Origin of the sequence: Pseudomonas sp. WS 5503, from assembly GCF_012985385.1 — a bacterium.
GTDB lineage: Bacteria > Pseudomonadota > Gammaproteobacteria > Pseudomonadales > Pseudomonadaceae > Aquipseudomonas > Aquipseudomonas paracarnis.
Genome location: NZ_JAAQWI010000002.1, coordinates 229984 through 286318 on the forward strand (window position 1 = coordinate 229984; position 56335 = coordinate 286318).

The 56335-nt window shown below is 61.6% G+C and carries 55 protein-coding genes (2 of these 55 running past the window's edge); 26 read left to right on the plus strand and 29 right to left on the minus strand.

Annotated features, from left to right (window positions below):
* Positions 1-981 carry the 5' portion of a type IV pilus twitching motility protein PilT gene (locus tag HBO10_RS06800; RefSeq protein WP_034128942.1) on the minus strand. The gene continues 54 nt to the left of window position 1, outside the view, so the window shows 981 of its 1035 coding nt (coding positions 1-981); it begins with the start codon at positions 979-981; the stop codon falls past the left edge of the window.
* 57 nt (positions 982-1038) lie between these two features.
* Here HBO10_RS06800 and HBO10_RS06805 point away from each other — a divergent pair, with 57 nt between their 5' ends.
* From HBO10_RS06805 to HBO10_RS06845, 9 genes are all read left to right on the plus strand, one after another.
* A complete protein-coding gene (locus HBO10_RS06805; RefSeq protein WP_034128943.1) occupies positions 1039-1725 on the plus strand; it encodes a YggS family pyridoxal phosphate-dependent enzyme in 687 nt (228 codons plus the stop codon).
* A 34-nt stretch (positions 1726-1759) separates the two neighbouring features.
* Positions 1760-2578, plus strand: coding sequence for a pyrroline-5-carboxylate reductase (gene proC, locus HBO10_RS06810; protein ID WP_034128944.1), 819 nt, complete (start codon positions 1760-1762; stop codon positions 2576-2578).
* 25 nt (positions 2579-2603) lie between these two features.
* Entirely contained in the window at positions 2604-3191 is a 588-nt protein-coding gene (locus tag HBO10_RS06815; protein ID WP_003195087.1) for a YggT family protein, read from the plus strand.
* 216 nt (positions 3192-3407) lie between these two features.
* Positions 3408-4559 (plus strand): homoserine O-acetyltransferase, encoded by a 1152-nt coding sequence (locus HBO10_RS06820; protein ID WP_034128945.1) that lies wholly within the window; start codon positions 3408-3410, stop codon positions 4557-4559.
* Positions 4556-5176, plus strand: coding sequence for a methionine biosynthesis protein MetW (gene metW, locus HBO10_RS06825; RefSeq protein WP_003195091.1), 621 nt, complete (start codon positions 4556-4558; stop codon positions 5174-5176). The genes HBO10_RS06820 and metW overlap by 4 nt, the downstream gene beginning before the upstream one ends.
* Before the next feature lie 21 nt (positions 5177-5197).
* Positions 5198-5632, plus strand: a complete 435-nt coding sequence (locus tag HBO10_RS06830; protein WP_032894709.1) for a DUF4426 domain-containing protein — start codon at positions 5198-5200, stop codon at positions 5630-5632.
* Positions 5629-6225, plus strand: a complete 597-nt coding sequence (gene rdgB / locus HBO10_RS06835) for an RdgB/HAM1 family non-canonical purine NTP pyrophosphatase (RefSeq protein ID WP_034128946.1) — start codon at positions 5629-5631, stop codon at positions 6223-6225. Before HBO10_RS06830 ends, rdgB begins: the two co-directional genes overlap by 4 nt.
* Entirely contained in the window at positions 6222-7424 is a 1203-nt protein-coding gene (hemW, locus tag HBO10_RS06840) for a radical SAM family heme chaperone HemW (RefSeq protein ID WP_034128947.1), read from the plus strand. Before rdgB ends, hemW begins: the two co-directional genes overlap by 4 nt.
* 19 nt (positions 7425-7443) lie before the next feature.
* Positions 7444-7767, plus strand: a complete 324-nt coding sequence (locus HBO10_RS06845; RefSeq protein WP_003195099.1) for a DUF3392 domain-containing protein — start codon at positions 7444-7446, stop codon at positions 7765-7767.
* A gap of 138 nt (positions 7768-7905) precedes the next feature.
* Here the strand turns inward: HBO10_RS06845 and trmB are convergent, their stop codons facing one another.
* The 4 genes from trmB to HBO10_RS06865 form a co-directional block, all read right to left on the minus strand.
* Positions 7906-8631 carry a tRNA (guanosine(46)-N7)-methyltransferase TrmB gene (gene trmB, locus HBO10_RS06850; protein ID WP_003195101.1) on the minus strand — a complete coding sequence of 242 codons (726 nt, stop codon included), beginning with the start codon at positions 8629-8631 and terminating at the stop codon, positions 7906-7908.
* Positions 8632-8640: 9 nt separating this feature from the next.
* Positions 8641-9435 carry a thiazole synthase gene (locus tag HBO10_RS06855; RefSeq protein ID WP_014720334.1) on the minus strand — a complete coding sequence of 265 codons (795 nt, stop codon included), beginning with the start codon at positions 9433-9435 and terminating at the stop codon, positions 8641-8643.
* A gap of 54 nt (positions 9436-9489) precedes the next feature.
* Positions 9490-9690 (minus strand): sulfur carrier protein ThiS, encoded by a 201-nt coding sequence (thiS, locus tag HBO10_RS06860; protein WP_052200005.1) that lies wholly within the window; start codon positions 9688-9690, stop codon positions 9490-9492.
* 79 nt (positions 9691-9769) lie between these two features.
* Positions 9770-10144, minus strand: a complete 375-nt coding sequence (locus tag HBO10_RS06865; RefSeq protein ID WP_014720336.1) for a DUF423 domain-containing protein — start codon at positions 10142-10144, stop codon at positions 9770-9772.
* Between the two features lie 74 nt (positions 10145-10218).
* Between HBO10_RS06865 and mtgA the strand changes: the two genes are divergently transcribed.
* Positions 10219-10941 (plus strand): monofunctional biosynthetic peptidoglycan transglycosylase, encoded by a 723-nt coding sequence (gene mtgA, locus HBO10_RS06870; protein WP_169921958.1) that lies wholly within the window; start codon positions 10219-10221, stop codon positions 10939-10941.
* A gap of 188 nt (positions 10942-11129) precedes the next feature.
* On the opposite strand, the gene rpoH is transcribed toward mtgA, so the two are convergent.
* The 4 genes from rpoH to ftsY all read right to left on the minus strand — a co-directional run bounded on the left by rpoH (position 11130) and on the right by ftsY (position 15202).
* Positions 11130-11984 carry an RNA polymerase sigma factor RpoH gene (gene rpoH / locus HBO10_RS06875; RefSeq protein ID WP_003176698.1) on the minus strand — a complete coding sequence of 285 codons (855 nt, stop codon included), beginning with the start codon at positions 11982-11984 and terminating at the stop codon, positions 11130-11132.
* Between the two features lie 130 nt (positions 11985-12114).
* On the minus strand, positions 12115-13137 hold the full coding sequence (gene ftsX, locus HBO10_RS06880; RefSeq protein WP_003195111.1) for a permease-like cell division protein FtsX: 1023 nt from the start codon (positions 13135-13137) through the stop codon (positions 12115-12117).
* A complete protein-coding gene (gene ftsE / locus HBO10_RS06885) occupies positions 13134-13805 on the minus strand; it encodes a cell division ATP-binding protein FtsE (RefSeq protein WP_003195112.1) in 672 nt (223 codons plus the stop codon). The genes ftsX and ftsE overlap by 4 nt, the downstream gene beginning before the upstream one ends.
* Positions 13802-15202: a signal recognition particle-docking protein FtsY gene (ftsY, locus tag HBO10_RS06890; protein ID WP_034128950.1), complete on the minus strand. Its 1401-nt coding sequence runs from the start codon at positions 15200-15202 to the stop codon at positions 13802-13804. The genes ftsE and ftsY overlap by 4 nt, the downstream gene beginning before the upstream one ends.
* Positions 15203-15434: 232 nt before the next feature.
* Between ftsY and HBO10_RS06895 the strand changes: the two genes are divergently transcribed.
* The 4 genes from HBO10_RS06895 (at position 15435) to HBO10_RS06910 (ending at position 20049) form a co-directional block, all read left to right on the plus strand.
* Positions 15435-16790, plus strand: a complete 1356-nt coding sequence (locus tag HBO10_RS06895; protein ID WP_034128951.1) for a pitrilysin family protein — start codon at positions 15435-15437, stop codon at positions 16788-16790.
* Positions 16783-18273, plus strand: a complete 1491-nt coding sequence (locus HBO10_RS06900; protein WP_034128952.1) for a pitrilysin family protein — start codon at positions 16783-16785, stop codon at positions 18271-18273. Before HBO10_RS06895 ends, HBO10_RS06900 begins: the two co-directional genes overlap by 8 nt.
* Entirely contained in the window at positions 18273-18890 is a 618-nt protein-coding gene (gene rsmD / locus HBO10_RS06905; RefSeq protein ID WP_034128953.1) for a 16S rRNA (guanine(966)-N(2))-methyltransferase RsmD, read from the plus strand. The genes HBO10_RS06900 and rsmD overlap by 1 nt, the downstream gene beginning before the upstream one ends.
* A 160-nt stretch (positions 18891-19050) precedes the next feature.
* Positions 19051-20049 carry a hydrolase gene (locus HBO10_RS06910; protein WP_034128954.1) on the plus strand — a complete coding sequence of 333 codons (999 nt, stop codon included), beginning with the start codon at positions 19051-19053 and terminating at the stop codon, positions 20047-20049.
* Between the two features lie 116 nt (positions 20050-20165).
* On the opposite strand, the gene HBO10_RS06915 is transcribed toward HBO10_RS06910, so the two are convergent.
* Both HBO10_RS06915 and HBO10_RS06920 read right to left on the minus strand, forming a co-directional pair.
* On the minus strand, positions 20166-21020 hold the full coding sequence (locus HBO10_RS06915) for a sulfurtransferase (protein WP_034128955.1): 855 nt from the start codon (positions 21018-21020) through the stop codon (positions 20166-20168).
* A 33-nt stretch (positions 21021-21053) separates the two neighbouring features.
* On the minus strand, positions 21054-21725 hold the full coding sequence (locus tag HBO10_RS06920) for a TetR/AcrR family transcriptional regulator (protein ID WP_005792294.1): 672 nt from the start codon (positions 21723-21725) through the stop codon (positions 21054-21056).
* 145 nt (positions 21726-21870) lie between these two features.
* Between HBO10_RS06920 and HBO10_RS06925 the strand changes: the two genes are divergently transcribed.
* The 5 genes from HBO10_RS06925 to HBO10_RS06945 all read left to right on the plus strand — a co-directional run bounded on the left by HBO10_RS06925 (position 21871) and on the right by HBO10_RS06945 (position 26519).
* Positions 21871-23298 (plus strand): coniferyl aldehyde dehydrogenase, encoded by a 1428-nt coding sequence (locus HBO10_RS06925; protein WP_034128956.1) that lies wholly within the window; start codon positions 21871-21873, stop codon positions 23296-23298.
* A gap of 29 nt (positions 23299-23327) precedes the next feature.
* Positions 23328-23873: a hypothetical protein gene (locus HBO10_RS06930; RefSeq protein WP_034128957.1), complete on the plus strand. Its 546-nt coding sequence runs from the start codon at positions 23328-23330 to the stop codon at positions 23871-23873.
* A gap of 53 nt (positions 23874-23926) precedes the next feature.
* Positions 23927-25522, plus strand: coding sequence for a GMC family oxidoreductase (locus HBO10_RS06935; RefSeq protein ID WP_034128958.1), 1596 nt, complete (start codon positions 23927-23929; stop codon positions 25520-25522).
* A 103-nt stretch (positions 25523-25625) separates the two neighbouring features.
* Complete coding sequence (coaD, locus tag HBO10_RS06940) at positions 25626-26105, plus strand: pantetheine-phosphate adenylyltransferase (protein ID WP_003195136.1); 480 nt, start codon at positions 25626-25628, stop codon at positions 26103-26105.
* A 162-nt stretch (positions 26106-26267) separates the two neighbouring features.
* Positions 26268-26519: a YfhL family 4Fe-4S dicluster ferredoxin gene (locus HBO10_RS06945; protein WP_003195146.1), complete on the plus strand. Its 252-nt coding sequence runs from the start codon at positions 26268-26270 to the stop codon at positions 26517-26519.
* Positions 26520-26642: 123 nt separating this feature from the next.
* Here HBO10_RS06945 and mutM read toward each other — a convergent pair whose 3' ends face one another.
* Together mutM and HBO10_RS06955 are read right to left on the minus strand one after the other, a co-directional pair.
* Entirely contained in the window at positions 26643-27455 is an 813-nt protein-coding gene (gene mutM, locus HBO10_RS06950; RefSeq protein WP_003195148.1) for a bifunctional DNA-formamidopyrimidine glycosylase/DNA-(apurinic or apyrimidinic site) lyase, read from the minus strand.
* Between the two features lie 21 nt (positions 27456-27476).
* Complete coding sequence (locus HBO10_RS06955) at positions 27477-28289, minus strand: HDOD domain-containing protein (RefSeq protein ID WP_169921966.1); 813 nt, start codon at positions 28287-28289, stop codon at positions 27477-27479.
* 277 nt (positions 28290-28566) lie between these two features.
* On the opposite strand from HBO10_RS06955, the gene HBO10_RS06960 reads away from it, so the two are divergent.
* A complete protein-coding gene (locus HBO10_RS06960; protein ID WP_034101304.1) occupies positions 28567-29763 on the plus strand; it encodes a class I SAM-dependent rRNA methyltransferase in 1197 nt (398 codons plus the stop codon).
* 129 nt (positions 29764-29892) lie between these two features.
* On the opposite strand, the gene HBO10_RS06965 is transcribed toward HBO10_RS06960, so the two are convergent.
* A complete protein-coding gene (locus HBO10_RS06965; RefSeq protein ID WP_034128960.1) occupies positions 29893-30351 on the minus strand; it encodes a transposase in 459 nt (152 codons plus the stop codon).
* 383 nt (positions 30352-30734) lie between these two features.
* Between HBO10_RS06965 and ilvD the strand changes: the two genes are divergently transcribed.
* On the plus strand, positions 30735-32576 hold the full coding sequence (ilvD, locus tag HBO10_RS06970; protein ID WP_003195159.1) for a dihydroxy-acid dehydratase: 1842 nt from the start codon (positions 30735-30737) through the stop codon (positions 32574-32576).
* 186 nt (positions 32577-32762) lie between these two features.
* On the opposite strand, the gene HBO10_RS06975 is transcribed toward ilvD, so the two are convergent.
* The 4 genes from HBO10_RS06975 to HBO10_RS06990 all read right to left on the minus strand — a co-directional run bounded on the left by HBO10_RS06975 (position 32763) and on the right by HBO10_RS06990 (position 38085).
* The gene (locus tag HBO10_RS06975; protein ID WP_034128961.1) at positions 32763-35204 is read right to left on the minus strand and encodes a TonB-dependent siderophore receptor; all 2442 of its coding nucleotides are present in this window, start codon (positions 35202-35204) and stop codon (positions 32763-32765) included.
* Positions 35205-35333: 129 nt separating this feature from the next.
* Positions 35334-36281: a FecR family protein gene (locus HBO10_RS06980; protein ID WP_034128962.1), complete on the minus strand. Its 948-nt coding sequence runs from the start codon at positions 36279-36281 to the stop codon at positions 35334-35336.
* Positions 36278-36811, minus strand: a complete 534-nt coding sequence (locus HBO10_RS06985) for an RNA polymerase sigma factor (RefSeq protein WP_034128963.1) — start codon at positions 36809-36811, stop codon at positions 36278-36280. The genes HBO10_RS06980 and HBO10_RS06985 overlap by 4 nt, the downstream gene beginning before the upstream one ends.
* A 212-nt stretch (positions 36812-37023) precedes the next feature.
* On the minus strand, positions 37024-38085 hold the full coding sequence (locus HBO10_RS06990) for a hypothetical protein (RefSeq protein WP_034128964.1): 1062 nt from the start codon (positions 38083-38085) through the stop codon (positions 37024-37026).
* A gap of 242 nt (positions 38086-38327) precedes the next feature.
* Here HBO10_RS06990 and HBO10_RS06995 point away from each other — a divergent pair, with 242 nt between their 5' ends.
* On the plus strand, positions 38328-39719 hold the full coding sequence (locus HBO10_RS06995) for an L-cystine transporter (RefSeq protein ID WP_034128965.1): 1392 nt from the start codon (positions 38328-38330) through the stop codon (positions 39717-39719).
* Between the two features lie 112 nt (positions 39720-39831).
* Here HBO10_RS06995 and HBO10_RS07000 read toward each other — a convergent pair whose 3' ends face one another.
* Entirely contained in the window at positions 39832-40344 is a 513-nt protein-coding gene (locus HBO10_RS07000; RefSeq protein WP_034128966.1) for a dihydrofolate reductase, read from the minus strand.
* 69 nt (positions 40345-40413) lie between these two features.
* Between HBO10_RS07000 and HBO10_RS07005 the strand changes: the two genes are divergently transcribed.
* Both HBO10_RS07005 and HBO10_RS07010 read left to right on the plus strand, forming a co-directional pair.
* Positions 40414-41793, plus strand: coding sequence for a DUF2868 domain-containing protein (locus HBO10_RS07005; RefSeq protein ID WP_034128967.1), 1380 nt, complete (start codon positions 40414-40416; stop codon positions 41791-41793).
* Positions 41786-43153: a DUF3482 domain-containing protein gene (locus tag HBO10_RS07010; RefSeq protein ID WP_034128968.1), complete on the plus strand. Its 1368-nt coding sequence runs from the start codon at positions 41786-41788 to the stop codon at positions 43151-43153. The genes HBO10_RS07005 and HBO10_RS07010 overlap by 8 nt, the downstream gene beginning before the upstream one ends.
* 29 nt (positions 43154-43182) lie before the next feature.
* On the opposite strand, the gene HBO10_RS07015 is transcribed toward HBO10_RS07010, so the two are convergent.
* The 6 genes from HBO10_RS07015 to HBO10_RS07040 all read right to left on the minus strand — a co-directional run bounded on the left by HBO10_RS07015 (position 43183) and on the right by HBO10_RS07040 (position 51671).
* The gene (locus HBO10_RS07015) at positions 43183-44310 is read right to left on the minus strand and encodes a TIGR03364 family FAD-dependent oxidoreductase (protein WP_034128969.1); all 1128 of its coding nucleotides are present in this window, start codon (positions 44308-44310) and stop codon (positions 43183-43185) included.
* 123 nt (positions 44311-44433) lie between these two features.
* Positions 44434-45447, minus strand: a complete 1014-nt coding sequence (locus HBO10_RS07020; RefSeq protein WP_034128970.1) for a putative 2-aminoethylphosphonate ABC transporter substrate-binding protein — start codon at positions 45445-45447, stop codon at positions 44434-44436.
* Positions 45448-45469: 22 nt separating this feature from the next.
* On the minus strand, positions 45470-47182 hold the full coding sequence (locus HBO10_RS07025) for a putative 2-aminoethylphosphonate ABC transporter permease subunit (protein WP_034128971.1): 1713 nt from the start codon (positions 47180-47182) through the stop codon (positions 45470-45472).
* A gap of 1 nt (position 47183) precedes the next feature.
* Entirely contained in the window at positions 47184-48248 is a 1065-nt protein-coding gene (locus HBO10_RS07030) for a putative 2-aminoethylphosphonate ABC transporter ATP-binding protein (protein ID WP_034128972.1), read from the minus strand.
* Positions 48249-48472: 224 nt separating this feature from the next.
* The gene (locus HBO10_RS07035; protein ID WP_034128973.1) at positions 48473-49336 is read right to left on the minus strand and encodes a LysR family transcriptional regulator; all 864 of its coding nucleotides are present in this window, start codon (positions 49334-49336) and stop codon (positions 48473-48475) included.
* Positions 49337-49352: 16 nt separating this feature from the next.
* Positions 49353-51671: a heavy metal translocating P-type ATPase gene (locus tag HBO10_RS07040; RefSeq protein ID WP_034128974.1), complete on the minus strand. Its 2319-nt coding sequence runs from the start codon at positions 51669-51671 to the stop codon at positions 49353-49355.
* Positions 51672-51756: 85 nt separating this feature from the next.
* On the opposite strand from HBO10_RS07040, the gene cadR reads away from it, so the two are divergent.
* A complete protein-coding gene (gene cadR / locus HBO10_RS07045) occupies positions 51757-52197 on the plus strand; it encodes a Cd(II)/Pb(II)-responsive transcriptional regulator (RefSeq protein ID WP_003195185.1) in 441 nt (146 codons plus the stop codon).
* A 69-nt stretch (positions 52198-52266) separates the two neighbouring features.
* Here cadR and HBO10_RS07050 read toward each other — a convergent pair whose 3' ends face one another.
* Together HBO10_RS07050 and lgt are read right to left on the minus strand one after the other, a co-directional pair.
* The gene (locus HBO10_RS07050; RefSeq protein WP_014720362.1) at positions 52267-53100 is read right to left on the minus strand and encodes a thymidylate synthase; all 834 of its coding nucleotides are present in this window, start codon (positions 53098-53100) and stop codon (positions 52267-52269) included.
* Positions 53101-53151: 51 nt separating this feature from the next.
* A complete protein-coding gene (gene lgt / locus HBO10_RS07055) occupies positions 53152-53964 on the minus strand; it encodes a prolipoprotein diacylglyceryl transferase (protein ID WP_003195189.1) in 813 nt (270 codons plus the stop codon).
* Positions 53965-54180: 216 nt separating this feature from the next.
* On the opposite strand from lgt, the gene HBO10_RS07060 reads away from it, so the two are divergent.
* On the plus strand, positions 54181-54927 hold the full coding sequence (locus HBO10_RS07060; protein ID WP_034128975.1) for an NRDE family protein: 747 nt from the start codon (positions 54181-54183) through the stop codon (positions 54925-54927).
* Between the two features lie 320 nt (positions 54928-55247).
* On the opposite strand, the gene HBO10_RS07065 is transcribed toward HBO10_RS07060, so the two are convergent.
* Entirely contained in the window at positions 55248-55412 is a 165-nt protein-coding gene (locus tag HBO10_RS07065) for a hypothetical protein (RefSeq protein WP_155290866.1), read from the minus strand.
* Positions 55413-55543: 131 nt separating this feature from the next.
* Positions 55544-56335, minus strand: the final stretch of a protein-coding gene (ptsP, locus tag HBO10_RS07070) for a phosphoenolpyruvate--protein phosphotransferase (RefSeq protein ID WP_014720364.1). Its footprint extends 1488 nt past the window's final position; the window shows 792 of its 2280 coding nt (coding positions 1489-2280); its start codon lies beyond the right edge, outside the window — the gene reads right to left on this strand; the stop codon is at positions 55544-55546.

Sequence of the window (56335 nt, forward strand, 5' to 3'; positions counted from 1 at the left end):
CCCCGCGCCGACCAACGCCTTCAAACTCATATCCAGGGTCTTCATCCCCAACGCCCCTCCCGTCTGGATAGCCGAAACCATCTGCGCCACCTTGTCTTCGCGAATCAAGTTACGAATTGCCGGGGTGCCCAGCATGATTTCATGAGCGGCCACGCGCCCACCGCCCACCTTCTTCACCAGCACCTGAGACACCACCGCCTGCAACGACTCCGACAGCATCGAGCGGACCATGGCCTTCTCCCCGGCCGGGAAGACGTCTACCAGCCGGCCCACTGTCTTTGCCGCCGACGAGGTGTGCAGGGTGCCGAACACCAGGTGCCCGGTCTCTGCCGCCGTCAGCGCAAGGCGGATGGTTTCCAGATCGCGCAATTCACCCACCAGGATCACATCCGGGTCTTCTCGCAGGGCTGAACGCAGGGCCACCGAGAAACTGTGAGTGTCGCGATGCACCTGGCGCTGGTTGACCAGCGCCAGTTTCGGCCGGTGGATAAACTCGATGGGGTCTTCCAGCGTAAGGATATGCTGGCGTCGATGCCGGTTGAGGTCGTCGATCATCGCCGCCAGGGTCGTAGACTTGCCCGAGCCGGTGGGCCCGGTCACCAGCACCAGTCCGCGAGGAAGGCGGGCGATACGCTGGAACACCTCGCCCAGTCCCAGGTCCTCCAGGCTCTGGACCTCAGTCGCAATAGCCCGGAACACCGCACCCACACCGCGATCCTGGCGGAACACGTTCGCCCGGAACCGGGCGACGCCTGGCAATTCGAAGGCAAAATCCGTTTCAAGAGATGTTTCGAAATCCTTTTGTTGATGTTTATTCAGCAAAGGGCTCAATAAATCGACCACTTGGGTAGCGTTCAGCGCTGGCCCATCCAGCGGCCAAACCTCACCATCAATGCGCAGCATCGGTGCCAGGCCGGCTGACAGATGCAGGTCTGAGGCGCCTCGGCTTACGCTGGCCGTCAGCAATTGCGTGATATCCATAGGGCTTTCCATTTCCAGTAGAATGCCGCGGACTCCATATCCACAGGCGCATCTTGAATGTCGACGATAGCAGACAACATCGGCCTGGTTAGCCAGCGCATCCTCGCCGCAGCCGACGCCGTGCAACGTGACGCAAGCAGCATCCACCTGCTGGCCGTGAGCAAGACCAAACCCGCGCAGGCGGTACGCGAAGCCTATGCTGCCGGGCTGCACGACTTTGGGGAAAACTACCTGCAGGAAGCCTTGGGCAAACAGGCGGATTTGACCGACCTGCCCTTGAGTTGGCACTTCATCGGCCCCATTCAATCGAACAAGACTCGCGCCATCGCCGAGAACTTCGCTTGGGTGCATTCCGTGGACCGCCTGAAAATCGCGCAACGCCTGTCCGAGCAACGCCCGGCCGACCTGCCGTCGCTCAATATCTGCATTCAGGTCAATGTCAGTGGCGAAGCCAGCAAGTCCGGCTGCACACCCGCCGACCTGCCGGCCCTGGCCACGGCGATCAGCGCCCTGCCGCGCTTGAAGCTGCGGGGTTTGATGGCAATTCCCGAGCCGACTGAAGACCGGGCGGAGCAGGATGCGGCGTTTGCCACGGTGCGCGACCTGCAAGCCAGCCTGAACCTGCCGCTGGACACACTTTCCATGGGCATGAGCCATGACCTTGAGTCGGCCATTGCCCAAGGCGCCACCTGGGTGCGGATCGGTACCGCCCTGTTTGGCGCCCGCGACTACGGCCAGCCGTGAAATGGCTGACATCCCTCGAAAATAAGGACCTGTCATGAGCAACACGCGTATTGCCTTTATCGGCGCCGGTAACATGGCGGCCAGCCTGATCGGTGGCCTGCGGGCCAAGGGCCTGGACGCCGAGCAGATCCGCGCCAGCGACCCGGGCGCCGAGACCCGCGAGCGCGTCAGCGCCGAACACGGTATCCAGACCTTCGCCGATAACGCCGAGGCCATCCACGGCGTCGATGTGATCGTGCTGGCGGTCAAGCCCCAGGCCATGAAGGCCGTGTGCGAGAGCCTGCGCCCGAGCCTGCAACCTCACCAAATGGTGGTGTCGATTGCCGCTGGCATCACCTGCGCCAGCATGACCAACTGGCTCGGCGCCCAGCCCATCGTGCGCTGCATGCCCAACACCCCGGCGCTGCTGCGCCAGGGCGTCAGCGGTTTGTATGCCACTGGCGAAGTCACCGCGCAGCAACGTGACCAGGCCCAGGAACTGCTGTCTGCGGTGGGCATCGCCGTGTGGCTCGAGCAGGAACAGCAACTGGACGCGGTCACCGCCGTCTCCGGCAGCGGCCCGGCCTATTTCTTTCTGTTGATCGAGGCCATGACGGCCGCCGGCGTCAAGCTGGGCCTGCCCCACGACGTGGCCGAGCAACTGGCGGAACAAACCGCCCTGGGCGCCGCGAAAATGGCGGTCGGCAGCGAAGTGGATGCCGCCGAACTGCGCCGTCGCGTCACCTCGCCAGGTGGTACCACACAAGCGGCTATCGAGTCGTTCCAGGCCGGGGGCTTTGAAGCCCTGGTGGAAACAGCACTGGGTGCCGCCGCACATCGTTCAGCCGAGATGGCTGAGCAACTGGGCAAATAGTCGTCCCTTACCAAGGTAATCAAACATGCTCGGAATCAATGACGCTGCCATTTTCATCATCCAGACCCTGGGCAGCCTGTACCTGCTGATCGTGCTGATGCGCTTTATCCTGCAACTGGTGCGTGCGAACTTCTACAACCCGCTGTGCCAATTCGTGGTGAAGGCCACCCAACCGCTGCTCAAGCCGCTGCGCCGGGTGATCCCGAGCCTGTTCGGCCTGGACATGTCGTCGCTGGTGCTGGCGCTGTTGCTGCAGATTTTGCTGTTCGTGGTGATCCTGATGCTCAATGGCTACCAGGCCTTCACCGTGCTGCTGTTGCCATGGGGCCTGATCGGTATTTTCTCGCTGTTCCTGAAGATCATTTTCTGGTCGATGATCATCAGCGTGATTCTTTCGTGGGTCGCGCCAGGCAGCCGTAGCCCGGGCGCCGAATTGGTGGCTCAGATCACCGAACCGGTGCTGGCACCCTTCCGTCGCCTGATCCCGAACCTGGGTGGCCTGGATATCTCGCCGATCTTCGCGTTTATCGTGATTCAGCTGCTGCAGAGCTGGGTGATTCCGCGCCTGGCGTACTTTGCCTACATGCCAAAAGAGTTGTTTGGCCTGATCTGACCGATAGATCGTTCCCACGCTCTGCGTGGGAATGCAGCCCGTGATGCTCCGCGTCACAAGGACGGGACGCAGAGCGTCCCAAGAGGCATTCCCACGCGGAGCATGGGAACGATCAAACGCGGAGCGTGGGAACGATCACGCTAACCCCCGACCATTGCTTGCCGCTAGGGTCCCCGCTCTTTAGACTTACGCCTCATTTAAACGAGAGCAGGGTCGATGCCAGCTGCCTTCCCCCCCGATTCTGTTGGACTGGTCGTGCCACAAGTGGCGCACTTCAGCGAACCGCTGGCCCTGGCCTGCGGCCGTTCGTTGCCGGCCTACGACCTGATCTACGAAACCTATGGCCAGTTGAACGCCACGGCGAGCAACGCCGTGCTGATCTGCCATGCCTTATCCGGCCATCATCACGCCGCCGGCTTCCATAGCGTTGACGACCGCAAGCCCGGCTGGTGGGACAGTTGCATCGGCCCCGGCAAGCCCATCGACACCAACAAGTTCTTTGTGGTCAGCCTGAACAACCTCGGCGGCTGCAACGGCTCCACCGGCCCCAGCAGCCTCAACCCGGAAACCGGCAAGCCGTTCGGCGCCGACTTCCCGGTGCTGACGGTAGAGGACTGGGTGCACAGCCAGGCACGCCTCGCCGACCTGTTGGGCATCAGCCAGTGGGCCGCCGTGATTGGCGGCAGCCTGGGCGGCATGCAGGCCCTGCAATGGACCATCACTTACCCGGACCGTGTGCGCCATTGCCTGGCTATCGCCTCGGCGCCCAAGTTGTCAGCGCAGAACATCGCCTTCAACGAAGTGGCGCGCCAGGCAATCCTCACCGATCCCGAGTTCCACGGCGGTTCGTTCCAGGAAGCAGGCGTGATCCCCAAGCGCGGCTTGATGCTGGCGCGGATGGTCGGCCACATTACCTACCTGTCCGACGACTCCATGGGCGAGAAATTCGGCCGTGGCCTCAAGAGCGAGAAGCTCAACTACGACTTCCACAGCGTCGAGTTCCAGGTGGAAAGCTACCTGCGTTATCAGGGCGAGGAATTCTCAGGGCGCTTTGACGCCAACACCTACCTACTGATGACCAAGGCCCTGGACTACTTCGACCCGGCCGCCAACCACGATGACGACCTGGCAAAAACCTTCGAGCACGCCACGGCCAAGTTCTGCGTGATGTCGTTCACCACCGACTGGCGCTTTTCGCCAGCGCGCTCCCGTGAGCTGGTGGATGCCCTGATGGCAGCCAAGAAAGACGTCTGCTACCTGGAGATCGATGCACCGCAAGGCCACGACGCCTTCCTGATTCCGATCCCACGCTACCTGCAGGCGTTCAGTAACTACATGAACCGTATTTCGCTTGTGAGAACGCCATGAGAGCCGACCTGGAAATCATCCAAGACTGGATCCCCGCCGGCAGCCGCGTGCTCGACCTGGGCTGCGGCGACGGCGAACTGCTGAGCTGGCTGCGCGACCACAAGCAAGTCACCGGCTACGGCCTGGAAAACGACCCCGACAACATCGCCCAATGCGTGGCCAAGGGCATCAACGTGATCGAGCAGGACCTGGACAAGGGCCTGGGCAACTTTGCCAGCAACAGCTTCGATATCGTGGTGATGACCCAGGCCCTGCAAGCGGTGCACTACCCGGACCGCATCCTTGACGAAATGCTGCGCGTGGGCCGCCAATGCATCATCACCTTCCCCAACTTTGGCCACTGGCGCTGCCGCTGGTACCTGGCCACCAAGGGGCGCATGCCGGTTTCCGACTTCCTGCCGTACACCTGGTACAACACGCCGAACATCCACTTTTGCACCTTCGAAGACTTTGAAGCCCTGTGTGGCGAGCGTGAAGCCAAGGTGATCAACCGCCTTGCCGTCGATCAACAGCACCGCCACGGCTGGGCGAGTAAGCTATGGCCCAACCTGTTGGGCGAAATTGGTATCTACCGGGTCAGCAGTCCTGGCCTGACCGACCACAAAGTTGCCGTCTAATCATCTTCAAGAGGGACGTTCATGAGTCGTTTGGCTATTTTTCTATTGACCGCATGCCTGGGCGCCAGCGCCATGGCCGCCGACACTATCGACGCTAATCGCAAAAAAGACTTTGGCGATATCACCGTTCATTACAACACCTTCACTTCAAGCTTCCTGCCACCCGAGACCGCCCAGAAAGTCGGCGTGGTGCGCAGCAAGGAGAAGGGATTGATCAACGTGACCGTGATCAAGGGCGTAAGCCCAGTGGCCGCGCAAGTCACCGGCACTATCAAGGACCTGGGCGGCAAAAGCGAGATCCTGACGTTCAAGCAGATCGAAGAAAAAGGCGGCATCAGCTACCTCGCGCCCTACACCGTGACGCAACGGGAATACAAGACCTTCACCATCAACGTTGAAACCGGCGGCAAGGCCCACGGCTTCCAATTCAACCAAGAACTGTTCCCCGCCCAATGATGAACCTTACCCAACTCGTACTCGCCAGCCATAACGCCGGCAAACTCAAAGAACTGCAGGCCATGCTCGGTGAGTCTGTGCAACTGCGTTCGATCGGCGAGTTCAGCCAGGTCGAACCGGAAGAGACCGGCCTGTCGTTCGTCGAGAATGCCATCCTCAAGGCCCGCAATGCTGCGCGCATCTCTGGCCTGCCGGCCCTGGCGGATGATTCGGGCCTGGCCGTGGATTTCCTCGGCGGCGCCCCTGGTATCTACTCGGCCCGTTACGCCGACGGCCAGGGCGATGCAGCCAACAACGCCAAGCTGCTCGACGCCCTCAAAGACGTGCCGGAGGCCGAGCGTGGTGCGCAGTTCGTCTGCGTGTTGGCCCTGGTACGGCATGCCGACGACCCGCTGCCGATTCTGTGCGAAGGCTTGTGGCACGGGCGCATCCTGCACGCGGCCAGCGGTGAACATGGCTTTGGCTATGACCCGCTGTTCTGGGTGCCGGAGCGCAATGTCTCCAGCGCTGAACTGAGCCCGGCCGACAAAAATCAGATCAGCCACCGCGCCCGCGCCATGGCATTGCTGCGCCAGCGCCTGGGTTTGAAATGACCCAGAACACCTCTGCGCAGCCGCTGATCCACGGTGGCGCGCAAACACCACGGGCGGCCCTGCCCCATCTGCCGCCCCTGGCGCTGTATATCCACATCCCGTGGTGCGTGCGTAAATGCCCGTATTGCGACTTCAACTCCCACACCGCGAGCAAAGTGCTGCCGGAAGAAGAGTATGTGGATGCCCTGCTGGCCGACCTGGACCAAGACCTGCACGCCGTATATGGCCGTAAGCTGAGTTCGATCTTCTTTGGCGGCGGCACGCCCAGCCTGTTCAGCGCGGCTGCACTGGGCCGCCTGCTCAAGGGCGTTCAAGCGCGTATCCCGTTTGCTGACGATATCGAGATCACCCTGGAAGCCAACCCCGGGACGTTCGAACAAGAGAAGTTCGTGGCGTACCGCAAACTGGGGATCAATCGCCTGTCCATCGGCATCCAGAGCTTCCAGCAAGAGAAGCTTGAAGCCCTGGGCCGTATCCACAATGGCGATGAAGCCGTGCGCGCAGCCGGCATGGCGCGCCAGGCCGGGTTCGACAACTTCAACCTGGACTTGATGCACGGCCTGCCCAACCAGTCCCTGGAGGACGCCTTGGGCGACCTGCGCCAGGCCATTGCACTCAAGCCGACGCACCTGTCTTGGTACCAACTGACCCTGGAACCCAACACCGTGTTCTGGAACCAGCCGCCCGCGCTGCCGGAAGACGACACGCTGTGGGATATCCAGGAAGCCGGCCAGGCACTGCTCGCCGAACACGGTTACGCACAATATGAAGTCTCAGCCTACGCCCAACCGGGGCGGCCGGCGCGGCATAACCTCAATTACTGGAGCTTTGGCGACTTTATCGGCATCGGCGCCGGGGCCCACGGCAAGCTCAGCCACCCGGACGGGCGCATTATCCGCACCTGGAAAACCCGTGCACCAAAGGACTACCTCAACCCGGCCAAAAGCTTCCAGGCCGGCGCGAAAGAACTGACCGCCGATGAACTGCCGTTCGAGTTTCTGATGAACGCGCTGCGCCTCACCGAAGGGGTTGATGCCAAGCTCTACGCCGAGCGCACCGGCCTCGATCTGGCGAGCCTCGATGAAGGCCGCCGCGACGCAGAACAAAGTGGATTAATGCAGGTCGAACCGTCACGCCTGGCGGCCACCGACCGCGGGCAACTCTTTCTCAATGACCTGTTGCAGAAGTTTTTGAGCTGATAGCTTTTAAGGAAATCGAATGGATCTGGTACTCGACCTGCTCGCCACCGTATCCCGCTGGAGCCGTAGCAACCTGTCGGAAATCTCGTTGGCCCTTGTGGGCTGTTTGCTGGTGCTGTTCGGCGCCGACATCAAGGGCTGGGTCGAAGCGCGCCTGGGCAGCATCGCCGGCGCCTTGCGCGTACCCTTGATGGCCCTGCTGTGCCTGATCGGCAGCGGTGCGGCGTTGATCTATGCCACGCCGTGGATTGTGCGGGGGTTGAGCCAGTTCAATAACTACAGCCTGGCGCCGGTGTTGATCGTGGTGCTGGTGTTGATTGGCGTGGTAGCAGACCGCCGCTGACCCAGCAGGCACTACAAAACACATGTGGGAGCTGGCTTGCCTGCGATACAGACACCTCGGTGTATCAGTGATACCGAGGTGATGTTATCGCAGGCAAGCCAGCTCCCACATTTGATTGCGTTTCAAGCTGATGACTGTTTAAGCCAGCTTCTCGAATTTCAAATCCCACACCCCATGCCCCAATCGCTCGCCACGGCGTTCGAACTTGGTGATCGGCCGCTCGGCCGGGCGTGGCACGCATTTGCCGTCTTCGGCCAGGTTGCGGTAGCCGGGGGCGACGTTCATCACTTCCAGCATGTATTCCGCGTACGGTTCCCAGTCGGTGGCCATGTGCAGGATGCCGCCCACTTTCAGCTTGCTGCGCACCAGTTCCGCGAAGGACGCCTGGACGATGCGGCGCTTGTGGTGACGGGCCTTGTGCCATGGGTCGGGGAAGAACAGCATCAGGCGGTCGAGGCTGTTGTCGGCGATGCAGCGGTTGAGCACTTCAATCGCATCGCAGTCGTAGACCCGCAGGTTTTTCAGGCCTTGGGTCAACACACCGTTGAGCAATGCGCCGACGCCTGGGCGGTGCACTTCCACACCGATGAAATCCTGCTCCGGCGCGGCTGCGGCCATTTCCAGCAGAGAATGGCCCATGCCGAAACCGATTTCCAGGGAGCGTGGGGCTGAACGGCCGAACACTTGGTCGTAATCCACCGGCGCATCGGCCAGGGGCAACACGAACAGCGGCGTGCCCTGCTCCAGGCCCTTTTGCTGGCCTTCGGTCATGCGGCCGGCGCGCATCACAAAACTCTTGATGCGGCGGTGCTTGGACTCGTCGCCCTCTTCCACGGTGTTCGGCGTTTCGTTTGATTCAGTCATCAATAGCTCTTACTTGATCAGACCATCCAGCGGCGAAGAGGCGCTGGCATAGAGTTTTTTCGGCATGCGCCCGGCGAGGTAGGCCAGGCGGCCCGCGACGATGGCGTGGTTCATGGCTTGGGCCATCATGATTGGTTGCTGGGCATGGGCAATGGCCGAGTTCATCAGCACCGCGTCGCAGCCCAGTTCCATGGCGATGGTCGCGTCGGAGGCAGTGCCCACGCCCGCATCCACCAATACCGGGATCTTGGCTTCTTCGAGGATGATCTGCAGGTTATACGGATTGCAGATCCCCAGGCCGGAACCGATCAGACCGGCCAGCGGCATCACCGCGATGCAGCCGATTTCTGCCAACTGACGGGCGATGATCGGGTCATCGCTGGTGTAGACCATCACGTCGAAGCCTTCCTTGACCAAGGTCTCGGCGGCCTTGAGGGTTTCGATCACATTGGGGAACAGGGTTTTCTGGTCGGCCAGCACTTCCAGCTTCACCAGGTTGTGGCCGTCGAGCAGCTCACGAGCCAGGCGGCAGGTGCGCACGGCTTCGATGGCGTCGTAGCAGCCAGCAGTGTTTGGCAAAAAGGTGTAGCGCTCCGGCGACAGCACTTCGAGCAGGTTCGGCTCGCCCTCGATCTGGCCGAGGTTGGTGCGGCGTACGGCGAAGGTGACGATCTCGGCACCCGAGGCTTCGATGGCCAGGCGGGTTTCTTCCATGTCGCGGTACTTGCCGGTGCCGACCAGCAGACGGGACTGGTAGGTACGACCGGCCAGGACGAAAGGCTTGTCGCTACGAACGATGCTCATGGGAAATCCTCTGATTGGATGAGGTTCTGCAGAATGCGTTGCGGCCGTGGCGGGCTAGCCGCCGCCGATGGCGTGGACCACTTCGACCTGGTCGTTGTCTTTCAACAAGGTCTCGGCGTGCTGGCTACGCGGGACGATATCCAGGTTGAGCTCCACTGCGACGCGACGCCCGGTCAGGTCCAGGCGGGTCAGCAGGGCCGCAACGGTTTCGCCGTCGGGCAGTTCAAAGGGTTCGCCGTTCAACTGAATGCGCATGCCACGGGCCGCCATCGTTTTTAGGGGCCCGCATTCTAGCGCGATTGGAACCTGAAGGTCAGCTCCAAGCGTCAAGCGGTCAAAGCTGCAAACGCCACGCCGCCAGGCCCAGGAAGAACCAGCCGAGCAGGAACGCCAGCCCGCCAAACGGCGTGATGATCCCCAGTTTACTGATGCCGGTCATCGTCAGCACATACAGGCTGCCCGAGAACAGCAGGATACCGACGGTAAACGAAATACCCGCCCAGGTGACCAACCGGCCCGGAATATGCGCCGCCAGCAAGGCCACGCCGAACAGTGCCAGGGCATGCACCAACTGGTAGGTCACGCCGGTATGGAAGATCGCCAGGTAGTCGGCGCTCAGGCGATTTTTCAGGCCGTGGGCGGCGAAAGCGCCCAGCGCAACGCCGGTAAAGCCGAAAAAGGCAGCCAGCATCAGAAAGCTACGCAGCATGGGGAACTCCAGTCAGACTCATCGGGCAGGGTCTGTATAATGGCCCGCTCAACGGGTTCGGCCAAGCCATCTCTATGCTGCGTGTCCTCTTCAAACGCTTTCTCAACGTCGTGAAATGGTTTGCCATCGGCAGTGTGTTGCTGGTGCTGCTGTTTCGTGTGGTACCGCCACCGTTCACTGCGCTGATGGTGGAGCGCAAGGTCGAGTCCTGGGTCGACGGCGAACCCATTGACCTGCAACGCAGCTGGGTTCCGTGGGACGAAATCTCCGATGATCTCAAAGTCGCGGTGATGGCCGGTGAAGACCAGCGTTTCCCGCAACATTGGGGTTTTGATTTCGGCGCGATCCAGGCGGCGATCCTGCACAACGAGCGTGGCGGCTCGATTCGCGGCGCCAGCACCCTGAGCCAGCAGGTGTCGAAAAACCTGTTCCTGTGGGCCGGCCGCAGCTATTTGCGCAAAGGCCTGGAGGCGTGGTTTACCGGTTTGATCGAAGTGTTATGGCCCAAGCAGCGGATTCTTGAGGTGTACCTCAACAGCGTGGAATGGGATGAAGGTGTGTTTGGCGCAGAAGCGGCGGCGCGGCACCATTTTGGCGTGAGTGCCAAAGGGCTTTCGCGGCAGCAGGCCAGTTACCTGGCGGCGGTGTTGCCCAATCCACGGGTGTGGAGTGCCAGCCATCCGACGGCCTATGTGGCACGGCGGGCGGCGTGGATTCGCCAGCAGATGAGCCAATTGGGCGGGGATGGTTACCTGGTGGAGCTGAACAACTCTCGAAAGGCACCCTGGTCCGACTGACACAATATGGGACCTGTGGGAGCTGGCTTGCCTGCGATAGCGGTGGGTCAGTAACCCATGCTTCATCTGACACGGCCTCATCGCAGGCAAGCCAGCTCCCACATTAAACCGAGTTGTACTTGAGACTTTTCGAGCACATACAAAAATGCCCCGATCTTTCGACCGGGGCATTTTTTGTTCGCTGCGTTTTAGGCGGCGATCGACAACTTCAGCTTGTTCATCGCGCTTTTCTCAAGCTGACGAATCCGCTCTGCCGACACGTTGTACTTCTGCGCCAGGTCGTGCAGCGTGGCTTTTTCTTCTGCCAGCCAACGCTGGTAGAGGATGTCACGGCTGCGGTCGTCCAGCACTTCCAGCGCTTCGTGCAGGTTGTGGTTGGAGTTGTCGCTCCAGTCGGCGTCTTCCAGTTGACGCGCCGGATCGTACCGGTGGTCTTCCAGATAGTTGGCCGGCGATTGGAAGGCGCTGTCATCATCCGCTTCGGCGGCTGGGTCGAAGGCCATGTCATGACCGGTCAGGCGGCTTTCCATCTCGCGCACTTCACGCGGCTCCACACCGAGGCTTTCGGCCACGCGGTGGACTTCTTCGTTGTTCAGCCACGCCAAGCGTTTTTTCTGGCTGCGCAGGTTGAAGAACAGCTTGCGCTGGGCCTTGGTGGTGGCCACTTTCACGATGCGCCAGTTGCGCAGGATGAACTCGTGGATTTCCGCCTTGATCCAGTGCACGGCAAACGACACCAGGCGCACGCCCATTTCAGGGTTGAAGCGCTTTACAGCCTTCATCAGGCCTACGTTGCCTTCCTGAATCAGGTCGGCTTGGGCCAGACCGTAGCCGCTATAGCTACGGGCGATATGTACGACAAAACGCAGGTGGGCGAGCACCATCTGCCGAGCCGCCCCCAAATCCTGCTCATAGTAGAGACTCTCGGCCAGTTCACGCTCCTGCTCGGGCGTCAGCAATGGAATGCTGTTGACCGTGTGCACATAGGCTTCCAGGTTCGCACCCGGGACCAAGGCATAAGCAGGTTGCAAAGAAGTGGTCATACGAAAAAACCTCCGACTCACATAACTCGTGCAGTTCAGCACTGCGAAAATTGACCTGGGAACCGTAGGACAAGTTCCCTAAACCGCTGATACGGTCAATACAAACGAAACCACATTAATCTGGCATTAACTACTTCGGCGCCAGCTCACGTAAATGCCGTGCCACCGCAATCCACGCACCGATATACCCCAACAACACCGCGCCAAGCAAGAGACTCAGACCATCGGCTACCGGCACACCGGCCAACGCGAAATCACTGCCGTAGAGCCCCGCCAGGCCGACAACCGCGTCGTTCAACCAATCCAGGCCAAACGCCAGTACGCCCCAGGACAAGATCCCCGCACCCAGGCCATACAGCGCGCCCATGTACAGGAAAGGCCGACGCACATAGCTGTCTGTGCCGCCCACCAGTTTAATCACTTCTATCTCGGTGCGACGGTTTTCAATATGAAGACGAATGGTATTACCTATCACCAAAAGTAATGCAGACACTAATAACACCGTCAGGCCGAACACAAAGCGGTCGCCCAGCTTGAGGATCGCGGCCAGGCGCTCTACCCAGACTAGATCAAGTTGCGCCTGTTGCACCTTCGGCATCTCTGCGAGTTTTTGTCGCAGGGCTTCCAGCGCCGGTTTGTCGACCTCGTTCGGGGTTACCAGCACCACGCCCGGCAGCGGGTTCTGCGGCAGCTCCTTGAGCGCCTCGCCCAGGCCCGATTGCTGCTGGAACTCTTCGAGAGCCTGGTCGCGGCTGATGTACTCGGCCTCGGCTACCCCCGGGATGTTCTTGATATCGTCACGCAGCGCTTCGCCTTCCTTGCTGCTGGTGTCCAGGTTCAGGTACAGCGAAATCTGCGCCGCCCGCTGCCAGGAACCGCCCAGGCGCTCCACGTTATTAAGCAACAGCGACAAGCCCATCGGCAGGCTCAAGGCCACGGCCATGACCAGGCAGGTGAAAAAGCTGCCGATCGGCTGCTTGCCCAGGCGCCGCAGGCTGTCCAGCAGGCTGGCGCGGTGGCTTTCGATCCAGGCGTGCACCAGGGTGCCGAAGTCCGGGCCGTCGTCTTCGTCGTGTTTTTTCTTTTTCGGTTGCGGGTCGGCCGGCTTCGGAGCTACCCGTTCGGATACTTTAGGGCTGCGTGTAGCACTCATACGCCCGCCTCCCCATCGCCGATCAGGCGGCCGCGTTGCAGGGTCAGCATGCGATGGCGCATACGGGCAATCAGGGCCAGGTCGTGGCTGGCGATCAAGACGCTGGTGCCCAGGCGGTTTATGTCTTCGAACACCCCCATGATCTCGGCCGCCAGGCGCGGGTCGAGGTTACCGGTGGGTTCGTCCGCCAGCAGCAAAGCCGGGCGATGGACGATGGCGCGGGCGATACCGACACGCTGTTGCTGACCAGTGGACAGGTCGCCGGGGAAGAGGTCGGTCTTGTCCGACAACGCCACGCGCTCCAGGGCCGAGTCCACGCGCTTGACGATCTCGGCCTTGGACAACCCGAGGATCTGCAACGGCAGGGCCACGTTGTTGAACACCGTACGGTCGAACAGCAACTGGTGGTTCTGGAACACCACGCCGATCTGGCGGCGCAGGAATGGAATTTGCGCATTGCTGATAGTGGCCAGGTCCTGGCCCGCCAGCAGCAACTTGCCGGTAGTCGGGCGTTCCATGGCCAGCAGCAGGCGCAACAGCGTACTTTTGCCCGCGCCCGAATGGCCGGTGACAAACAAGAATTCGCCGCGACGCACTCGAAAGCTCAGCTCATGCAAGCCCACATGCCCGTTGGCATAGCGTTTACCGACCTGTTCGAATCGAATCATGAACGCTCCCGCTCGGCAAACAGTGCCTGTACAAAGGGTTCGGCTTCAAAGGTGCGCAGGTCGTCGATGCCTTCACCGACGCCGATATAGCGAATCGGCAACCCGAACTGTTTGGCCAGGGCGAAAATCACACCGCCCTTGGCCGTGCCGTCGAGCTTAGTCAATGCCAGGCCGGTCAGCTGCACCGTCTGGTTGAATTGCTTGGCCTGGCTGATGGCGTTCTGGCCGGTACCGGCGTCGAGCACCAGCAGGACTTCATGGGGTGCATCGGCGTCGAGCTTGCCGATCACGCGGCGCACTTTCTTCAGCTCTTCCATCAAGTTGTCTTTGGTGTGCAGACGGCCGGCTGTATCGGCGATCAGCACATCAATGTTGCGCGCCTTGGCGGCTTGCACGGCATCGAAGATCACCGACGCAGAGTCGGCACCGGTGTGCTGGGCGATCACCGGGATCTTGTTGCGCTCGCCCCACACCTGCAACTGCTCGACGGCCGCGGCACGGAAGGTGTCACCGGCGGCGAGCATGACTTTCTTGCCCTCACCCTGCAGCTTCTTGGCCAGTTTGCCGATGGTGGTGGTCTTGCCAGCGCCGTTTACGCCTACCACGAGGATGACGAACGGCTTTTTCGGCGTGATCACCAGCGGCGCTTCAACCGGTTTGAGCATGGCGGCCAGCTCAGCCTGCAGGGATTTGTACAGGGCGTCGGCGTCGGTCAACTGCTTGCGCGCGACCTTCTGCGTCAGGCTCTGGATGATCACGGCGGTGGCTTCGACGCCCACGTCGGCGGTGAGCAGGCGGGTCTCGATGTCTTCCAGCAGCTCGTCATCAATGACTTTCTTGCCCAGGAACAGGCTGGCCATGCCTTCGCCAATACTGGCGCTGGTCTTGCTCAGGCCCTGCTTGAGGCGGGCAAAAAACCCGGTTTTGCTGGTTTCAATGGTGGCGACGACAGGCTCTGGCTCGACGACGGCAGGTGCGGCAACAACCGGTGCCGGCACTTCAACGACGGGCGGTACTTCAGCCACAACCTCTACCGGCGCCGGCTCAACCACTGCAGGAATCGGCGGCACGACGTGCTCGGCCTGAACATCCTCCACTAACGCCACAGGCTCTTCGGCCACCGGCAGTTCCAACCAAGGCTTGTGCTCAGGCGCAGGCTCAAGTTCCGGCTCGGCCTCGACGACCGGCTGCAACACCGGCTCAGCCATCGGCAACACCACCGGAACTGGCGTCTCGACAACCGGTTCGGCTTCTATTACGGGTTCAGGGGTGGGTTCAGCGTGAACCTGTGGCTGTTCGACGACGGTTTCCTGCGGCTTTTTGCGCAGCCATCCGAACAGGCCTTTCTTCTCGCCAGCCGCAGCTGGGGTCTTCTTGTCGTCGTTGGAACCAAACATGGAGACGGCTATCTCAAGGTAGCGACGCGCCAAGGGGCGCTTCGGTAAATAAAATTCGATGCGTAACAGACTGTTTTTTAGCCAGCTCGTTCATGCGCAACATTTTGTAAGGCCTAAATAGGGCCTCAACAAGACAGCCACAGTGGCCGTCCCTAGGTCGGATCAGTATCCTAGCACCTCCTCGCCCGCCGACGCTAAGACCAAGCGGGCAGCCCAACAGGTTTAAAAACGAATGAATGCTCTAGCCCGCCGCGCCGCAGGCCTGCTGTTCAGCACAGTTTGTCTGCCTCTCTCAGCTTTGGCTGCCGATCCACAACCCACCCATGAATTCACCCTCGATAACGGCCTCAAGGTGGTCGTGCGCGAAGATCATCGCGCGCCGGTGGTGGTTTCCCAGGTCTGGTACAAGGTTGGCTCAAGCTACGAAACCCCGGGCCAGACCGGTTTGTCCCACGCCCTGGAACACATGATGTTCAAGGGCAGCGCCAAGGTTGGCCCCGGCGAAGCCTCGCTGATCCTGCGCGACCTGGGCGCCGAAGAAAACGCCTTCACCAGCGACGACTACACCGCGTATTACCAGGTATTGGCCCGTGATCGCCTGGGTGTGGCCTTTGAGCTGGAAGCCGACCGCATGGCCAGCCTGCGCCTGCCGGCCGACGAGTTCAGCCGGGAAATCGAGGTAATCAAGGAAGAGCGCCGCCTGCGCACCGACGACAACCCGATGTCCAAGGCCTACGAGCGCTTCAAGGCCATGGCCTTCCCCGCCAGCGGCTACCACACGCCGACCATCGGCTGGATGGCCGACCTGGACCGCATGAAGGTCGAGGAACTGCGCCACTGGTACCAATCCTGGTACGTGCCGAACAACGCCACCCTGGTGGTGGTCGGCGACGTGACCCCGGACGAGGTGAAAAACCTCGCCCAACGTTACTTCGGCCCGATCCCCAAGCGTGACGTGCCGCCGGCAAAAATCCCGATGGAACTGGCCGAGCCCGGCGAGCGCCTGCTGACCCTGCACGTGCAGACCCAATTGCCAAGCGTGTTCCTGGGCTTCAACGTGCCTGGCCTGGCCACCGCCGAAGACAAACGCTCGGTGCAGGCCCTGCGCCTGATCTCGGCTCTGCTGGACGGCGGCTACAGTGCACGGATCTCCGAGCAACTGGAGCGCGGTGAGGAACTTGTGTCCGCGGCTTCCACCAACTACGACGCCTACACCCGTGGCGACAGCCTGTTTACCCTCTCGGCCACGCCGAACCAGCAGAAGAAGAAAACCGTCGCCCAAGCCGAAGCCGGCCTGTGGCGCCTGCTCGATGAGTTGAAGGCCAAGCCGCCGACTGCCGAAGAACTGGAGCGCATCCGCGCCCAGGTCATTGCCGGCCTGGTGTACCAGCGTGATTCCATCACCAGCCAGGCCACGGCCATCGGCTCCCTGGAAACGGTCGGCCTGTCCTGGAAGCTCATGGACACCGAACTGGCCGACCTGCAAAGCGTGACGCCGGAAGATATCCAGAAAGCCGCGCGCACCTACTTCACCCGCGAACGTCTGAGCGTCGCCCATGTTTTTCCTGAGGAGACCGCTCATGAGTGATCGCAAAAACAGCCGCCTGATCCTGCCCGGCCTGATCGCCGTCACCCTGATGGCGGCCAGCGCCGTTTACTTTTTGCGCCCGAGCGAGTCGGTCGCCAGCCAGGCCCTGGACAAGGCTCAAACGGCCAGCACCCTGCAGTCCCTGGCGGAACTGGATGGCAAGGCACCGACCAACCGCAAGCTCGACGTACAAACCTGGACCACCGCCGAAGGCGCCAAGGTGCTGTTCGTCGAAGCCCACGAATTGCCGATGTTCGACATGCGCCTGCTGTTTGCCGCCGGCAGCAGTCAGGATGGCGACGTGCCAGGCCTGGCGCTGATGACCAACGCCATGCTCAACGAAGGCGTGCCGGGTAAGGATGTCAGCCAGATCGCCAGTGGGTTCGAAGGCCTGGGGGCCGATTTCGGCAACGGCGCCTATCGCGACATGGCGCTGGTGACCCTGCGCAGCCTGAGCGACAACGATAAGCGCACCGCCGCTCTGGCCCTGTTCGACCAGGTGATTGGCCAGCCGACGTTCCCGGCGGATTCCCTGGCGCGGATCAAGAACCAGATCCTGGCCGGTTTCGAGTACCAGAAACAGAACCCCGGCAAACTGGCGAGCATCGAGCTGTTCAAGCGTCTGTACGGCGACCATCCTTACGCGCATCCGAGCGAAGGCACCCCAGAAAGCGTGCCGAAAATTACCCTGGCACAGTTGCAGGCGTTCCATGCCAAAGCCTATGCGGCGGGCAATGCCGTGATTGCGGTCGTCGGCGACCTGACCCGTGCAGAAGCCGAGGCCATGACGGCCAAAGTGTCGGCATCGCTGCCCAAAGGCCCGGCCATGGCCAAGATCGCTCAACCGACCGAGCCAAAAGCCGGCCTGAGCCGTATCGAGTTTCCGTCCAAGCAAACCCACCTGCTGTTTGCGCAATTGGGCATCGACCGCGCCGACCCGGACTACGCAGCCTTGTCCCTGGGCAACCAGATCCTTGGCGGCGGCGGCTTCGGTACCCGTTTGATGAGCGAGGTGCGTGAAAAACGCGGCCTGACCTACGGCGTGTACTCCGGTTTCTCACCGATGCAGGTGCGCGGCCCGTTCATGATCAACCTGCAGACCCGCGCCGAAATGAGCGGCGGCACCCTGCGCCTGGTTGAGGATGTACTGGCTGATTACCTCAAGAACGGCCCAACACAAAAAGAACTGGACGACGCCAAGCGCGAACTGGCCGGCAGCTTCCCGCTGTCCACCGCCAGCAACGCCGATATCGTCGGGCAGTTGGGCGCCATGGGTTTCTACAACCTGCCGCTGAGCTATCTGGAAGATTTCATGAAACAATCCCAGGCCCTGACCGTGGATCAGGTCAAGGCTGCAATGAACAAACACTTGAGCGCCGACAAGATGGTCATCGTGACCGCCGGCCCGACGATTGCGCAAAAGCCACTACCGCCCCCCACTGATAAACCTGCCGAGCAGCCGCTCGGGGTTCCGGAGCATTAATGGCCAGTTCATCTCGCCCGAAAAAACCTGTCCACAACGTGCATAACGGTGTGGGCCAACTGCGCATCATTGGCGGTGAATGGGGCAGCCGCAAGCTGAGCTTCCCCGACGTCGTGGGCCTGCGCCCGACGCCCGATCGCGTGCGTGAAACCCTGTTCAACTGGCTCGCGCCGTACATAGGCGGGGCCAAAGTGCTGGACCCGTTCGCCGGCAGCGGCGCACTGTTCCTGGAGGCGCTGTCCCGTGGCGCGGCCCAGGGCCAGGCGCTGGACGCCAGCAATGTGGCGGTGTCCAGCCTCAAGGAGCACCTGGGCACGCTGCGTTGCACCACCGGCCAGGTGCAGACGGCCGACGCGCTGCGCTACCTGGAAACCCAGGCGGCCACTGAATACGACGTAGTGTTCCTCGATCCACCGTTCAACCAGAACCTGCTGCCGACCGTCTGCACACTGCTGGAAGAACGCCAGTGGCTGGCACCGGATGCCTGGATCTACACTGAGAGCGAGACCGCGCCCTCCACGCTCGGCCTGCCAAGTGGCTGGCGCCTGCACCGGGAGCAGAAGTCCGGGCGGGTGTATTACGCGTTGTGGCATCGTTTGGTCGAAAACGCCGCCTGATCGTGTGGCTAGAGATTGCTCCCGCTGGGCTGCGAAGCGGCCCTGAAACCTGCCAAGGTGTTCCGACTGAATAAACGCAGTGTTCTTGATGGGGCCGCTACGCGGCCCAGCGCGAGCAAGCTCGCTCGCCACAGTGAGTTCACTTGCCACCGAGAGCGTCATGACCCCTTCTTGCGACCTGTTCAAACCCGCCTTCGGCCTCGGCAACCCTCACTTGCAGACACTGTGGGGACCGCTGTGGCGGCCGACCACCCACATCGAGCGTCAGCGTGAGCGCCTGTGGCTGGAGGATGGCGACTTCCTCGATCTCGACTGGCACGGGCCTCATGACGTGCAAGCGCCTTTGGTACTGGTGCTGCATGGGCTGACCGGTTCGTCCAATTCACCCTATGTGGCCGGCCTGCAAAAAGTCCTCGCCGCCCAAGGCTGGGCCAGTGCTGCGTTGAACTGGCGCGGCTGCTCGGGCGAGCCCAACTTGCTGGCTCGCAGCTATCACTCCGGCGCCAGCGAAGACCTGGCAGCCGCGATTGCTCATCTGCGCGCCAAGCGGCCTTTGGCGCCCTTGTACGCGGTGGGTTACTCCCTGGGCGGCAACGTGTTGCTCAAGCATTTGGGGGAAACCGGCGAGGCCTCAGGGCTGCAGGGCGCGGCGGCGGTGTCGGTGCCGTTTCGCCTGGATCAATGCGCGGATCGCATTGGGCTGGGGTTCTCGCGGGTGTATCAAAAGCACTTCATGCGCGAGATGCTGGCGTATATCCGCGTCAAGCAACGCCAATTCCTGCAGGACGGTCGTGAGGATGGGCTCAAAACCCTGGAGGCCCTTGGCTCCCTGGAAAAGATGCGCACGTTCTGGGACTTCGACGGGCGGGTAACCGCGCCGCTGCACGGTTTCTTGAGTGCCGAGGATTACTATCGCCGCGCTTCCAGCCGCTATTACCTGGGCGGTATCCGCACGCCGACGCTGATTATCCAGGCGGCTGATGATCCGTTTGTGTTTGCGCACAGCTTGCCTGACGCCAGTGAGCTGTCGGCCTGCACCGAGTTCGAGTTGCTGGCCAAGGGCGGGCATGTGGGGTTTGTGGAGGGTTCGCTGAAGCGCCCTGGTTACTACCTGGAGCGCCGGATCCCGCAATGGCTCCAGACCCAATACGGTCAATAGTGTGGGAGCTGGCTTGCCTGCGATAGCGGTGGGCCAGCCAACGTTGAGGTGGCTGACACTCTGCTATCGCAGGCAAGCCAGCTCCCACATTTTAAGCAAGTGTTCACACCGATCGTTTAGTCGCCCTTCGCAATTTCCCGCGCCGGATTGGTAATCCACTCACTCCACGACCCCGCATACAACTTACCCAACGGGTACCCCGCCAGGCTCAACGCAAACAGGTTATGGCACGCCGTCACCCCAGACCCGCAATACGCCACCAACTCCTGCGGCGGGCGCCCTTGCAGCTGCGCGGCAAAGCGTTGCTTGAGCTGATCAGCCGGTAAGAAACGACCATCACTGCCCAGGTTTTCACTGAACGCCGCGCATTGCGCGCCAGGGATATGCCCGGCAATCGGGTCGATGGGTTCTACTTCGCCACGAAAGCGCGGCTGGGCGCGGGCGTCGATCAAGGTCAGGCCGGGTTGGCCCAGGCGTTTTTGCAGGTGTTCGGCATCCAGCAACAGACGATGATCCGGCGTACCGGCGAAGGTACCTGGCTCAACCACGGGCGCGTCCAGGCTCAGGGGGAAACCGGCGGCATGCCAGGCCTTGAGGCCACCATCCAGAATAAACACACCATCACGCTTGCCCAGCCAGGCCAGCAGCCACCAGGCACGGGCGGCGTAGGCACCGGGGCCGTCGTCATACAGCACCACATCGGTGTCGGCACTGATACCCCAGGCCCGCAGTTGCCTGGCGAACGTGTCCGCCGCCGGCAAAGGATGACGACCGGTCACGCCCTTGGTCACCGGGCCGCTCAGGTGGCGCTCCAGGTCGGCGTATTGCGCGCCCTCGATATGCCCTTCGGCGTAACTGCACAAGCCGTAGTCCGGGTCTTCCAGGGCAAAGCGGCAATCCAGGATCACCCACCCGCTCGACTGTTGGCGCTCGGCCAATTGCTGGGGGCTGATCAGTTGGGCAAGCGGCATGACTGACTCCTGTGAATACAAAGGGGAAAGGTCTTACTTCACTTCTTCCAGTGCCTGATTCAACGGCACGTAAAACTCTTTGAACAAGGCGTCCACCGCCTCTTTGGCCTGTGGCGTGACAAACCCCGCCTCCAGCACCAGCACCTGATAAACCCCACGCTTGATCGCCTCGGCGCTCAGGTGGGTGGATTTTTCATTGGTGGTACACAAAAAGCGCACCCACGAGGTGAGGATGATCCACGCATTCAGGGTCAGGGCTTCTGTTTGCACCGGGTCCATATTGAGAATGCCGGCATCGACAAAGCCCTGGTAGATCGCGCCGCCCTGGATCAGGCAACGCTGGGAAAAACGCCGGTAGCCGGTCGCCAGTTCCGGGTCGCTCTCCAGCAGGTGTTCGAGGTCGCGATGCAGGAAGCGATAACGCCACATGCCGGCCAATACGGCTTGCAGGTAAAAGCGTTTATCCTCCACCACCATCGTGCGTCCCTGGGGCGGGCGCAGGAAACTGTCTACCAACGCTTCATATTCGCGGAACAGCACGGCGATGATCGCCTGCTTGTTAGGGAAGTGGTAGTACAGGTTGCCCGGGGAAATTTCCATGTGGGCGGCAATGTGGTTGGTACTGACACTGCGCTCGCCCTGCTGGTTAAAAAGCTCCAGGCTGGTTTGCACAATGCGCTCGCTGGTCTTTACTCGTGGTGCCATAGGGGATCAGCTTCTATACACGGGATGGGGCATCTTACGGCCTAACCCGGCCAGGATAAATCTGGATGTTACTGCAATGTTATTTGACAATTTAGAGCAATGACTCTAAAAATCCAGGCAGACCAATAACAATCGGTGCCGCGCCATGTCTGCCAACGTTGCCTACCTGCAAGATTCCCAGGCGCTGGATCAACTCCAGGACCTGTTCGACGCCCAACGCCGCGCCTATGCCGCCAACCCGATGCCGCCGGCCGGGCAGCGCCAGCAATGGCTCAAGGCCCTGCGGGATCTGCTGAGCGACGAACGCCAGGCGCTGATCAATGCGATCAGCCAGGATTTCAGCCATCGCAGCGCCGACGAAACCCTGTTTGCCGAATTGATGCCTAGCCTGCATGGCATTCACTACGCGAGCAAACACCTCAAGGGCTGGATGAAACCTTCCCGCCGCGCTGTAGGCATTGCCTTCCAGCCCGCCTCAGCCAAAGTCATTTACCAGCCACTGGGCGTCGTCGGCGTCATCGTGCCGTGGAACTACCCGCTGTACCTGGCCATCGGCCCGCTAGTTGGGGCATTGGCTGCCGGTAACCGGGTGATGCTCAAGCTCAGCGAATCCACGCCGGCCACCGGCGAGCTGCTCAAGGCGTTGCTGGCCAAGATCTTCCCCGAGGACCTGGTGTCCGTCGTGCTGGGCGAAGCTGACGTGGGCATGGCGTTTTCCAAGTTGCGCTTCGATCACCTGCTGTTCACCGGCGCTACCAGTATAGGCAAGCACGTGATGCGTGCGGCGGCTGAAAACCTCACGCCGGTGACCCTGGAGCTGGGCGGCAAATCGCCAGCCATTGTCTCGGCCGACGTGCCGCTCAAGGATGCTGCCGAACGCATCGCTTTCGGCAAAGCCTTGAACGCCGGACAAACCTGCGTGGCGCCGGATTATGTGCTGGTACCGGAAGATCGCGTGGAGGGCTTTGTCGAGGCGTATTCCAAAGCGGTGCGCGGGTTTTATCCGACGCTGGCCGACAACCCGGACTACACCGCCATCATCAACGAGCGCCAACTGGCCCGGCTCAATGCCTACGCCAAGGACGCCACCGACAAAGGCGCCACCTTGATCCCGCTGTACGAGCAAGGCCAGGCGCGGCGAATGGCCCACAGCCTGCTGTTGAATGTCAGCGACGACATGACCGTGATGCAGGACGAAATCTTCGGCCCGCTCCTGCCCATCGTGCCGTATCGCGGCCTTGACCAAGCCTTTGCCTACATCAACCAGCGCCCTCGCCCACTGGCCTTGTATTACTTCGGCTACAACAAAGGCGAACAAGCGCGGGTGCTCCACGAAACCCATTCCGGCGGTGTGTGCCTGAACGACACCTTGCTGCACGTCGCCCAGGACGATATGCCGTTCGGTGGCATCGGCCCGTCAGGCATGGGCCATTACCACGGTCACGAAGGTTTCCTGACGTTCAGCAAGGCCAAGGGTGTGCTGGTCAAACAGCGCCTGAACGCGGCGAATTTGATCTACCCGCCCTATGGCAAGTCGATCCAGAAGCTGATCCAGAAACTGTTTATCCGCTGATAACCGCCACCTTCGGGACAATAAAAACAATGAACCCCAGCCTGACTGATTCACCTGCGCTGTCACGGCGCGGCGTCTTGAAAATCGGCCTGTGTGCCAGCGCCTTCCTCGCCACCGCCGGGTTGGGCGCCAGCCTCAGCGGTTGCTCCAGCAGTACGCCGGCCAGCGGCTTTGCAATGTTGCGCACCAGCGACTTGCCGTTCTTGCGGGCAGTGATCCCGGTGCTGCTGGAAGGCGCGGCCAGCGCAGAGCAAGTGCTTGCCGGTATTGAAGACACCCTGAAAAAGCTCGATTACAGCCTGCAGCACTTGTCGCCCGAAATGTTCAAGCTCACCCAGCAATTATTCGACGTACTGGGCATGGGCATTACCCGCGGCCCGCTGACCGGTATCTGGGGCAGTTGGGAAAACGCCAGCAGCGAACAGATCCGCAATTTCCTGCACCGCTGGGAAAACAGTTACCTGAACCTTTTGCGCATGGGCCAGGGCTCGCTGCTCAAACTGGTGATCATGGCCTGGTACTTCCGGCCCGAGTCCTGGGCCCATTGCGGCTACCCCGGCCCGCCCAAGATCTAGCCTGGGCAATCCCCCAAGATTGCATCTTCCAACAAGAATAAGAGAGCACACCTATGCCCGTACCCGATCTGTTCCGCGACGGCCTGGCCCGTGGCTGGAAAACCCACAATGGCGCCGCCCTGGATCACGACCTGACCCTGGAAGCGGATGTCGCCATCATCGGCAGCGACGCCGGGGGCGGTACCACCGCCGAAATCCTCAGCGCCGCCGGCTACAAAGTGTTGCTGATCGAAGAAGGCCCGCTCAAGACCAGTAGTGATTTCAAGCTGCTGGAAGACGAAGCCTACGCCAGCCTTTACCAGGAAGGCATCGGCCGCATGAGCAAGGACGGCGCTATCACCATCCTGCAGGGCCGGGCGGTGGGCGGTACCACCTTGATTAACTGGACCTCCAGCTTTCGCACCCCTGACGCTACCCTCGCGCATTGGGCCAGCGAATATGCGGTCAAAGGCCACAGCAGCGCCGAAATGGCGCCCTGGTTCGAAAAAATGGAACAGCGCCTGGGCATCGCGCCCTGGGCGCTGCCGCCGAATGCCAACAACGATGTGATCCGCAAAGGCTGTGAAAAGCTCGGCTACAGCTGGCATGTGATCCCGCGCAATGTGCGCGGCTGCTTCAACCTGGGGTATTGCGGCATGGGCTGCCCGGTCAACGCCAAGCAGTCAATGCTGGTGACGACCATCCCGTCCACCCTGGAAAAGGGCGGCGAACTGCTTTACCTGGCCCGCGCCGAACGGCTCACATACAGCGGCGACACCATCAGCAGCCTCGAATGCGTGGCCATGGACGAACGCTGCGTAGCGCCCACAGGGCGCAAGATCAGGGTGAAAGCCAAGCACTATGTGCTGGCGGGCGGCGGCATCAACAGCCCGGCCCTGCTGATGCGCTCCGACGCGCCCGACCCACACTCGCGGCTGGGCAAGCGCACCTTCCTGCACCTGGTCAATTTCTCCGCCGGGCTGTTCGACGAAGTGATCAACCCCTTCTACGGTGCGCCGCAATCCATCTACTCCGACCATTTCCAATGGCAGGACGGCACTACCGGCAAAATGTCCTACAAACTGGAAGCACCGCCCCTGCATCCAGGCCTGGCGAGCACCCTGTTTGGTGGCTACGGCAACCAGAACGCCCTGGACATGAACCAATTACCCCACACCCACGCCATGCTCGCGCTGCTGCGCGACGGCTTTCACCCCGACAGCCCGGGCGGTACGGTGGAGTTACGCGGTGACGGCACCCCAGTGCTCGACTATCAGGTCTCGCCCTACGCCTGGGACGGCCTGCGCCGGGCCTTCCACAGCATGGCCGAGATTCAGTTCGCGGCGGGGGCCAAATCGGTCAAGCCCCTGCATCACGACGCGCGCTTTGTGAACAACTTGGCCGAAGCGCGCAGCGTGATCGACGGTCTGAACCTGGAACTGCATCGCACCACCCTGGGCAGCGCCCACGTGATGGGCGGTTGTGCCATGGGTGAAGATCCGAAAAATGCCGTCGCCGACAGCCTGGGTCGCCATCATCAGTTGCGTAACCTGTCGATCCACGATGGCTCGCTGTTCCCCACCAGCATTGGCGCCAACCCGCAATTGTCGGTGTACGGATTGACCGCGCAACTGGCGAGCGCATTGGCCGAACGTCTGAAAACGGCATGAAAAGACAGGGTATTCACGGTATCTATCTACATAAGTCGACTTGGCCCACCGGTAATGCTGCGATACCATCCGGTTCCCCAACGGACTCCGCCAGGACGACGCGATGAACCGAGTGTTGTACCCAGGTACCTTCGACCCGATTACCAAAGGCCATGGCGATCTGGTCGAACGCGCCTCTCGCCTGTTCGACCATGTGATCATCGCGGTCGCGGCCAGCCCCAAGAAAAACCCGCTGTTTCCCCTGGAACAACGTGTGGAGTTGGCGCAAGAGGTCACCAAGCACCTGCCGAATGTGGAAGTAGTGGGCTTTTCGACACTGCTGGCGCATTTCGCCAAGGAGCAGAACGCCAATGTGTTCCTGCGTGGCCTGCGCGCGGTGTCGGACTTCGAATACGAATTCCAGCTGGCCAACATGAACCGCCAATTGGCGCCGGACGTGGAAAGCCTGTTCCTCACGCCGTCGGAGCGTTATTCGTTCATTTCCTCGACGTTGGTTCGTGAAATCGCTGCTTTGGGCGGAGATATCACCAAGTTCGTGCATCCAGCTGTAGCAGACGCACTGACATTGCGCTTCAAGAAGTAAGGCTCATTGTGACGAGGGAGCTTGCTCCCGCTGGACTGCGCAGCAGTCCCAATCCTTTCATCCCTCACCACAGAGACAGGCTCGCACTGCGGGCGTCAATGCGGCACAATTGCGCGCATTAGTTTTCAGATGCCTTGGCAGAGTGCCCTGGCAGGAGTTTCCATGTCCCTGATCATCACCGACGATTGCATCAATTGCGACGTCTGCGAACCCGAGTGCCCGAACGCCGCCATTTCCCAAGGCGAAGAGATCTACGTGATCGACCCCAACCTGTGCACCCAGTGCGTCGGCCACTACGACGAACCGCAGTGCCAGCAGGTATGCCCGGTCGATTGCATTCCTCTGGACGAGGCACACCCTGAGACTGAAGAGCAGTTGATGGAGAAGTACCGCAAGATTACCGGTAAGGCCTAAGCCTCTTCATTGCCCGTAAAGGCCTCATCGCAGGCAAGTCAGCTCCCACACTTGGATATGTGAATACATTCAAATGTGGGAGCTGGCTTGCCTGCGATAGCAATCTCAGCCCTCACCCAACCATCAGCTCTGACACCTAGGGCAAAACACACTCGCCCGCTGCCCCAGCACCACATTGCGCAGCTCAGTGCCGCAGACCTTGCACGCCTCGCCGCCCCGGCCATACACGAACAGTTCCTGCTGGAAATACCCCGGCTGCCCATCGCCGCCGATAAAGTCCCGCAACGTGGTACCGCCCCGCTCGATGGCAGCGGCCAGCACCCGCTTGATCTCAATCGCCAGCTTCAAATAACGCCCGCGTGAAATTCCCCCGGCGGCGCGGCGCGGGTCAATACCCGCTGCAAACAGCGCCTCGGTCGCATAGATATTGCCCACGCCTACCACCACCGCGTTGTCCATGATGAACGGCTTCACCGCCATCGACTTGCCGCGAGACAGCTGGAACAAACGCTCGCCATCAAACAGGTCGGTCAACGGCTCCGGCCCCAGCCGCATCAGCAACTCATGGTTGTGCGGGTCGAGGCTCCAGAGCATCGCACCGAAGCGCCGCGGGTCGGTGTAGCGCAGGGCCATACCCGATTCCAGCTCGATATCCACATGTTCATGCTTGGCCGCCGGCATACCTACCTCAACCAGGCGCAAGTTGCCCGACATGCCCAGGTGGCTGATCAAGGTGCCCACCTCGGCATTGATCAACAGGTATTTGGCCCGGCGCTCCACCAGCACGATGCGCTGCCCTGACAGGCGCACATCCAGGTCTTCCGGAATTGGCCAGCGCAGGCGCCGCTCACGCACTACCACGCGGCTGACGCGCTGGCCTTCCAGGTGCGGGGCAATGCCGCGTCGGGTGGTTTCGACTTCTGGTAACTCGGGCATGTGTACCTCTTGAATGACGGGTCAGTGCGCGCCCAGTTCGCGGATCGACAACTTCAGGCTCTCGAAGTCGTAGTCCGACAGGCCCACGTAATCCAGCACCAGGTGGCCGATGGCATTCCACTCATGGTCCACCGGCTGGTTACCCAGTACGCGGTAAGACGAACAGATATGCTCGGCCATCTTCAAAATGGCCAGCAGGTTCTTGAGCTGCGGGTTGCGCGTCGTCTCATCGCTGAAAATCACCAGGGCGTTATGGTGATTGGCGATGGCGTCGGTGACATGCTCCGGCAGGCGCCAGGACTTGGCGGTGTAGTAGCCGACTACCGCATGGTTGGTGTGGAACGCATTGTTCTCGGTATCGACCACGCGGCAATCCGGGCCGGCGTTGGCGTATGCCTGTTCCAGCACGGACATGTAGTTGGGGAAGCGCTTGAGCATCAACGGCACGCCGCAATCGTGGAACAGGCCCAGGGCATAGGCTTCGTCGACGGTTTGCGAGCCGGTGCGCTTGGCCAGTGTGAGGCAGGTCATGGCCACATCCTGGGCAGTGTCCCAGAAGCGGTTGAGGGTGACGATAGTGTCGTCGCACATCTCGCCCTTGATTGACTGCGCGTTGATCAAATTGATGATCGAACGGCTGCCCAGCAGGTTCACCGCACGCTGGATCGAAGCGATCTTATTGCTCAGGCCGTAATACGGCGAATTGACGATCTTCAGCAGTGCACCGGACAAGCCAGGGTCTTGGGAGATCAACCTTGCAATCACTTCCAGGTCCGGGTCGGGCATGTACTGCTCCATCTGCAAATCCACCATGATTTGCGGTTGGGGCGGCACGCTGATGCCTTGCAGGGCCTGTTGGATCTGCTCGGGGGAAAGCTCTTGGGACATAAGTACACACTCTGGGCTAGGCGCGAATTCTACCCCTTATGCAGACGTGGCCGACACCCAAAAACCCAACTGAAACCCGATCGAATGTGGAAGCTGGCTTGCCTGCGATAGCCTCACCACCGTACGTCTGATACACGGCGCCGCCCATATCGCAGGCAAGCCAGCTCCCACATGAAAGAGTGCGCAAAGGGTATACTCCCGCTCTTTTTTCCGGAGCGACGTCATGTCCCTGCCAAGCCTGCGTCTCAAAGCCAACGCCGATCGTCGTTTGCGCAACGGCCACCTATGGGTCTACAGCAACGAAATCGACGTGGCCGCCACCCCACTCCACGGCTTCCAGGCAGGCGACCAGGCTATCCTGGAAGCGGCCGGCGGCAAGACCCTGGGCATCGTGGCCATGAGCCCGAACAACCTGATCTGTGCCCGCCTGCTGTCGCGCGACATCAAGTTGCCGCTGGACAAGTCGCTGCTGGTGCACCGCCTCAACGTCGCGCTGTCCCTGCGTGACCGCCTGTTCGACAAGCCGTTCTACCGCCTGGTCTACGGTGATTCCGACCTGCTGCCGGGCCTGGTGGTCGACCGTTTCGGCGACATCCTGGTGGTACAGATCGCCTCGGCGACCATGGAAGCCCACAAAGACGACGTGATTGCTGCTCTCACCCAGGTACTCAAGCCCAGCGGCATCCTGTTCAAGAACGACTCCGCCGCGCGTGACGCCGAAGGCCTCAACCGCTACGTCGAAACCGTGTTCGGCCTGGTGCCGGAGTGGGTGGCGCTGGAGGAGAACGGCGTCAAGTTCGAAGCCCCGGTGATCCAGGGCCAAAAGACCGGCTGGTTCTACGACCACCGCATGAACCGCGCCCGCCTGGCCCCGTATGCCAAGGGCAAGCGAGTACTGGACCTGTACAGCTACATCGGCGGCTGGGGCGTGCAAGCCGCCGCCTTTGGTGCCAGTGAAGTGTTCTGCGTCGACGCTTCGGCCTTCGCCCTCGACGGCGTAGAGCGCAACGCCGCGCTGAACGGCTTTGCCGAGAAGATGACCTGCATCGAAGGCGACGTCTTTGAAGCGCTTAAAGAACTGAAAGCCAGCGAAGAACGCTTCGACGTGATCGTCGCCGACCCACCGGCCTTCATCAAGCGCAAAAAAGACATGAAAAACGGCGAAGGCGCCTACCGCCGCCTCAACGAGCAAGCCATGCGCCTGCTCAGCAAAGACGGCATCCTCGTCAGCGCCTCGTGCTCCATGCACCTGCCGGAAGACGACCTGCAAAACATCCTGCTCACCAGCGCCCGCCATCTGGACCGCAACATCCAGATGCTCGAACGCGGCGGCCAAGGCCCGGACCACCCGGTGCACCCGGCGATTGCCGAAACGCGCTATATCAAGAGCATTACGTGCCGGTTGTTGCCCAATAGCTGATTAAAACCGACCCCTTTGTAGGAGCGAGCTTGCTCGCGAAGAACGAATAGATGCCACGGGCTACCTGATAGCGCTGCGTTATCGTTGACGATCTTCGCGAGCAAGCTCGCTCCTACAGGGAAGGGTGCCTTATAGCCAGATGGCGTCCCATAGTGGGTATTGGCCAATGTGCTCGGCCAAGCCTGCGCGCAAGGGGTTTGCGACGATGTAGCGAGCCATTGCCTTCAAGTCTTCCTCACGGTGCAGCGCTCGGTCGAAATAGCCTTTTTGCCAAAGCACTCCGAAGGACTGTCTTGCCTTATTGACTGCACGCGCACTTCGCGATCTGGTTCGCTGCATGAGCCTGGGCAAATCGCCGTTGTGCAATTCCACCAGCCAGTGGAAATGGTCGGGCATGACCACCCAGGCGAGTGACGTTGCATCTGCGTCTTCCTGAGCCTTTCTGAATTCGCGGACCAGTAAGCGACCGACAAGCCAGTCTTGAAAAATGTGTTGCCGTTGATGGGTGACAGCCGTTAGCAAGTAGATACGGCCCGATTCTAAATAGCGCCCTTTACGCAGCCGATGCGCATTTTGCTGGTTGGACATTCCTTCGTCCTCTTCTGTGATTGGAAAAGAAACGGTAGGAGCAGCAGCGCCAACCAGCCTTTAAACAGTAGTTCTGAATATGTCCCCCTGTAGGAGCGAGCTCGCTCGCGAAAAACCCACAAACGACACGGACTACCTGATAGCACAGCGTCATCGTTGACGATTTTCGCGAGCAAGCTCGCTCCTACAAGAAGTCGGTGTAGAATCGGCCCTATTCATCGCCAGTCATCCCCCGGCGGGTTTATGAGCTCGAGGCCCAAGCAAGCGGCGATCCCGCGATGCGAGTGGCAACTTCCGGACACACGGCCATTTTCTGAGTGTTCCAGTCGTCAATTAGAAGCTCACTCCCCTTTAGTACTTGATTAGCCGCCCGGAGTGCTCCAATGCCTGATTACCGCTCGAAAACATCCACCCACGGCCGCAACATGGCCGGCGCGCGCGCACTGTGGCGTGCCACGGGGATGAAAGATGACGACTTCAAAAAGCCGATCATCGCGATTGCCAACTCGTTCACCCAGTTCGTGCCGGGCCATGTCCACCTCAAGGACCTCGGCCAACTGGTCGCCCGCGAGATCGAACGCGCCGGTGGCGTGGCAAAAGAATTCAACACCATCGCCGTGGATGACGGCATCGCCATGGGCCATGACGGCATGCTGTATTCCCTGCCGAGCCGCGAGATCATCGCCGACTCCGTGGAGTACATGGTCAACGCCCACTGCGCCGACGCCATCGTGTGCATTTCCAACTGCGACAAGATCACCCCCGGCATGTTGATGGCTGCCTTGCGCCTGAACATCCCGGTGATCTTCGTCTCCGGCGGCCCGATGGAAGCCGGCAAGACCAAGCTCGCCTCCCACGGCCTCGACCTCGTCGACGCCATGGTGATCGCCGCCGATTCCAGCGCTTCTGACGAGAAGGTCGCGGAATACGAGCGCAGCGCCTGCCCGACCTGCGGTTCGTGCTCCGGCATGTTCACCGCCAACTCGATGAACTGCCTGGTGGAAGCCCTGGGTCTCGCCTTGCCGGGCAACGGTTCCACACTGGCCACTCACAGCGACCGCGAGCAGTTGTTCCTGCAGGCCGGCCGCACCATCGTCGAGCTGTGCAAGCGTTACTACGGCGAGAACGATGAGTCGGTGTTGCCGCGCAATATCGCCAACTTCAAGGCGTTCGAAAACGCCATGACCCTGGACATCGCCATGGGCGGTTCCACCAACACCATCCTGCACCTGCTGGCCGCGGCCCAGGAAGCCGAGATCGACTTCGACCTGCGCGACATCGACCGCCTGTCCCGTCACGTGCCGCAACTGTGCAAAGTCGCGCCGAACATCCAGAAGTACCACATGGAAGACGTGCACCGCGCCGGCGGGATCTTCTCGATCCTCGGCTCCCTGGCCCGTGGCGGCCTGTTGCACACCGACCTGCCAACCGTGCACAGCAAGTCCATCGCCGAAGGCATCGCCAAGTGGGACATCACCCAGACCGACGACGAAGCCGTGCACACCTTCTTCAAGGCCGGCCCGGCCGGTATCCCGACGCAGACGGCGTTCAGTCAGTCGACCCGTTGGGACACCCTGGATGACGACCGTGAAAACGGCTGCATCCGCAGTGTCGAGCACGCCTACTCGCAAGAAGGCGGCCTGGCCGTGCTGTACGGCAACATCGCCCTCGACGGCTGTGTGGTCAAAACGGCGGGCGTGGATGAGTCCATCCACGTCTTCGAAGGCCGCGCCAAGATCTACGAAAGCCAGGACAGCTCGGTACGCGGCATCCTCGCGGACGAAGTCAAGGAAGGCGATATCGTGATCATCCGCTACGAAGGCCCTAAAGGCGGCCCGGGTATGCAGGAGATGCTTTACCCCACGTCCTACCTGAAATCCAAAGGCCTGGGCAAAGCCTGCGCCCTGCTGACCGACGGCCGCTTCTCCGGCGGCACATCGGGCCTGTCCATCGGCCACGCTTCGCCGGAAGCTGCTGCCGGTGGCGCGATTGGCCTGGTGCAGGATGGCGACAAGGTGCTGATCGACATCCCGAACCGCTCGATCAACCTGTTGATCAGCGATGAAGAACTGGCAGCACGCCGCGTTGAGCAGGACAAGAAAGGCTGGAAGCCAGTGGAGAAGCGCCCGCGCAAAGTCACCACCGCATTGAAGGCCTACGCGTTGTTGGCCACCAGTGCCGACAAGGGTGCCGTACGCAACAAAGCCATGCTCGACGGCCTGTAAGCCCCGCGCATAAAAAAGCCCCGCCAGGTGCGGGGCATTTTTATGCCTGGCCAAAACCTCCACAACACCGAGGATCAACTGTGGGAGCTGGCTTGCCTGCGATAGCTATAGGCCTGCCGGTGAGTTCTTGTTTGGCACACCGCCATTGCGGGCGAGCCAGCCCCCGCATTGGATATAGGTAATCTCTTAGAACTGTGGGGTATAGGTCATGGTGAACATCACATTGCGTGGGTCCCCGTAGTAGTTGCTGCCCCAGTTCGCGTTGTAGGCCGGGATGTAATACTTCTTGTCGAACATGTTGTTCAGGTTTGCCGCCACGGTGAATTCCTGATTGATCTTGTAGGCCACCCGCGAATCCCACAATGCATTGCCCGGCACGCTGAACGTACGGTCATAGGCTTCGGTGCTGCTTTGCGCGGTCACACCGGCACCCACGCTCCAATGTTGCCAATCGCCCGGCAACTGGTAATCACCCCAGACCTTGAGCAAGTGCTTGGGGGTCCAAGTGCTGAAAATCTTGCCTTGGTAGGTGTCGTCCTTGAGGAATTCAGTGGTGTTGTAGGTGTAGCTAGAGGCCAGCTGCAGGCCTGGCAGCACCTCACCACTGAGTGTGGCTTCAAAGCCTTGGCTGCGGACCTTGCCAGAGGCGACCGAGCAGTACCAACCATTGCAGTTCATTGGCCCTTGCAGGTCCTGCACGCTACGGTTTTCCTGATCGTAACGGAAGATCGCAAACGAGGTATTGAGGCGCCCGTCAGCCAGCTCTCCCTTGATGCCCAACTCGTAGTTTTTGCCCTCGATAGGCTTGAGCAGGGAGCCGGAGGTGGTCAGGTTGGTTTGCGGCTCAAAGGCATCGGCATAGCTGGCGTAGGCCGACCACTGCTCGTTGAGCGCATAGACCAGGCCGGCGTAGGGCGTAACCTTGCCATTGGACTGGGTGGTATTGTCCTGCGGGGCACCATATGTGCCTTTGAAACCACTCTGGCCAATGTAGGAATAGTCATACCAACTGGTACGCGCACCGACGATCAACGTCAGCGGGTCCAGGACTTTCACACGCCAGGTGCCATAGATGCCTTTCTGGCGAATGTCATACCAGCTCTTCGAGGCGGCACCCTCCTGGAACAATTGGTATTTGTCGCGCTGTGGGCGGTTGTGGTCGATGTTGAAGATATCCGCGCCGGGGTTTGAAGCCCGTGCCCACTGGTCGTCGGTGGTGAGCTTGGAATAGTTGGCGCCCAGCACCACTTCCTGCTGGAAGCCCAGCCCCTCAAACTTGCCGTTTACATACACATCCGCGCCGCGGCTCTTGGTATTGAAGTCGGTGATCCAATCTACATAGGGCACAGTGCCACCGCCGACGGGTACCGTGTCCCACGTCGCCTGGTAGGTTGCGTCGTTGTGCTCATCCATGGCTACCAGTGCGGCTTTCACTTTCCAGTTATCGTTGAAGCGGTGCTCAATGTCGGCAAACACCTGAGTCTGATTGTTGACGCTGCGGTTCCAACTGGCGCCGACAAATGTCGAACGCGGCAGACCGATATCACTGCCGTCGGCATAACGGGGCAACGACATGAAGTTGGGGCGCGAATGGCCCTTCTGGTTACTGATGCCCAGGCCGACGGTGGTGTCGGGAGTGAAATCGTAGTCGACGGCACCATAAACCGTCTGGTTCCAGCCGCCCGCATAGTCGACGAAGGAGTCGGTGGTGTCGTAATCCGCCACGAAGCGTCCGCGCAAGGTGCCTTCGGCGTTCAGCGGGCCACCGACATCGACCTGAGTGCCGTAGTGGTCCCATGAGCCAGCCTTGGCGGTAATGGTCGCCGTCGGCGCTTGCTGCCCGCGCTTGCGCACCAGGTTCATGGTGCCGCCGGGGCTGTTGGCACCTTGCAGCAAGGCGGCCGGGCCGCGCAGCGTCTCGACGCGGTCGTAAATGGCCATGTTTTCGGTGAGATAGCTGCCCAAGGTGTAAGTGTTACGTGGAATCCCCACACCGTCGTATTGCAGGGTGCCAACCTCGAAGCCACGGGAGAAGATGAACATACCGGAGCCGGGAGACTTGGTCGCTGTCAGGCCGGGCGTGCGCTTGACCACTTCAGAGAGCTTGGTGGTGTTCTGATCATCCATCTGCTTGCGGGTCATGACGCTGACCGACTGCGGGATGTCCTTGAGTTTTTGCTCGCCCTTGCCCAGGGTCACAGCCCCCGTGGTGTACGAGCCCGTGCCTTCGGTGGTGATGCCCAGGCGTTCGGCCGTGATGGTGGTGGCGCCCACTTCCAGGGCAGAACCTGGCACCACACGTTTTTCCAGGGTGACGGTATCGGCATTGATAAACGCCGCGCTCAGTCCCGTGCCGCCGAGCAGCTGCCCCAAGGCTTCACGCTGCCCCCGGTTGCCCTTCACACCCGGCGATATCACCCCCTGGGTCAACTCCCCATTCACTAGCACCTGAACCCGCGTCACCGCCGAGAACGCCGCCAGCGCAGCGTCCAGGCCCTGCCCGGGAATATCGAAGCGGTAGGTCTGGGCCTGGTTGGCCTCAGCGGCCTGCAGGTACGACGGCGCGATACAGCTGGCCAAGGAAATGGCCAAGGCCAGCAAGGGCCGTGTGGCGAATCGGTGTGCCATGAATGGTGCTCCCCAGTACAAAAGTCTGTGATCGGCGCCGCACTACTTGAGAGTGCTTACTATTTACGCCTCAGTGATCAAGGACGATGGCTTGCGGGGAAACCCTGAAAATATTTTGAGAAATTGCCGTCAGGACGCATTGCCTTCACGCAACACCAGCAAATACGGGGTGTAGTGCTCGGCGCGCAGGTTGAGGGTGTATTCCAACGCCTTGAGCACGGCATCGGGCTTGTCGATTTCGAACACGCCGGACACTACCCGACTGCGCAACGCATCACCGAGCACCAGCGTCTTGCCGGGCCAGTAACGGTTCAGTTCAGAGACCACCACCGACAAAGGTTGCTGACGGAACACCAGTTGCCGCTGACGCCAGGCAAAGCCGCTGGCCGGGTCGAAACCGTGGACGTGTGCAAGGTGCCGGCTCTGATACTCCACGGCCCGCCCCGGTTCCAGATAGACCGGCGTGCCGCTCCCTGCACTGACTTCAACCTTGCCCTGCGCCACCTGCACACGCGTCTGGTCATCACGCCGCGCCACACTGAACTGGGTGCCGACCACTCGCACCCAGCCGTCGCCCGACTGCACCACGAAGGGCCGTGCGGGGTCCTTGGTCACATCGAAGAAACCTTCGCCACGCAGCAAACGAATCTGCCGCTCACCCGCAGTCATGCGGATTTGCACCGCACTGTCGGTGTTGAGCTGAAGGTGGGAACCATCGGCCAGTTCGATGGTGCGCGACTCGCCAGTGCCGGTGGCGTAGTCGGCGCGCAAACGGTCAAGCCAGGGAGTGTTCTGCACGGTCAGGCCCACGGCCAGCAATACGGCAGCCGCATACGCCCAGCGCCGCAGCGGTTTACGCCAGGTGGCCTGCTCGGCACGGCGAATGACGCGCGCCGGCTCACGCAGGCCACCGAGCATCGCCTGCACTTCCTGCCAGGCATCATCCTGCGCCTGGCCCTGACCGAGCCACGCAGCAAAGGCGTCCATTTCAGCCGGGGTCAAGTCCTCGGCGTGCAGGCGGAAATACCAGCCGGACGCCTCTTCGAACAACACATCAGCAGTAGGCAGGGCAGTCATGACCGACGTCCTTGTGCATCGCAGGCTAGGCGCGTCTTGATGTACCCACGGCATTCAATCAAGGCGCGACGCAATTGGTATTCCACACTGCGCGGGCTGATCGACAGGCGTTCGCCAATCTCGCGGTAGGAAAGCTCGTCGACATGATAGAGCAGGAAGATCTGCCGAGTCGCCTCGGGCAGGCCCAGGATCGCATCCTGCATCAGTTGCTCCTGCTGATAGGCGGCCAGCTGTTCGTCGGCACCGGGGTTGCTGCAGGGCAGTTCTTCGCTCGGTGCGCCGGCATCCAGACGCTCGCGGCGGATAGCCTGGCGCTGGTGGTCGCGCACCAGGTTGCTGGCAATGGTGAAGAGGAACGCGGGTAGGTTATCGATCTTCTCGCCGGACTCCAGGCGCGCCAGGCGCAGGAAGGATTCCTGGGTCAGGTCGGCAGCCACCTGGGCGCTGCCGGTGCGGCGCGTGACGAAGGCTTCGAGGGCTTTCTTCTGCTCCGCGAACAGGCGCGCGATCTGCGTATTCCAGGAGGACACAGCACTACCTTGAGAAGAACGGACGGTTCAGGGAGTGCGCACGCTAGCAAAGAATGAGATTAGTTCGCAATTGATATCTATTTTGCCTTTGAGTCTGCGGTGTTCTTAAGACCGCCTTCGCGGGCAAGCCGCTCCCACAGTTGACCGCGCCCCAACATGAGAATGCGGTCGACGGTGGAAGCTGGCTTGTCTGCGATGCAGGTGACTCGGTCTTACTGGATCTCTTCCGGCTTGACGATCACCCAGTTCTTGTCCGCCGTCACCGGCAGCCCTTCCTTGGCTTGCGCCGCCGCGTGCTTGGCGATCATACCGTTGAGTTGGGTCATGTACTTGTCTTTGCGGTTGATCCACAGGTGGACGCCGCCCTTGGCCACGTCCACATCGTGGAACAGCATGTAGCCGTCGCTGGTCGGTGTGTCACCGCCGACAATCACTGGTTTTTTCCATTCGTCGATGTAGGTGAGGATCGCCGCGTGCTTGCCGGCCATCCAGGTCGCCGGGGTCCACAGGTAGGGGGTCAGTTCCAGGCCGAGGTTGCTCTTCTCGTCATACTTGCCGGCAGTGATCTGTTTGCGTGCGGTGGTCAGCTCGTCGGTCTTGCGATCCTTGAGCAAGGTGGTCACGCCGATGACGTTCTGGGGTTTGACGTTGTAGCCGTACTTCGGATCAGCCGCGACCATGCGCACCAGCTCCTCGGACGCGGCGGTCATCACATAGACCTCGATGCCGTTTTCCATCAGTTTGTTGTACAGCTCGGCCTGGCCGGTGAAGACTTTCGGCGGCTGTACCTCGGATTTTTTCACCACGTCGCCTTCGAAATAGCTGACCGGCACGGGCTTGCCGGAGGCCATCAGCTCGTCGACCTGCACTTTGAGTTCCTTGAGGGTGAAGCCGGAAAAAATCTGCGCAACCCAGGGGTAGCAGACCATGTCGTCGACTTCGCACAGGCGATAGTAGTAGCTGAACAGACTTTCCTTATGGTCGGCGGTGTCTTTGAAGGGGATAAGCTTGAGCGAAGGGTCCATGGTTTCGCGGGTGATCAGGCCCTTGTTTTCCATGAACGGCAGCAAGGACTCCTCAAGGTCGTAGCGGTAACTGGTGTTGTCCATATCGAACACCGCGTAGTTACCCTTGTTGGCGTTGGCGGCGATCATTTCGTTGATTTGTTTGGCGGCAGGTGCCGGCCAGTGCTTCAACTCGGTGGCGGCAAACGCCTGGCTGGCGAGCCCGAGGCAAAAGGCGGCGGATACCAATAGTTTCGGCGCGAGCTTCATAGGCGTTGTCTCCCTCAAGTGAAAGACATCGACGCTAACAAATCCGTATGACAGTTATCGCCCGAGCGCGACCGCTGACGTCGCGATTGCGCCAAGGGCATACGCCTGGGCGTCAAACGCTTATTCCAAAAACGACAGTCGCCATTCCATATTGGTATTAAATCAATATATTTCAAGCTGTTAGGCTTCCCGGTTCGCAATCGCAGGCTCACGCGATTGGCTGCCTTCTCAACGGAGCTTCAATGAATCTGCCCCTGATTCTCAATTTATTGGTGTTCGTGGCCCTGTTGCTGGGCCTGGCACAAACTGGCCGTACTAACTGGAGCCTCGCCAAGAAGGTGCTGTTCGCCCTGGTGCTTGGCGTGCTGTTCGGTGCGGCGTTGCATACGATCTACGGCGACGGCAACCCGGTGCTCAAAGCTTCGATCGGCTGGTTTGACCTGGTCGGCAACGGCTATGTGCAACTGCTGCAAATGATCGTGATCCCGCTGGTATTCGCCTCGATCCTCAGTGCCGTGGCGCGCCTGCACAACGCCTCGTCCCTGGGCAAGATCAGCTTCCTGACCATCGGCACGCTGCTGTTCACCACGGCCATCGCGGCCCTGATCGGCATCGGCCTGACCAACCTGTTCGGCCTCACTGCCGAAGGCCTGGTGGCCGGCACCCAGGAAATGGCGCGCCTGCAAGTGATCCAGAGTGATTACGCGGGCAAGGTTGCCGACCTGAATATCCCGCAGTTGCTGCTGTCGTTCGTACCGGCCAACCCGTTCGCCGACCTGGCCCGGGCCAAGCCGACGTCGATCATCAGCGTGGTGATTTTCGCCGCGTTCCTTGGGGTTGCCGCGCTGCAACTGCTCAAGGACGACGTGGAAAAAGGCCAGAAAGTCCTTAACGCCATCGACACCCTGCAAGCCTGGGTGATGCGCCTGGTGCGCCTGGTGATGAAGCTGACCCCCTACGGTGTGCTGGCGCTGATGACCAAAGTGGTCGCCGGTTCCAACCTGCAAGACATCATCAAGCTGGGCAGTTTCGTGGTGGTGTCGTACCTGGCCCTGGGCCTGATGTTCGTGGTGCACGGCCTGCTGCTGTCCTTGGCCGGGATCAACCCGCTGCGCTTCTTCCGCAAGGTGTGGCCGGTGCTGACTTTCGCCTTCACCAGCCGCTCCAGCGCTGCAAGCATCCCGCTGAGCATTGAAGCGCAGACCCGTCGCCTGGGCATCCCGCAATCCATCGCCGGCTTCGCCGCCTCGTTTGGCGCGACCATCGGCCAGAACGGTTGTGCCGGTCTTTACCCTGCGATGTTGGCGGTGATGGTCGCGCCGACCGTGGGCATCAACCCGTTGGACCCGCTGTGGATCGCGACCCTGGTGGCGATAGTGACCTTGAGTTCGGCGGGCGTTGCCGGCGTGGGCGGCGGTGCGACCTTTGCCGCGCTGATCGTGCTGCCGGCCATGGGCTTGCCGGTGTCACTGGTGGCGCTGTTGATTTCCGTGGAGCCGCTGATCGACATGGGCCGTACGGCGTTGAACGTCAATGGTTCGATGACGGCGGGGGCGATTACCAGCCAGATCATGGGGCAGACGGATAAAGCGTTGCTGGATGCCGATGAGCATGCCGAACTGGCGCAGGCATAAAGGCTTATAACCTGTAGGAGCGAGCTTGCTCGCGAAGAACCTGAGGGCGCCGCGTTCATTCAGAATGCACGCGTCATCGTTGACGATCTTCGCGAGCAAGCTCGCTCCTACACTAGTTGCGCTCCCACACCTCGAAGTTGTAGGCCGGCTTATCACCCTCAGCCGGATTCTCGACATTCGACACCAGCTTCCACTGGTTCCCATCAAACTGCGGAAACCACGCATCCCCTTCCGGGCTCAGCGCCACGCGGGTCAGGTACAAGCGATCGGCCTGTTCCAGCCCCTGCGCATACAACTGCGCGCCGCCGATCAGCATCAGCTCGTCCACGCCTTGCGCCTTGGCCCATTCCTCAGCGCGCTCGACCGCTGCACCCAGTGAAGGAAAAACTTCCGCACCTTCCAGCACAAGATCGGTCTGACGGCTGACCACCAGGTTCAAGCGCCCCGGCAGCGGTCGGCCCAGGGAATCCCAGGTCTTGCGCCCCATGATGATCGGCTTGCCAAGGGTGGTGGCTTTGAAATATTTGAAATCCCCCGGCAAATGCCAGGGCATGCTGTTGTCGACGCCGATCACACGGTTTTCACCGAGGGCTGCGATCAGGCTTAAAGGGAGAGTTTTTTTCATGGCGACGAGAATACCAGAGCGGCGAGCCAGCGGTTATGCTCCAACCTCATCAACACGGCAGGACGGCGCGTGACTGCACTGAACCCGCTGCACAGACTTTGGCTGACAGAAACCGTGCGCCTGCGGGAAGAACACGCCGGCCCCCTGGAAGACCTGGAAGCCAACCGCTTGGCCCGCACCGCCGGGGGCGACCTGGCCACGCGCATCCAGCAGCGTGCGCTGCACCTGGCCGAGCGCGATGGTTTGGCCGCCGCGCTCAGCCGCTGGCTGCAAGGCGCACGCCTGGCGCTGTTGTTACTGGCGGCGGTGGCCGTCATCAGCGGCGCCGGTTTGGCGTTCGCCGCGCTGGGTAATGGCCTGGCCCCGGTGAATGTGTTCTGGGCCTTGGGCAGCCTGCTCGGCCTGAACCTGATCTTGCTGATCAGTTGGGCCCTGGGGCTGTTGTTTGCCGGCGAACACAGCGCCAGCCTTGGCCGGCTGTGGTTGTGGCTCAGCGAGAAACTGGCCCGTGACGCCAAGGCCGCGCAACTGGCCCCGGCGTTGTTGCTGTTGCTGCAACGGCAAAAACTCAATCGCTGGGCGGTGGGTGTGCTGGTCAACAGCTTGTGGTTGCTGGCCTTGCTCAGCGCCCTGGTGATCCTACTGACTCTGCTCGCCACCCGCCGCTATGGGTTTGTGTGGGAAACCACCATTCTCGGCGCCGATACCTTTGTCGCCGTGACCCAGGCCCTCGGCACACTCCCGGCTCTGCTCGGTTTCAATGTGCCCACCGTGGAGATGATCCGCGCCAGCGGCGACTCCGCGCTGAATATCGAAAGCGCCCGCCAGGCCTGGGCGGCCTGGCTGGTGGGCGTGTTGCTGGTCTACGGTCTGCTGCCGCGGTTGATCCTTGCCTTGCTGTGCCTGTGGCGATGGAAACGCGGGCGCGCAGCGTTGCACCTGGACCTCAACCTGCCCGGCTACGCCCAACTGCGCGAACGCCTGATGCCCAGCAGCGAGCGCTTGGGGGTCAACGATGTGGCGCCCGATCACCTGCACCCGATCAGCGGCGGCGCAAGTGAGCTGGAGAGTGATGGCGCCTTGCTGGTCGCCATCGAACTCGACGACCAACACCCTTGGCCCCCCAAACTGCCTGCCAACGTCAAGAACGCCGGCATCCTCGACAGCCGCGAATCACGCAACAAACTGCTGGAGCAACTCAGCCGTTTCCCACCCGCGCGCCTGGCCATCGCCTGTGACCCGCGCCGCTCGCCCGACCGTGGCAGCCTGGCACTGATCGCCGAGCTGGCACGCAGCGCCACCGACACTCGCGTATGGCTGCTGCAGGCACCACCGGGCCAGGCGCTGGACGCCGAGCGCCTGGGCGACTGGCATGCCGCGTTGCAACAGCTTGAAGTGTCGTTTGCCGATTGCGCGCCGCTCACTTGGCTGGAGACAGGTCATGACTAAACCGCTGAAACTCGCCGTGGTCGGCCATACCAACGTGGGCAAAACCTCATTGTTGCGCACCCTCACCCGCGATGTCGGCTTTGGCGAAGTGTCCCATCGCCCCAGCACCACGCGGCACGTGGAAGGTGCACGCCTATCGGTAGATGGCGAAGCTTTGCTGGAGCTGTACGACACTCCCGGCCTGGAAGACGCCATCGCCCTGCTCGATTACCTGGAACGCCTCGACCGCCCCGGCGAACGCCTGGATGGCCCTGCGCGGCTGGCGCGTTTCCTGGAAGGCAGCGAGGCGCGCCAGCGTTTCGAACAGGAAGCCAAGGTGCTGCGCCAGTTGCTGGCCTCCGATGCCGGCCTGTACGTGATCGACGCTCGCGAGCCGGTGCTGGCCAAGTACCGCGACGAACTGCAAGTGCTGGCCAGTTGCGGCAAGCCGTTGTTGCCGGTGCTCAACTTTGTCAGCAGCAGCGACCACCGCGAACCGGACTGGCGCGAAGCCCTGGCCCGCCTCGGCCTGCATGCGCTGGTGCGTTTCGACAGCGTGGCACCGCCCGAAGACGGCGAACGCCGGCTGTATGAAAGCCTGGCCCTGCTGCTGGAAAACTCACGGCCGCAGTTGGAACGCCTGATCCTCGATCAAGAAGCCCAGCGCCAGGCTCGCCAGCAAAGCGCCGCCCGCTTGATCGCCGAACTGTTGATCGACTGCGCGGCCTGCCGTCGCAGTGTGACAACCGAGAATGAGCCCCAAGCCGTCAGCGACTTACGCAAGGCCGTGCGCCAACGCGAACAAAAGTGCGTTGAAGCCCTGCTCAAACTGTTCGGCTTTCGCCCACAGGACGCGGCGGCCAGCGACCTGCCGCTGCTCGACGGTCGCTGGGGCGATGACTTGTTCAACCCCGAAACCCTCAAGCAACTTGGCGTGCGGGTCGGCGGCGGGATAGCTGCCGGAGCCGCTGCCGGTGCTGGCGTGGATCTACTGGTCGGCGGCCTGACCCTTGGCGCCGCGGCCCTGGCAGGCGCTATCGCCGGTGGCGCCCTGCAAACCGCACGCAGCTACGGCAGTCGCCTGCTCGGCAAGATCAAGGGCCAGCGCGAGCTGACCGTCGACGACAGCGTGCTGCGCCTGCTAGCCCTGCGCCAGCGCCAGTTGCTCAAGGCCCTGAACCTGCGCGGCCATGCGGCAATGCACAGCATCAAGGTCGATACGCCCCAGGACAAAACCTGGCGCGAGGGCAAACTGCCCGACGCCTTGAACAAAGCCCGCGCCTATCCGCAATGGTCATCCCTCAACCCTCACGCGAAACTAAGCCAGGCCGAGCGCCAGGAGCAGGTTGAAGCCCTGGCCCAACGCCTGGACCAGACCTGAACCGCCAATGCCTGCCTGTTCCGGGTTCATCACGCTTCTCCCCATAACCTGCGGATATTGCGCTCGGCCATGGCCGGCCCCACGCTCATCCCTACGCCGGTGTGCATCAAGGCAGCGCTGACGCCAGGTGCCGCCTGCACAAACGAAAACGGCCCGGGGCCGCGAGCGCCGTAGACGCCTTGCCAGCGCTCGACCACCTGGATGTTGCACCCCAGGGTCTGCTGCGCCAGCTCGATCATCCAGTCATCGATCTGCTCGGCATTGAAGGGCGACGGGTCGCTGTCGTAATGGTGGGAGTCGCCGATGATCAGTTCGCCATGGGGCGTGGGGCTGATCAGTAGGTGAATGCCGTGTTCCTGCAGATGTGGCGTTTCGCGCAGAATCTGCGCCTGGACCACAGCGGCTTCCGGCAGGTCGGCGAAAGCGCCGTAATGCACGCAACTCAAGCCGGTGAGCAGCGCGTGTTGCAGGTTCAGATTAAGCACCGGCCGCGCACGCAGCATTTGCAGGCGGCAGGTGTGCGGGTTGAGCGGGGCGATGGATTCGGCCAGCAGGGTCTGATAGTCGTGGCCTGAACAGACAACGATCTGCTCCCCGCGAAAGCTGCCGGCCGTGCTGTGCAGCTGGCCCGGCTCTACCTCACGTACCAGCGTGGAGAAGTGAAACTCCACGTGCAAGTGCTGGCTCAGGTAATGGATCAGCGCCGGGATCGCCTCGCGGGAGTACAGCTGCTGGTCATCCTTGCCATGCAAGGCGGCGCGGTGATGGCGGAACTGGCCAGCGTACAGGTCGTTCATGGCAGCGCCCTGCAGCAGCTCGACGTTGTAGCCGTGCTCCCGCGCGCGCCCGGCGCAGAAGGCTTCGAGCAGATGTTCTTCGGCTTCGGTGCGGGCGAACAGGTAGGAGCCATTGCGCTTGAGCGCCAGGCCCGCCGCTTGCGCCCACTGGCCCCAGATTTCGCGGCTTTCCCGCGCCAGGTCGAGCATTGGCCCTGGTGGTTGACCGGTGACCAGTGCTTGGCCGAAGTTGCGCACTGAGGCGCCCAATGGCGTGGCGCTGCGCTCGAACACCTTGACCTTGAGGCCGCGCCTGGCGGCGGCATAGGCGTGGGAGAGGCCGAGGATGCCGGCGCCGACGACTAACAGATCACTACTCATACTGTCCTCTGGTTCCCGCGCTCCGCGTGGGAATTCATCCGGTGACGCTCCGCGTCACGACCTTTAAAAGCGGACGCGGAGCGTCCAGAGCGGCGTTACCACGCGGAGCGTGGGAACGATCGGTTACTGTTTTTCCGACTTACCGTCATAACGCTTACGCCATTCGGCCAGGATGCTGTCACGGTTCCTGGAAGCCCAGACAAAGTCGTTCTTGATCAACCGTTGCTCATAGTCCGCCGGCAATTCGGTCTGCGGCTTGGCGATACCCGGTTGCGCGAGCACGGCGAAGTTTTCCTTGTACAGGTCCATCGCCGCGGTGCTGGCAGAGAAGTCGGCGAGTTTTTTCGCCGCGTCGGCATGGGCAGTGCCCTTGATCACAGCGGTGGCTTCGATCTCCCAGCCCAGGCCCTCTTTGGGCAGGATGATCTCCAGCGGCGCGCCCTGGCGTTTGAGCTGAACCGCCGGGTATTCGAAGGAAATGCCAATCGGGAACTCACCGGACGCCGCCAGCTTGCACGGCTTGGAGCCGGAGTGAACGTACTGGCCGATGTTCCGGTGCAGGTCGTCCATGTACAGCCAGCCTTGCTTCTCGCCGAAGGTCTGGAGCCAGGCGCTGACATCCAGGAAGCCGGTGCCTGAAGACGCCGGGTTAGGCATCACGATCTTGCCCTTGTATTCGGGCTTGGTCAGGTCCTGCCAGCTCACCGGTTTGGTGAGGCCCTGCTTCTCGGCTTCGACGGTGTTGAAGCAGAGGGTGGCGGCCCACACGTCCATGCCCACCCAGGCCGGAGGGTTGGCGGCGTCGCGGTAATGCTTGCCGATCTTGTCCAGGTCCTTGGGCGCGTAGTTGTCGAGCATGCCTTGCTGATCGAGGATCGCCAGGCTGGAGGCGGCCAGGCCCCACACTACGTCAGCCTGGGGGCGGTCTTTCTCGGCCAGCAGTTTGGCGGTGATGATGCCGGTGGAGTCGCGCACCCACTTGATCTCGACGTCGGGGTTGGCCTGTTCGAAAGCTTTTTTGTAGGTCTTCAATTGCTCGGCTTCAAGGGCCGTGTACACGGTCAACTCGGTCTTGGCGAAGGCATTCAGACTGAATGCCGTGAGGACTGCAGCGACCAGCGCCAGGGGCTTGAACATGGAGCACCTCCTTCAGGGATGTTTATTGGCCAGGTGCGCGCTGGCGCCAGGCTTGGGAGCGGCGCAGCGCGCCACGTGAAGCCCACGCCAGCAGCAGCGAGACGCTGGCCGAGGTGAACAGGATCAGGGTCGACATGGCCGCCGCGCCGCCCACATTGCCGGCGTCGTCCATGTTCAGCACGGCGACGGCGGCGAGGATGGTGTCGGGGCTGTAGAGGAAAATTGCGGCGGACACGGTGGTCATCGCCGAGACAAACAGGTAGCGCAGGATGTCCAGCAGCGCCGGTAGACAGATCGGCACCGTGACGCGCAGATAGTGGCGGTACAACGGTGCCTTGAGGGACAACGCAGCGGCTTCGAACTCGGCGTCCAACTGGCGCAAGGCGGTGGTCGCGGTCATCTGCGCGGTGGTCAGGTAGTGCGCAATGGTGCACACCACCAGCAACGCCATGCTGCCGTACAACACATGCAGCGGGTTGCCGTTGAGGTTGAAGAAAAACACGTAGCCCAACCCCAGGACCAGGCCCGGCACGGCCATCGGCACGAAGCTGAGCATGCGCAGCGCCAGGTTCAGGTTCTTCTGGCCCTTGGTTTTTTCCATCAGGTAGGCGCCGGTGAAAATCAGCACGCTGCCGATCAACGCCGTACACAGCGCCATGGTCAGGCTGTTGCGATAGGCCAGCCAGCCGCCGCCGGCGGTGTCTTCGAATTGGTAGTGGTTGAGCGACAGCGACAGGTTGTAGGGCCAGAACTTCACCAGCGAGGAATAGACCGCCATGCCGAACACCAGCAGCAACGCCGCGCAAATCAGCAGCACGATGGCCAGGTAGCACCCGTCGCGCAGCCTCGATGACGCTGGCTGGAACACCTGGGCGCGGCCGCTCATCGCGTCGCCATGCCGACGGCGCAACCACGCATCCACACCAAAGCTGAACAGCGCCGGCAGCAGCAACACCATGCCGATCAACGCGCCGCGACCGAACTGTTGCTGGCCCACCACCGCCTTGTAGGCTTCCAGCGCCAGCACCTGATAATCGCCGCCCACCACCACCGGTACTCCGAAGTCGGTGATGGTCAGGGTGAACACCAGGCAGAAAGCGGCGAACACCGCCTGGCGCGTGGCCGGCCAGGTAATGCTGCGAAACGCCCGTGCCGGGCTGGCGCCCATGCTCGAAGCGGCGTCGAACAAACGCGCATCCGCCAAGGACAGCGCGGACAGCAAAATCATCAAGGCATGGGGAAAGGTGTAGATCACCTCACCGAGCACAATGCCCCAGAAACCGTAGATATTCTCCGAGAACAAACCCCGCAGCAGGCCCTGGTTGCCGAACAGATAAACCAGGGCAATACCCGGCAGCATCGACGGCGCCATCAATGGCAGCAATGACAGGCCACGCCAGATGGACTTGCCGGGGATCAGCGTGCGTTGCAGGGCATAGGCAAACAGATAGGCCAGCGGTACGACGATGGCCGCCACGCTGAGGGAAACTTTCAGGCTATTGCCCAGCAACCAGTGAAAGTTGGTGCTGCTCAGCAGTTCGCGAGCGGCTACCAGGCCACCGCCCTGCCCGGCTTCGCTGCTGAAGCCGCGCCAGAAGATAGCCAACAGCGGCAACAGCACCGCCACCATTAACAGGCCCAGCCAGAGCCATTTGCCGCCGACCACGAAGAGGCGGTCGCCCCACTCGGCTCGGGACACCTGGCGCGGTACCGGCAATGTCATCACAGCCCCCATCTCAGGCAAACACCTGCAGGCTGCGCGGCGGCAACGCCACCCAGATGTCCTGGGCGCCCAGGCGCGGCATCGCTTCCGGCGCCAGTTCAGCCAGCAACGGATGGCCCGGCAACTGTTCCAGCTCAAAGCTCATGCGGCAGCGGTTGCCGAGAAAGGTGATCTCGCGAACCTTGGCCGGGAACAGGTTTTCTTCATGCACCGGTGGGTTGACGCAAATGGCTTCCGGGCGGCAGAACAAGCGGCCGGACTGGGCGACACCGGCGTCCTCAGCCAGGCGCATGTTCAACCCACCCACCTGAGCATGGCTGGCGCTGTTACGGCTGAACGGCAACCAGTTGCCCTGGCCGACAAACTCTGCCACGAACGGCGTGGCCGGGCGGTCGTAGATTTCCTGGGGCGTGGCGTACTGCTCGACCTTGCCGTTGTTCATCACGGCAATGCGGTCGGCCATCAACATGGCTTCGTCCTGGTTGTGGGTCACCATCAAGGTGGTGATGCCCAGGCGCCGCTGCAGTTGGCGCAGTTCGGTGCACAGGTGCTCGCGCACCCGGGCATCGAGGGCCGACATCGGCTCATCCAACAGCAATAACGACGGCGCCGGCGCCAGTGCGCGGGCCAGGGCGACGCGCTGTTGCTGGCCGCCGGAGAGTTGGCCGGGGTACTTCTTTTCGCTGCCCCCCAGGCCCACCAGCTCAAGCATCTGCGCGACCCGCTTGCGCACTTCATCGCGGCCGCTGCCGGTGAGGCCGTAGCCGATGTTCGCTTCAACGCTGAGGTTGGGAAACAACGCATAGGACTGGAACAGGATGCCGTAGTCCCGCGCCTGGGGTGGCAGCAGGGACACGTCCCGCTCGCCCAGGTAAAGCTCACCGCTGTCCTGGCGCTCCAGGCCGGCGATGCAGCGCAGCAGTGTGGTCTTGCCACAGCCGGAAGGGCCCAGCAGGCACACCAGCTCGCCAGCGGCGACGTCCAGGGAGACGTTGTCCAGCGCGGTGAAGGCGCCAAAGCGTTTCTGGATTGCGCGCACTTTCATCGGTGCGCCGGGTTGGGTCAGGGCTGTGTGCATGGTGGCACCTCATCGAACGGATGAAGGCCATGCTAGGGAGGCAATGCGTAGCGGGTGTGGCAGAAAGGCAAAAAGAGGTGATAGTGGTATTGGTGGATTTGTGTAGGACTCACGACCGCTATCATGATCGTTCCCACGCTCTGCGCGGGAATGTCTCTAGTGACGCTCCGCGTCACGGACGCGGAGCGTCCTGGGCGGCGTTCCCACGCGGAGCGTGGGAACGATCAGAGGGGTGACATTTCCTGAGCCAGGCCAAGGAACGCCGCCGGCAGGCGCGCTCCTTTGCGCTCCTTGAGGCAATACAGATACTCCGGAATCTGCGGTGCATTCTCGATAGTCAGCACGCGCAACTGCGGGTCATGGGGCACTTCCTGGCGGGCGATGATGCTGATGCCGATATTGCGCAGCACCGCCTCGCGAATCGACTCACGGCTGCCAATCTCCAACAACGGGCCATATCCGACGCCCGCATTCTTCAACATCTCTTCCGTCAGCCTGCGGGTAGTGGAGCCCGCTTCACGCATCAGCAAGGTATGCCCGACTAGCGCGCTCAACGTTACGTGATCGAGCTTGGCCAACGGGTGATTGCGGTGCACCGCCAGCACCAGCGGGTCGGTGCCCAGCACGCGGCGGATCAGCCGGGCGTCTTCCAGCAATTGCGATGAGGCCGCGACATCGACGCGGTAATCGTCCAGCGCCTCAAGCACCTGCTGGGAGTTGCCGATTTCCACCGACACGTCCACCTGGGGCAGGCGCTCGCGAAAGGCTTTGACCAGATCGAGGATGTAATACGGCGCCGTTGCGGCAATTCTCAGCGCACCCTGGACCTGGCCGTTGTTGCGCAGGAAAAACTCGATATCCGCTTCCTGCTGCAACAGCGCCTTGACCATCGGCAATAGCCGCGCGCCTTCGTCGCTGACGGTGAGGCGGCGGCCGCCACGGTAGAACAACTCGACGCCGTAGTGGCTTTCCAGGTTGCGAATCTGGGTGGTCACCGTGGGCTGGCTCAAGCCGAGTTTCTTCGCCGCCTGGGTAATGCTGCCCAGGCGGGCGACCATGAAAAACGCCTTTAACTCAGCACTCAGCACACCACCCTCTCATCCTCTATTTGCGCACCAGGCGCAGGCCATTGAACACCACCAGCAGGCTCACGCCCATGTCGGCGAAGACCGCCATCCACATGGTCGCCATGCCCATGAACGTGACGGCCAGGAAGATCGCCTTGATCACCAGCGCCAGGGCGATGTTCTGCTTGAGGATACTCGACGTTTGCCGCGACAACCGAATGAAAGCCGGAATCTTGCGCAAATCATCGTCCATCAGCGCCACGTCGGCGGTCTCGATAGCGGTGTCAGTGCCCGCCGCGGCCATCGCAAAGCCGATCTCGGCACGGGCCAGGGCCGGGGCGTCGTTGATGCCATCACCCACCATGCCCACCCGATGGCCCTGGCCGTAGAGGGTTTCGATGGCTTGCAGCTTGTCGGTGGGCAACAGGTCGCCCTGGGCCTGGTCGATACCCACCTGGGCCGCAATGGCCTTGGCAGTGTGGGTGTTGTCGCCGGTGAGCATCAGGGTCTTGATGCCTAGGTCGTGCAACTGCTGAATGGCTTCGCGGCTGCTCTCCTTGACCGTGTCGGCCACGGCAAACAGCGCCAGCGGGCCAGACTTGTCCAACAGCAACACCACGGACTTGCCTTGTTTTTCCAGGGCAAAGAGTTTCTCTTCCAAGGCCTCGGAACACAGACCGAGGTCTTCCACCAGGCGGTGGTTACCCAGGTGATAGGTCTGGCCGTTGATATCACCCCGCACACCGCGCCCGGCCAGGGCTTCGAAGTTATCCACAGCGTGAGTCGACAGGTTTTTATCCACAGCCGCGTTGGCAATCGCCAGGGACACCGGGTGATCGGAACGCGATGCCAAGCTGGCCGCCAGGGCCGGCGCGCTGTCTTCGATGTTCGGGAACAGCGGCAGGTAGTCGGTTTGCACCGGTTTGCCGTGGGTGATGGTGCCGGTCTTGTCGAGGGCCAGGTAGTCGAGCTTGTAGCCGCCCTCCAGGTACACTCCGCCCTTGATCAGGATGCCTTTGCGCGCCGCCGCCGCCAGGCCGCTGACAATGGTCACCGGGGTGGAGATCACCAAGGCACAAGGGCAGGCCACCACCAGCAGCACGAGGGCGCGGTAGATCCAGTCAAACCACACGCCCGCCATGAACAGCGGCGGAATCACCGCCACACCGAGGGCAAACAGGAAGACAGCCGGGGTGTAGACCTTGGAGAAACTGTCGACAAAGCGCTGGGTCGGTGCGCGTGCGCCTTGAGCCTGTTCCACCGCGTGGATGATCCGCGCCAGCGTGGAGTTGTTGGCCGCGGCGGTGACCTTGTACTCCAGGGAACCGGCCTGGTTGATGGTGCCGGCAAACACCTTATCGCCCACGGTTTTTTCAATCGGCAGGCTTTCCCCGGTGATCGGTGCCTGGTCGATGGTGGACTGGCCGGCCGTGACTTCACCGTCGAGCCCGATGCGCTCGCCGGGTTTTACTCGGACAATCGCGCCAAGATCAATGCTCTTGACCTCTTGTTCCAGCCAGGAACCATCGGCCTGGCGCACCGTGGCCTGTTCCGGGGTCATCTGCATCAGGCCGCTGATGGCGTTGCGCGCTCGGTCCAGGGACTTGGCCTCAATCAACTCGGCCACGGTGAACAGGAACATCACCATCGCCGCTTCCGGCCACTGGCCAATCAGGATCGCGCCCGTCACCGCGATGCTCATCAAGGCATTGATATTGAGGTTGAAGTTCTTCAGGGCAATCCAGCCCTTCTTGTAGGTGGTAAGGCCGCCGCTGAGAATCGACACCAACGCCACCAGCGCGATTACCCAGGTGGGCGCCACACCAGTGAAGTGCAACACCTCTGCCCCCAGGGCACCCACGCCCGACACCGCCAGCGGCCACCAATGTTTCTTGGCGGGCGGCGCGGCGGCGGGGCTGCCTTCTTCGATAGGGTCGGCCTGCATGCCGATGGACTTGATTGCCTCAATGATCGGCGCCGTGTTCGGCAGGTCATGGGTGACGCCGAGGATGCGGTTGATCAGGTTGAATTCCAGTTGCTGCACGCCAGCGAGCTTGCCCAGCTTGTTCTGGATCAGCGTCTGCTCGGTAGGGCAATCCATGGCTTCGATGCGGAAGGTGCTCAGGCGCGAGCCGGCGGTGGGCGCTTCACTCAAGGTCACGATGGCAGGCCCGGCAGCGCCGGAGCAGCAGGAGCCGGAATGGCCGTGGTTATCCACAGGCGTGAGTTTGGCGGGCCCATGGTCATGTTTGTGATCATGGTCATGAGCGTGATCGTGATCGTGATCGTGATCGTGATCGTGATCGTGATCATGCTTGTGGTCGTGCTTGTGCGGGGTATGAATGGAGTGGCTCATCAGGTCGCGTCCGTAAAGGTGCCTGTTGCCAAGTAAAGACCCTGTAGCCACTATAGGGTCAAGCACCCATTTGGAGATTGCTGCGATGAAGATCGGCGAACTGGCCAAACTCACCGATTGCCCGGTGGAAACCATCCGTTATTACGAGAAGGAAAACCTGCTGCCGCCCCCGGCACGCACCGACGGCAACTACCGCGTATACACCCAGGCGCATACCGAGCGACTGACCTTTATCCGCAACTGCCGCAGCCTGGACATGACCCTCGAAGAAATCCGCAGCCTGCTGGGGCTGCGTGACAGCCCCCAGGACCAGTGCGAAAGCGTGAATGCGTTGATCGACGAGCATATCCATCATGTGAAAGCGCGGATCGACGGATTACTGGCCTTGCAGGAACAACTGCTGGACTTGCGTCAACGCTGCGGCGGCGGTAACCAGTGCGGGATCTTGCAGCAGTTGGAGGTCAGCGGCGGGATTGCGGCCAGCGAGGCCGAGCCTTCGCATGTGGGCAGAAGCCACGGCCATTAACTCAGGTGAACACCAAACCCATGTGGGAGCTGGCTTGCCTGCTCCCACAGTTTCCTACTGCAACAGGCTTTAGATCGCCACGTCGGCCTTGATGCTTGGGTCGGCGTCGTAGCCCACGATTTCGAAGTCTTCGAACTTATAGTCGTAGATCGACGCAGGCTTACGCTTGATCACCAGTTCCGGCAGTTTTTTCGGCGTACGCGCCAACTGGGTCTGGATCTGCTCCATGTGGTTGCTGTAGGCGTGGGTGTCGCCCGTGGTGACGATGATCTCGTGGGGGATCAGGTCGCACTGCTGGGCCAGCATGTGGGTCAGCAACGCCAGCGCGGCAGTGTTGTACGGCAGGCCCAGGAACACGTCGGAGCTGCGGATATACAGCTGCATCGACAGATGGCCGTCATGCACGAACGCCTGGTAAAGCAAATGGCACGGCGGCAAGGCTTGCTTGCCATTACGCGCGTTTTCCTGCGGGCTCTGGGTTTCGTCCGGCAGGTATTCAACGTTCCAGCCGTGGAACAGGATGCGACGGCTGTTGGGGTTGGTCTTGAGCGTGTGCACCATGTAGTCGATCTGGTTGATCGTGCCGCCGTCCTTGGTCGGCCAGGCAGTCCACTGCTCGCCGTAGACCGGGCCCAGGTCGCCGTCTTCGGTGGCCCACTCATCCCAAATCTTCACGCCATTTTCGTTGAGCCACTTGATGTTGGTGTTGCCGCTCAACATCCAGATCAGTTCGTTGGCGATGCTTTTGAAGTGCAGCTTCTTGGTGGTCAGCAGCGGGAAGCCGTCGGCCAGGTTATGCCGATACTGACGCGCAAACACAGCCTTGGTACCGGTGCCCGTGCGGTCGCCCTTGGTCAGGCCATTGGTCACGACGTCCTGCAGCAGTTCGAGATATTGCTTCATGTTTTTACCCGTATCGTTGAAGCCAAGACCTCCTGGTCTTGGCATTCGAATTTAAAGCGCGGCGTTCTTCAGCGGCTGCGGGCGATTGTACGCCCACCACAGCATGCCCAGGCCCGCCAGGATCATCGGCAGGCTAAGCACCTGACCCATGGTCAGCCAGCCCCACGCCAGGTAGCCCAACTGCGCATCCGGTACCCGTACGAATTCGACGATAAAGCGGAAAATCCCGTAGAACAGCGCGAACATGCCCGACACGGCCATGGTTGGGCGTGGCTTGCGCGAGAAGATATAGAGAATAAGGAACAGCGCCACACCTTCCAACGCGAACTGGTACAGCTGCGACGGGTGGCGCGGCAATTGCGCCGGGTCGCTGAACGGCGGGAACACCATCGCCCACGGTACGTCGGTCGGCTTGCCCCACAACTCGGCGTTGATAAAGTTACCAATGCGCCCGGCGCCCAGGCCGATCGGCACGAAGGGTGCGACGAAGTCCATCAGTTGGAAGAACGACTTGCCATTGCGCCGACCAAACCACCAGGCGGCAATCATCACACCGATAAACCCGCCGTGGAACGCCATGCCGCCCTTCCACACTTCGAAGATCAGGGTCGGGTTGGCGAGATACGCAGACAGGTCGTAGAACAGCACATACCCCAGGCGCCCGCCGACGATTACGCCCATCGACATCCAGAACACCATGTCGGAGAGCTTCTCCTTGGTCCAGGTCGGGTCGAAACGGTTCAGGCGCCGGGAAGCCAGCAGCCAGGCACCGCCGATGCCGATCAGGTACATCAACCCGTACCAATGGATTTTCAGCGGACCGATGGCCAGGGCCACCGGGTCGATCTGCGGGTAAGGCAGCATTGCGACTCCTCGTTAAAACATTTAGTCATGACGCACCGGACCATGCCGATGTGCGATTAAGCCTGCGTTACAGCTGCGAGATCAAATTAAGAAGTACACATACACACCAAACAGCCCGGCATGTTAACGGATCAGAGGTGCGCGGCCCAACTTCGAGACGATGGAACACCGGCGCGTCTGTGGGTAGAGTGGCAAAAACACAAAAGGGGTCACCCGATGTGCCTGATTGTTTTCGCCTGGCGACCGGGCCATGCCCAACCGCTGATCGTTGCGGCCAACCGCGATGAGTTCTACGCCCGCCCCAGCCTGCCGCTGGCCCAGTGGGCAGATGCGCCCCAGGTCTATGCCGGTCGCGATCAGGAGGCCGGGGGCACCTGGCTAGGGATGAACGCGGATGGGCGCTTTGCCGCCCTGACCAATATCCGCGACCCGCACCAGCCACCGGCACGCAAGTCTCGCGGCGAACTGGTTGCGCGGTTTCTCAGCGGTTCGCTGCCGATCGACGATTATTTGGCCGATGTAAATGGCCGCTCGATTGAATATGCCGGGTTCAACCTGCTGGTGGGCACGCGGGATGAGCTGTGGCACTACAACGCCAATGATACCGAGCCGACGCGATTGAAGGCTGGGGTGTACGGGTTATCCAATGCCGGGCTGGATACACCATGGCCGAAGCTGGTGAAGGCCAAAGCAGCGTTCAGCGCCGTGCTGGAAAACCCCGAGCCTGAGGCACTGCTGGGAATTCTCAGCGACCCGCAGACTGCCCCGTTTGCTGAGTTGCCGGACACCGGCGTAGGCCTGGCGACCGAAAGCCTGCTGTCGAGCGTGTTTATCGCCAGCCCCAGTTATGGGACACGGGCGAGCACGGCGCTGATCGTGAATGCCGATGGGACGCGGCGGATGCTGGAGCGCAGCTTTGGCCCGCACGGGGGGCGGCTGGGTGAGGTGGACCTGATGTTTTAGCGCCAATTGCAGCGAGCTGTGGATAACTTGCGGGTTGTCGATGGTCATCAACTCGGCGAGCAAGTCCTTGGCCCTGCTCAATTCCATCTGGCGCAGCGTCCACTTCACTTTGATCGTTCCCACGCTCTGCGTGGGAACGCCTCTTGTGACGCTCTGCGTCACGCTCTAAAAGCCGACTTTGATCGTTCCCACGCTCTGCGTGGGAACGCCTCTTGTGACGCTCTGCGTCACGCTCTGCGTCACGCTCTAAAAGCCGACGCGGAGCGTCCAGGGCTGCATTCCCACGCAGAGCGCGGGAACGATCTGCTAGAAGCTCGCTCCTACAGGGTCTTGGCCGAGGCCGGGTTGATCATCCGGGTCAACCCCAGGTTTTTCAGCGCCAATTGCAGCGAGCTGTGGATAACTTGCGGGTTGTCGATGGTCATCAACTCGGCGAGCAAATCCTTGGCCCTGCTCAATTCCACCTGGCGCAGCATCCACTTCACTTTGATCGTTCCCACGCTCTGCGTGGGAACGCCTCTTGTGACGCTCTGCGTCACGCTCTAAAAGCCGACGCGGAGCGTCCAGGGCTGCATTCCCACGCAGAGCGCGGGAACGATCTGCTAGAAGCTCGCTCCTACAGGGTCTTGGCCGAGGCCGGGTTGATCATCCGGGTCAACCCCAGGTTTTTCAGCGCCAATTGCAGCGAGCTGTGGATAACTTGCGGGTTGTCGATGGTCATCAACTCGGCGAGCAAATCCTTGGCCCTGCTCAATTCCACCTGGCGCAGCATCCACTTCACTTTCGGCAAGTTGGTGGCGTTCATCGACAGGCTGTCAAAGCCCATCGCCATCAACAGCACCGCCGCCGCCGGGTCACCGGCCATTTCGCCGCAGATACTCACCGGCTTGCCTTCGGCATGGGCGTCGCGCACCACGTGTTGCAGCGCTTGCAGCACCGCCGGGTGCAGGTAGTCGTAGAGGTCGGCCACCCGTGGGTTGTTACGGTCCACGGCCAGCAGGTACTGGGTCAGGTCGTTGGAGCCTACCGACAGGAAGTCCACCTGCCGCGCCAGTTCCTTGGCCTGGTACACCGCCGCAGGGATTTCGATCATCACGCCAATCGGCGGCATCGGCACATCGGCGCCTTCGTCGCGCACTTCGCCCCAGGCGCGGTGGATCAGGTGCAGGGCTTCTTCCAGTTCATGGGTGCCGGAGATCATCGGCAGCAGGATACGCAGGTTGTTCAAGCCCTCGCTGGCCTTGAGCATGGCACGGGTCTGGACGAGGAAGATTTCGGGATGGTCGAGGGTAACGCGAATACCGCGCCAGCCAAGGAAGGGGTTGTCTTCCTTGATCGGGAAATAGGACAGTGACTTGTCGCCGCCAATATCCAGGCTGCGCATCGTCACCGGTAACGGGTGGAAGGC

What these genes read in the sequence shown, in the direction of transcription:
- HBO10_RS06805 (WP_034128943.1), top strand. Translation starts at nt 1,039, where the DNA reads ATGTCGACGATAGCAGACAACATCGGCCTGGTTAGCCAGCGCATCCTC.
- proC (WP_034128944.1), top strand. Translation starts at nt 1,760, where the DNA reads ATGAGCAACACGCGTATTGCCTTTATCGGCGCCGGTAACATGGCGGCC.
- HBO10_RS06815 (WP_003195087.1), top strand. Translation starts at nt 2,604, where the DNA reads ATGCTCGGAATCAATGACGCTGCCATTTTCATCATCCAGACCCTGGGC.
- HBO10_RS06820 (WP_034128945.1), top strand. Translation starts at nt 3,408, where the DNA reads ATGCCAGCTGCCTTCCCCCCCGATTCTGTTGGACTGGTCGTGCCACAA.
- metW (WP_003195091.1), top strand. Translation starts at nt 4,556, where the DNA reads ATGAGAGCCGACCTGGAAATCATCCAAGACTGGATCCCCGCCGGCAGC.
- HBO10_RS06830 (WP_032894709.1), top strand. Translation starts at nt 5,198, where the DNA reads ATGAGTCGTTTGGCTATTTTTCTATTGACCGCATGCCTGGGCGCCAGC.
- rdgB (WP_034128946.1), top strand. Translation starts at nt 5,629, where the DNA reads ATGATGAACCTTACCCAACTCGTACTCGCCAGCCATAACGCCGGCAAA.
- hemW (WP_034128947.1), top strand. Translation starts at nt 6,222, where the DNA reads ATGACCCAGAACACCTCTGCGCAGCCGCTGATCCACGGTGGCGCGCAA.
- HBO10_RS06845 (WP_003195099.1), top strand. Translation starts at nt 7,444, where the DNA reads ATGGATCTGGTACTCGACCTGCTCGCCACCGTATCCCGCTGGAGCCGT.
- trmB (WP_003195101.1), bottom strand. Translation starts at nt 8,631, where the DNA reads ATGACTGAATCAAACGAAACGCCGAACACCGTGGAAGAGGGCGACGAG.
- HBO10_RS06855 (WP_014720334.1), bottom strand. Translation starts at nt 9,435, where the DNA reads ATGAGCATCGTTCGTAGCGACAAGCCTTTCGTCCTGGCCGGTCGTACC.
- thiS (WP_052200005.1), bottom strand. Translation starts at nt 9,690, where the DNA reads ATGCGCATTCAGTTGAACGGCGAACCCTTTGAACTGCCCGACGGCGAA.
- HBO10_RS06865 (WP_014720336.1), bottom strand. Translation starts at nt 10,144, where the DNA reads ATGCTGCGTAGCTTTCTGATGCTGGCTGCCTTTTTCGGCTTTACCGGC.
- mtgA (WP_169921958.1), top strand. Translation starts at nt 10,219, where the DNA reads ATGCTGCGTGTCCTCTTCAAACGCTTTCTCAACGTCGTGAAATGGTTT.
- rpoH (WP_003176698.1), bottom strand. Translation starts at nt 11,984, where the DNA reads ATGACCACTTCTTTGCAACCTGCTTATGCCTTGGTCCCGGGTGCGAAC.
- ftsX (WP_003195111.1), bottom strand. Translation starts at nt 13,137, where the DNA reads ATGAGTGCTACACGCAGCCCTAAAGTATCCGAACGGGTAGCTCCGAAG.
- ftsE (WP_003195112.1), bottom strand. Translation starts at nt 13,805, where the DNA reads ATGATTCGATTCGAACAGGTCGGTAAACGCTATGCCAACGGGCATGTG.
- ftsY (WP_034128950.1), bottom strand. Translation starts at nt 15,202, where the DNA reads ATGTTTGGTTCCAACGACGACAAGAAGACCCCAGCTGCGGCTGGCGAG.
- HBO10_RS06895 (WP_034128951.1), top strand. Translation starts at nt 15,435, where the DNA reads ATGAATGCTCTAGCCCGCCGCGCCGCAGGCCTGCTGTTCAGCACAGTT.
- HBO10_RS06900 (WP_034128952.1), top strand. Translation starts at nt 16,783, where the DNA reads ATGAGTGATCGCAAAAACAGCCGCCTGATCCTGCCCGGCCTGATCGCC.
- rsmD (WP_034128953.1), top strand. Translation starts at nt 18,273, where the DNA reads ATGGCCAGTTCATCTCGCCCGAAAAAACCTGTCCACAACGTGCATAAC.
- HBO10_RS06910 (WP_034128954.1), top strand. Translation starts at nt 19,051, where the DNA reads ATGACCCCTTCTTGCGACCTGTTCAAACCCGCCTTCGGCCTCGGCAAC.
- HBO10_RS06915 (WP_034128955.1), bottom strand. Translation starts at nt 21,020, where the DNA reads ATGCCGCTTGCCCAACTGATCAGCCCCCAGCAATTGGCCGAGCGCCAA.
- HBO10_RS06920 (WP_005792294.1), bottom strand. Translation starts at nt 21,725, where the DNA reads ATGGCACCACGAGTAAAGACCAGCGAGCGCATTGTGCAAACCAGCCTG.
- HBO10_RS06925 (WP_034128956.1), top strand. Translation starts at nt 21,871, where the DNA reads ATGTCTGCCAACGTTGCCTACCTGCAAGATTCCCAGGCGCTGGATCAA.
- HBO10_RS06930 (WP_034128957.1), top strand. Translation starts at nt 23,328, where the DNA reads ATGAACCCCAGCCTGACTGATTCACCTGCGCTGTCACGGCGCGGCGTC.
- HBO10_RS06935 (WP_034128958.1), top strand. Translation starts at nt 23,927, where the DNA reads ATGCCCGTACCCGATCTGTTCCGCGACGGCCTGGCCCGTGGCTGGAAA.
- coaD (WP_003195136.1), top strand. Translation starts at nt 25,626, where the DNA reads ATGAACCGAGTGTTGTACCCAGGTACCTTCGACCCGATTACCAAAGGC.
- HBO10_RS06945 (WP_003195146.1), top strand. Translation starts at nt 26,268, where the DNA reads ATGTCCCTGATCATCACCGACGATTGCATCAATTGCGACGTCTGCGAA.
- mutM (WP_003195148.1), bottom strand. Translation starts at nt 27,455, where the DNA reads ATGCCCGAGTTACCAGAAGTCGAAACCACCCGACGCGGCATTGCCCCG.
- HBO10_RS06960 (WP_034101304.1), top strand. Translation starts at nt 28,567, where the DNA reads ATGTCCCTGCCAAGCCTGCGTCTCAAAGCCAACGCCGATCGTCGTTTG.
- HBO10_RS06965 (WP_034128960.1), bottom strand. Translation starts at nt 30,351, where the DNA reads ATGTCCAACCAGCAAAATGCGCATCGGCTGCGTAAAGGGCGCTATTTA.
- ilvD (WP_003195159.1), top strand. Translation starts at nt 30,735, where the DNA reads ATGCCTGATTACCGCTCGAAAACATCCACCCACGGCCGCAACATGGCC.
- HBO10_RS06975 (WP_034128961.1), bottom strand. Translation starts at nt 35,204, where the DNA reads ATGGCACACCGATTCGCCACACGGCCCTTGCTGGCCTTGGCCATTTCC.
- HBO10_RS06980 (WP_034128962.1), bottom strand. Translation starts at nt 36,281, where the DNA reads ATGACTGCCCTGCCTACTGCTGATGTGTTGTTCGAAGAGGCGTCCGGC.
- HBO10_RS06990 (WP_034128964.1), bottom strand. Translation starts at nt 38,085, where the DNA reads ATGAAGCTCGCGCCGAAACTATTGGTATCCGCCGCCTTTTGCCTCGGG.
- HBO10_RS06995 (WP_034128965.1), top strand. Translation starts at nt 38,328, where the DNA reads ATGAATCTGCCCCTGATTCTCAATTTATTGGTGTTCGTGGCCCTGTTG.
- HBO10_RS07000 (WP_034128966.1), bottom strand. Translation starts at nt 40,344, where the DNA reads ATGAAAAAAACTCTCCCTTTAAGCCTGATCGCAGCCCTCGGTGAAAAC.
- HBO10_RS07010 (WP_034128968.1), top strand. Translation starts at nt 41,786, where the DNA reads ATGACTAAACCGCTGAAACTCGCCGTGGTCGGCCATACCAACGTGGGC.
- HBO10_RS07015 (WP_034128969.1), bottom strand. Translation starts at nt 44,310, where the DNA reads ATGAGTAGTGATCTGTTAGTCGTCGGCGCCGGCATCCTCGGCCTCTCC.
- HBO10_RS07020 (WP_034128970.1), bottom strand. Translation starts at nt 45,447, where the DNA reads ATGTTCAAGCCCCTGGCGCTGGTCGCTGCAGTCCTCACGGCATTCAGT.
- HBO10_RS07025 (WP_034128971.1), bottom strand. Translation starts at nt 47,182, where the DNA reads ATGGGGGCTGTGATGACATTGCCGGTACCGCGCCAGGTGTCCCGAGCC.
- HBO10_RS07030 (WP_034128972.1), bottom strand. Translation starts at nt 48,248, where the DNA reads ATGCACACAGCCCTGACCCAACCCGGCGCACCGATGAAAGTGCGCGCA.
- HBO10_RS07040 (WP_034128974.1), bottom strand. Translation starts at nt 51,671, where the DNA reads ATGAGCCACTCCATTCATACCCCGCACAAGCACGACCACAAGCATGAT.
- cadR (WP_003195185.1), top strand. Translation starts at nt 51,757, where the DNA reads ATGAAGATCGGCGAACTGGCCAAACTCACCGATTGCCCGGTGGAAACC.
- HBO10_RS07050 (WP_014720362.1), bottom strand. Translation starts at nt 53,100, where the DNA reads ATGAAGCAATATCTCGAACTGCTGCAGGACGTCGTGACCAATGGCCTG.
- lgt (WP_003195189.1), bottom strand. Translation starts at nt 53,964, where the DNA reads ATGCTGCCTTACCCGCAGATCGACCCGGTGGCCCTGGCCATCGGTCCG.
- HBO10_RS07060 (WP_034128975.1), top strand. Translation starts at nt 54,181, where the DNA reads ATGTGCCTGATTGTTTTCGCCTGGCGACCGGGCCATGCCCAACCGCTG.